Source organism: Bradyrhizobium sp. CAR08, assembly GCF_052871955.1.
This window is the reverse complement of the sequence record NZ_JBIXJX010000027.1, coordinates 1-54,061: the sequence shown is the minus strand read 5'-3', so window position 1 is coordinate 54,061 and position 54,061 is coordinate 1. Positions and strand designations below refer to the sequence as shown.

The 54,061-nt window shown below is 64.3% G+C and carries 58 protein-coding genes and 1 pseudogene (1 of these 59 cut by a window edge); 24 read left to right on the top strand and 35 right to left on the bottom strand.

The features are described 5' to 3' along the window. A protein-coding gene (locus ACIPUD_RS35685) for a L,D-transpeptidase (RefSeq protein ID WP_018456233.1) crosses the window boundary here: on the top strand, positions 1 to 616 show its 3' portion. The gene continues 71 nt to the left of window position 1, outside the view; only the last 616 of its 687 coding nucleotides appear in the window; the start codon falls outside the window, past its left edge; its stop codon occupies positions 614 to 616. Between the two features lie 37 nt (positions 617 to 653). Here ACIPUD_RS35685 and ACIPUD_RS35680 read toward each other — a convergent pair whose 3' ends face one another. Next, positions 654 to 1,775 (bottom strand): extensin family protein, encoded by a 1,122-nt coding sequence (locus ACIPUD_RS35680; RefSeq protein WP_446482499.1) that lies wholly within the window; start codon positions 1,773 to 1,775, stop codon positions 654 to 656. A gap of 65 nt (positions 1,776 to 1,840) precedes the next feature. On the opposite strand from ACIPUD_RS35680, the gene ACIPUD_RS35675 reads away from it, so the two are divergent. Next, positions 1,841 to 3,469, top strand: a complete 1,629-nt coding sequence (locus ACIPUD_RS35675) for a fatty-acid--CoA ligase (protein ID WP_085352551.1) — start codon at positions 1,841 to 1,843, stop codon at positions 3,467 to 3,469. A 242-nt stretch (positions 3,470 to 3,711) separates the two neighbouring features. Then, positions 3,712 to 4,566 carry a DUF1499 domain-containing protein gene (locus ACIPUD_RS35670; RefSeq protein ID WP_085352553.1) on the top strand — a complete coding sequence of 285 codons (855 nt, stop codon included), beginning with the start codon at positions 3,712 to 3,714 and terminating at the stop codon, positions 4,564 to 4,566. Between the two features lie 7 nt (positions 4,567 to 4,573). Here the strand turns inward: ACIPUD_RS35670 and ACIPUD_RS35665 are convergent, their stop codons facing one another. The 4 genes from ACIPUD_RS35665 to ACIPUD_RS35650 all read right to left on the bottom strand — a co-directional run bounded on the left by ACIPUD_RS35665 (position 4,574) and on the right by ACIPUD_RS35650 (position 9,979). Continuing rightward, entirely contained in the window at positions 4,574 to 5,497 is a 924-nt protein-coding gene (locus tag ACIPUD_RS35665; protein WP_085352554.1) for an MBL fold metallo-hydrolase, read from the bottom strand. A 149-nt stretch (positions 5,498 to 5,646) separates the two neighbouring features. Beyond that, complete coding sequence (locus tag ACIPUD_RS35660; protein WP_007594720.1) at positions 5,647 to 6,861, bottom strand: acyl-CoA dehydrogenase; 1,215 nt, start codon at positions 6,859 to 6,861, stop codon at positions 5,647 to 5,649. Positions 6,862 to 7,021: 160 nt separating this feature from the next. Then, the gene (ribB, locus tag ACIPUD_RS35655; protein WP_018456228.1) at positions 7,022 to 8,098 is read right to left on the bottom strand and encodes a 3,4-dihydroxy-2-butanone-4-phosphate synthase; all 1,077 of its coding nucleotides are present in this window, start codon (positions 8,096 to 8,098) and stop codon (positions 7,022 to 7,024) included. Between the two features lie 153 nt (positions 8,099 to 8,251). After that, complete coding sequence (locus tag ACIPUD_RS35650) at positions 8,252 to 9,979, bottom strand: cation:proton antiporter (RefSeq protein ID WP_085352555.1); 1,728 nt, start codon at positions 9,977 to 9,979, stop codon at positions 8,252 to 8,254. Between the two features lie 67 nt (positions 9,980 to 10,046). Between ACIPUD_RS35650 and ACIPUD_RS35645 the strand changes: the two genes are divergently transcribed. Together ACIPUD_RS35645 and ACIPUD_RS35640 are read left to right on the top strand one after the other, a co-directional pair. Next, entirely contained in the window at positions 10,047 to 10,574 is a 528-nt protein-coding gene (locus tag ACIPUD_RS35645; RefSeq protein ID WP_204513887.1) for a DUF3124 domain-containing protein, read from the top strand. A gap of 91 nt (positions 10,575 to 10,665) precedes the next feature. Then, a complete protein-coding gene (locus ACIPUD_RS35640; RefSeq protein ID WP_018456225.1) occupies positions 10,666 to 11,898 on the top strand; it encodes an aminotransferase-like domain-containing protein in 1,233 nt (410 codons plus the stop codon). Between the two features lie 4 nt (positions 11,899 to 11,902). On the opposite strand, the gene ACIPUD_RS35635 is transcribed toward ACIPUD_RS35640, so the two are convergent. Further along, positions 11,903 to 12,175, bottom strand: coding sequence for a helix-turn-helix domain-containing protein (locus ACIPUD_RS35635; protein ID WP_018456224.1), 273 nt, complete (start codon positions 12,173 to 12,175; stop codon positions 11,903 to 11,905). A 157-nt stretch (positions 12,176 to 12,332) separates the two neighbouring features. On the opposite strand from ACIPUD_RS35635, the gene ACIPUD_RS35630 reads away from it, so the two are divergent. Beyond that, positions 12,333 to 12,785 (top strand): hypothetical protein, encoded by a 453-nt coding sequence (locus ACIPUD_RS35630; RefSeq protein ID WP_026233111.1) that lies wholly within the window; start codon positions 12,333 to 12,335, stop codon positions 12,783 to 12,785. Between the two features lie 96 nt (positions 12,786 to 12,881). Beyond that, a complete protein-coding gene (locus ACIPUD_RS35625; RefSeq protein ID WP_026233110.1) occupies positions 12,882 to 13,109 on the top strand; it encodes a hypothetical protein in 228 nt (75 codons plus the stop codon). Between the two features lie 235 nt (positions 13,110 to 13,344). Here ACIPUD_RS35625 and ACIPUD_RS35620 read toward each other — a convergent pair whose 3' ends face one another. From ACIPUD_RS35620 to ACIPUD_RS35590, 7 genes are all read right to left on the bottom strand, one after another. Further along, positions 13,345 to 14,163: an aldo/keto reductase gene (locus tag ACIPUD_RS35620; protein WP_446482498.1), complete on the bottom strand. Its 819-nt coding sequence runs from the start codon at positions 14,161 to 14,163 to the stop codon at positions 13,345 to 13,347. Between the two features lie 227 nt (positions 14,164 to 14,390). Further along, on the bottom strand, positions 14,391 to 14,783 hold the full coding sequence (locus tag ACIPUD_RS35615; RefSeq protein WP_446482497.1) for a hypothetical protein: 393 nt from the start codon (positions 14,781 to 14,783) through the stop codon (positions 14,391 to 14,393). A gap of 134 nt (positions 14,784 to 14,917) precedes the next feature. Further along, complete coding sequence (locus ACIPUD_RS35610) at positions 14,918 to 15,919, bottom strand: NAD(P)H-dependent flavin oxidoreductase (RefSeq protein WP_446482496.1); 1,002 nt, start codon at positions 15,917 to 15,919, stop codon at positions 14,918 to 14,920. 41 nt (positions 15,920 to 15,960) lie between these two features. Further along, positions 15,961 to 17,646, bottom strand: coding sequence for a DHA2 family efflux MFS transporter permease subunit (locus ACIPUD_RS35605; RefSeq protein WP_446482495.1), 1,686 nt, complete (start codon positions 17,644 to 17,646; stop codon positions 15,961 to 15,963). Then, positions 17,643 to 18,797: an HlyD family secretion protein gene (locus ACIPUD_RS35600; protein WP_446482494.1), complete on the bottom strand. Its 1,155-nt coding sequence runs from the start codon at positions 18,795 to 18,797 to the stop codon at positions 17,643 to 17,645. Before ACIPUD_RS35600 ends, ACIPUD_RS35605 begins: the two co-directional genes overlap by 4 nt. Before the next feature lie 201 nt (positions 18,798 to 18,998). Then, positions 18,999 to 19,157: a hypothetical protein gene (locus tag ACIPUD_RS35595; protein ID WP_007594751.1), complete on the bottom strand. Its 159-nt coding sequence runs from the start codon at positions 19,155 to 19,157 to the stop codon at positions 18,999 to 19,001. A 24-nt stretch (positions 19,158 to 19,181) separates the two neighbouring features. Beyond that, a complete protein-coding gene (locus ACIPUD_RS35590; RefSeq protein ID WP_007594753.1) occupies positions 19,182 to 19,556 on the bottom strand; it encodes a PRC-barrel domain-containing protein in 375 nt (124 codons plus the stop codon). Positions 19,557 to 19,713: 157 nt separating this feature from the next. Between ACIPUD_RS35590 and ACIPUD_RS35585 the strand changes: the two genes are divergently transcribed. From ACIPUD_RS35585 to ACIPUD_RS35555, 7 genes and pseudogenes are all read left to right on the top strand, one after another. Continuing rightward, complete coding sequence (locus ACIPUD_RS35585; protein ID WP_446482493.1) at positions 19,714 to 21,501, top strand: thiamine pyrophosphate-requiring protein; 1,788 nt, start codon at positions 19,714 to 19,716, stop codon at positions 21,499 to 21,501. Positions 21,502 to 21,509: 8 nt separating this feature from the next. Further along, the gene (locus tag ACIPUD_RS35580) at positions 21,510 to 21,737 is read left to right on the top strand and encodes a hypothetical protein (RefSeq protein ID WP_446482492.1); all 228 of its coding nucleotides are present in this window, start codon (positions 21,510 to 21,512) and stop codon (positions 21,735 to 21,737) included. Between the two features lie 87 nt (positions 21,738 to 21,824). Further along, positions 21,825 to 22,376 carry a DUF4142 domain-containing protein gene (locus tag ACIPUD_RS35575; RefSeq protein WP_446482491.1) on the top strand — a complete coding sequence of 184 codons (552 nt, stop codon included), beginning with the start codon at positions 21,825 to 21,827 and terminating at the stop codon, positions 22,374 to 22,376. Positions 22,377 to 22,564: 188 nt separating this feature from the next. Beyond that, a pseudogene (locus ACIPUD_RS35570) lies at positions 22,565 to 22,663 on the top strand (SDR family oxidoreductase); the annotation flags it as partial. Positions 22,664 to 22,797: 134 nt separating this feature from the next. Continuing rightward, positions 22,798 to 23,382: a phosphatase PAP2 family protein gene (locus tag ACIPUD_RS35565; RefSeq protein ID WP_247298602.1), complete on the top strand. Its 585-nt coding sequence runs from the start codon at positions 22,798 to 22,800 to the stop codon at positions 23,380 to 23,382. Then, positions 23,379 to 23,726 (top strand): DUF3147 family protein, encoded by a 348-nt coding sequence (locus tag ACIPUD_RS35560; protein ID WP_018456208.1) that lies wholly within the window; start codon positions 23,379 to 23,381, stop codon positions 23,724 to 23,726. Before ACIPUD_RS35565 ends, ACIPUD_RS35560 begins: the two co-directional genes overlap by 4 nt. Further along, positions 23,726 to 24,214 (top strand): DUF3147 family protein, encoded by a 489-nt coding sequence (locus ACIPUD_RS35555; RefSeq protein ID WP_247298599.1) that lies wholly within the window; start codon positions 23,726 to 23,728, stop codon positions 24,212 to 24,214. The genes ACIPUD_RS35560 and ACIPUD_RS35555 overlap by 1 nt, the downstream gene beginning before the upstream one ends. On the opposite strand, the gene ACIPUD_RS35550 is transcribed toward ACIPUD_RS35555, so the two are convergent. Next, positions 24,211 to 24,378 (bottom strand): hypothetical protein, encoded by a 168-nt coding sequence (locus tag ACIPUD_RS35550; RefSeq protein ID WP_162847273.1) that lies wholly within the window; start codon positions 24,376 to 24,378, stop codon positions 24,211 to 24,213. The two genes, ACIPUD_RS35555 and ACIPUD_RS35550, sit on opposite strands and share 4 nt — an antisense overlap. A gap of 176 nt (positions 24,379 to 24,554) precedes the next feature. On the opposite strand from ACIPUD_RS35550, the gene ACIPUD_RS35545 reads away from it, so the two are divergent. Next, the gene (locus ACIPUD_RS35545; RefSeq protein ID WP_018456205.1) at positions 24,555 to 24,803 is read left to right on the top strand and encodes a hypothetical protein; all 249 of its coding nucleotides are present in this window, start codon (positions 24,555 to 24,557) and stop codon (positions 24,801 to 24,803) included. Positions 24,804 to 24,940: 137 nt separating this feature from the next. Here the strand turns inward: ACIPUD_RS35545 and ACIPUD_RS35540 are convergent, their stop codons facing one another. Both ACIPUD_RS35540 and ACIPUD_RS35535 read right to left on the bottom strand, forming a co-directional pair. Continuing rightward, positions 24,941 to 25,147, bottom strand: coding sequence for a hypothetical protein (locus ACIPUD_RS35540; protein ID WP_007594775.1), 207 nt, complete (start codon positions 25,145 to 25,147; stop codon positions 24,941 to 24,943). Positions 25,148 to 25,462: 315 nt separating this feature from the next. After that, a complete protein-coding gene (locus ACIPUD_RS35535) occupies positions 25,463 to 25,657 on the bottom strand; it encodes a hypothetical protein (RefSeq protein WP_026233106.1) in 195 nt (64 codons plus the stop codon). Between the two features lie 96 nt (positions 25,658 to 25,753). Here ACIPUD_RS35535 and ACIPUD_RS35530 point away from each other — a divergent pair, with 96 nt between their 5' ends. Next, entirely contained in the window at positions 25,754 to 26,266 is a 513-nt protein-coding gene (locus tag ACIPUD_RS35530; protein ID WP_085352567.1) for a DUF4142 domain-containing protein, read from the top strand. Positions 26,267 to 26,270: 4 nt separating this feature from the next. Here the strand turns inward: ACIPUD_RS35530 and ACIPUD_RS35525 are convergent, their stop codons facing one another. Next, positions 26,271 to 26,567, bottom strand: coding sequence for a hypothetical protein (locus ACIPUD_RS35525; protein WP_446482490.1), 297 nt, complete (start codon positions 26,565 to 26,567; stop codon positions 26,271 to 26,273). A 282-nt stretch (positions 26,568 to 26,849) separates the two neighbouring features. Between ACIPUD_RS35525 and ACIPUD_RS35520 the strand changes: the two genes are divergently transcribed. Both ACIPUD_RS35520 and ACIPUD_RS35515 read left to right on the top strand, forming a co-directional pair. Continuing rightward, entirely contained in the window at positions 26,850 to 33,137 is a 6,288-nt protein-coding gene (locus ACIPUD_RS35520) for a HAMP domain-containing protein (RefSeq protein ID WP_085361356.1), read from the top strand. 13 nt (positions 33,138 to 33,150) lie between these two features. Continuing rightward, on the top strand, positions 33,151 to 34,641 hold the full coding sequence (locus ACIPUD_RS35515) for an HWE histidine kinase domain-containing protein (protein WP_085352570.1): 1,491 nt from the start codon (positions 33,151 to 33,153) through the stop codon (positions 34,639 to 34,641). Here the strand turns inward: ACIPUD_RS35515 and ACIPUD_RS35510 are convergent. Further along, positions 34,638 to 34,859, bottom strand: coding sequence for a hypothetical protein (locus tag ACIPUD_RS35510; RefSeq protein WP_018456200.1), 222 nt, complete (start codon positions 34,857 to 34,859; stop codon positions 34,638 to 34,640). The two genes, ACIPUD_RS35515 and ACIPUD_RS35510, sit on opposite strands and share 4 nt — an antisense overlap. A gap of 138 nt (positions 34,860 to 34,997) precedes the next feature. Here ACIPUD_RS35510 and ACIPUD_RS35505 point away from each other — a divergent pair, with 138 nt between their 5' ends. Next, positions 34,998 to 35,255: a hypothetical protein gene (locus tag ACIPUD_RS35505; RefSeq protein WP_018456199.1), complete on the top strand. Its 258-nt coding sequence runs from the start codon at positions 34,998 to 35,000 to the stop codon at positions 35,253 to 35,255. A 95-nt stretch (positions 35,256 to 35,350) separates the two neighbouring features. Further along, complete coding sequence (locus ACIPUD_RS35500; protein ID WP_018456198.1) at positions 35,351 to 35,599, top strand: hypothetical protein; 249 nt, start codon at positions 35,351 to 35,353, stop codon at positions 35,597 to 35,599. Between the two features lie 130 nt (positions 35,600 to 35,729). On the opposite strand, the gene ACIPUD_RS35495 is transcribed toward ACIPUD_RS35500, so the two are convergent. After that, entirely contained in the window at positions 35,730 to 35,939 is a 210-nt protein-coding gene (locus ACIPUD_RS35495) for a hypothetical protein (RefSeq protein WP_039799669.1), read from the bottom strand. 18 nt (positions 35,940 to 35,957) lie between these two features. Further along, positions 35,958 to 36,179: a hypothetical protein gene (locus tag ACIPUD_RS35490; RefSeq protein ID WP_018456196.1), complete on the bottom strand. Its 222-nt coding sequence runs from the start codon at positions 36,177 to 36,179 to the stop codon at positions 35,958 to 35,960. A gap of 115 nt (positions 36,180 to 36,294) precedes the next feature. Here ACIPUD_RS35490 and ACIPUD_RS35485 point away from each other — a divergent pair, with 115 nt between their 5' ends. Together ACIPUD_RS35485 and ACIPUD_RS35480 are read left to right on the top strand one after the other, a co-directional pair. Beyond that, positions 36,295 to 36,489: a DUF3072 domain-containing protein gene (locus tag ACIPUD_RS35485; protein WP_377790133.1), complete on the top strand. Its 195-nt coding sequence runs from the start codon at positions 36,295 to 36,297 to the stop codon at positions 36,487 to 36,489. A gap of 85 nt (positions 36,490 to 36,574) precedes the next feature. Further along, complete coding sequence (locus tag ACIPUD_RS35480; protein ID WP_018456194.1) at positions 36,575 to 36,892, top strand: DUF6496 domain-containing protein; 318 nt, start codon at positions 36,575 to 36,577, stop codon at positions 36,890 to 36,892. A gap of 6 nt (positions 36,893 to 36,898) precedes the next feature. Here the strand turns inward: ACIPUD_RS35480 and ACIPUD_RS35475 are convergent, their stop codons facing one another. Together ACIPUD_RS35475 and ACIPUD_RS35470 are read right to left on the bottom strand one after the other, a co-directional pair. After that, positions 36,899 to 37,273, bottom strand: coding sequence for a hypothetical protein (locus ACIPUD_RS35475; RefSeq protein ID WP_026233103.1), 375 nt, complete (start codon positions 37,271 to 37,273; stop codon positions 36,899 to 36,901). Between the two features lie 267 nt (positions 37,274 to 37,540). Beyond that, a complete protein-coding gene (locus tag ACIPUD_RS35470; RefSeq protein ID WP_247298582.1) occupies positions 37,541 to 39,079 on the bottom strand; it encodes a Do family serine endopeptidase in 1,539 nt (512 codons plus the stop codon). 209 nt (positions 39,080 to 39,288) lie between these two features. Between ACIPUD_RS35470 and ACIPUD_RS35465 the strand changes: the two genes are divergently transcribed. Next, complete coding sequence (locus ACIPUD_RS35465) at positions 39,289 to 40,125, top strand: universal stress protein (protein ID WP_446482489.1); 837 nt, start codon at positions 39,289 to 39,291, stop codon at positions 40,123 to 40,125. Between the two features lie 114 nt (positions 40,126 to 40,239). Here the strand turns inward: ACIPUD_RS35465 and ACIPUD_RS35460 are convergent, their stop codons facing one another. The 9 genes from ACIPUD_RS35460 to ACIPUD_RS35420 all read right to left on the bottom strand — a co-directional run bounded on the left by ACIPUD_RS35460 (position 40,240) and on the right by ACIPUD_RS35420 (position 49,475). Beyond that, the gene (locus tag ACIPUD_RS35460) at positions 40,240 to 40,452 is read right to left on the bottom strand and encodes a hypothetical protein (RefSeq protein ID WP_018456190.1); all 213 of its coding nucleotides are present in this window, start codon (positions 40,450 to 40,452) and stop codon (positions 40,240 to 40,242) included. Between the two features lie 279 nt (positions 40,453 to 40,731). Further along, positions 40,732 to 41,469, bottom strand: coding sequence for a ribulose-phosphate 3-epimerase (gene rpe / locus ACIPUD_RS35455; RefSeq protein ID WP_018456189.1), 738 nt, complete (start codon positions 41,467 to 41,469; stop codon positions 40,732 to 40,734). Next, positions 41,466 to 42,401: a CbbX protein gene (cbbX, locus tag ACIPUD_RS35450; protein WP_018456188.1), complete on the bottom strand. Its 936-nt coding sequence runs from the start codon at positions 42,399 to 42,401 to the stop codon at positions 41,466 to 41,468. Before cbbX ends, rpe begins: the two co-directional genes overlap by 4 nt. A 98-nt stretch (positions 42,402 to 42,499) precedes the next feature. Beyond that, positions 42,500 to 42,907, bottom strand: coding sequence for a ribulose bisphosphate carboxylase small subunit (locus ACIPUD_RS35445; protein WP_018456187.1), 408 nt, complete (start codon positions 42,905 to 42,907; stop codon positions 42,500 to 42,502). Positions 42,908 to 42,918: 11 nt separating this feature from the next. Next, a complete protein-coding gene (locus ACIPUD_RS35440) occupies positions 42,919 to 44,379 on the bottom strand; it encodes a form I ribulose bisphosphate carboxylase large subunit (RefSeq protein ID WP_085352576.1) in 1,461 nt (486 codons plus the stop codon). Positions 44,380 to 44,410: 31 nt separating this feature from the next. Beyond that, on the bottom strand, positions 44,411 to 45,496 hold the full coding sequence (fba, locus tag ACIPUD_RS35435) for a class II fructose-bisphosphate aldolase (RefSeq protein WP_018456185.1): 1,086 nt from the start codon (positions 45,494 to 45,496) through the stop codon (positions 44,411 to 44,413). Positions 45,497 to 45,510: 14 nt separating this feature from the next. Beyond that, positions 45,511 to 47,532, bottom strand: coding sequence for a transketolase (gene tkt, locus ACIPUD_RS35430; RefSeq protein ID WP_247402984.1), 2,022 nt, complete (start codon positions 47,530 to 47,532; stop codon positions 45,511 to 45,513). 16 nt (positions 47,533 to 47,548) lie between these two features. Then, positions 47,549 to 48,424: a phosphoribulokinase gene (locus tag ACIPUD_RS35425; RefSeq protein ID WP_063993396.1), complete on the bottom strand. Its 876-nt coding sequence runs from the start codon at positions 48,422 to 48,424 to the stop codon at positions 47,549 to 47,551. Between the two features lie 13 nt (positions 48,425 to 48,437). Then, entirely contained in the window at positions 48,438 to 49,475 is a 1,038-nt protein-coding gene (locus ACIPUD_RS35420) for a class 1 fructose-bisphosphatase (protein WP_085352578.1), read from the bottom strand. Positions 49,476 to 49,595: 120 nt separating this feature from the next. Between ACIPUD_RS35420 and ACIPUD_RS35415 the strand changes: the two genes are divergently transcribed. Next, the gene (locus ACIPUD_RS35415; RefSeq protein ID WP_247298573.1) at positions 49,596 to 50,567 is read left to right on the top strand and encodes a LysR family transcriptional regulator; all 972 of its coding nucleotides are present in this window, start codon (positions 49,596 to 49,598) and stop codon (positions 50,565 to 50,567) included. Positions 50,568 to 50,824: 257 nt separating this feature from the next. Here ACIPUD_RS35415 and ACIPUD_RS35410 read toward each other — a convergent pair whose 3' ends face one another. The 4 genes from ACIPUD_RS35410 to ACIPUD_RS35395 all read right to left on the bottom strand — a co-directional run bounded on the left by ACIPUD_RS35410 (position 50,825) and on the right by ACIPUD_RS35395 (position 53,583). Next, positions 50,825 to 51,034, bottom strand: coding sequence for a hypothetical protein (locus ACIPUD_RS35410; RefSeq protein WP_018456179.1), 210 nt, complete (start codon positions 51,032 to 51,034; stop codon positions 50,825 to 50,827). A 138-nt stretch (positions 51,035 to 51,172) separates the two neighbouring features. Then, the gene (locus tag ACIPUD_RS35405) at positions 51,173 to 51,583 is read right to left on the bottom strand and encodes a DUF4118 domain-containing protein (protein WP_446482488.1); all 411 of its coding nucleotides are present in this window, start codon (positions 51,581 to 51,583) and stop codon (positions 51,173 to 51,175) included. Between the two features lie 135 nt (positions 51,584 to 51,718). Next, positions 51,719 to 52,912: an MFS transporter gene (locus tag ACIPUD_RS35400; protein ID WP_247298570.1), complete on the bottom strand. Its 1,194-nt coding sequence runs from the start codon at positions 52,910 to 52,912 to the stop codon at positions 51,719 to 51,721. 50 nt (positions 52,913 to 52,962) lie between these two features. Then, entirely contained in the window at positions 52,963 to 53,583 is a 621-nt protein-coding gene (locus ACIPUD_RS35395) for a TetR/AcrR family transcriptional regulator (RefSeq protein ID WP_345946471.1), read from the bottom strand. Positions 53,584 to 54,061 lie beyond the last annotated feature (478 nt).

Sequence of the window (54,061 nt, the reverse complement as noted above, 5' to 3'; positions counted from 1 at the left end):
GCATTTTGAAGCGACCGACACCAAGGCCTTCAAGCCGAAGGACAAGGAACTCCTTGCCAAGGTTCGGTACGAGAACACCCCGGTCGCAGAGCCGTTCCGCCGCGCCATCGTTGAGTACCACCGCAAGGAATCGCCGGGCTCGATCGTGGTCGATTCCGACAACCATTACCTCTACTACGTTCTGGATGGCGGCAAGGCGATCCGCTACGGCATCACCGTCGGTGAAGAAGCCATGGCTTGGTCGGGCATCGCCAAGGTGGGCAGCAAGACCGAGTGGCCGGCCTGGCACCCCACCCCCGGCGAAATTTCGCGCCTGGGCGTGCCCACCTTCGTCGCCCCCGGTCCGGACAATCCAATGGGCTCCCGCGCGATGTATCTCTACTCGGGCGGCAAGGACACATTGTTCCGCATTCACGGCACCAACCAGCCGGAATATATCGGCGCGTCGATCTCGTCGGGCTGCATCCGCCTGACCAACGAGGACGCGATCGACCTCTATGATCGCGTCAAGGTCGGCACCCTCGTTGTGGTGCTCGAGCCCAAGCATGGCGACTCGCCCTACAATTCACGGCTTGCGCTCGGCGGCAGCCAAACTGGCCAGGCGGGCAGCTACTGATCAGGTACCTGATCTCTGACATTCAAAAGCGCCGGTCTCACCGGCGCTTTTTTGTTGCCGGCTTGTGCGGCCGGGCTTTGTGGCCGTCGGCCGCCGGCTTGTCCGCAGAGGCAGCCGATGTCTCCGCCGCCTCGTCGTCAATTCCTTGCTTCGTCTCGGGCTTGGCCTCGGGCTTCGCTTCGGGTTTGGCCGCGACCTCACGCGGCGGCGCCTCCTCGGGCCGTTCCGCCGGCAGCAGCGGGGCAACCTGCGGCAGCGGATCCCAGACGTTCCACTGGCAGATCCGGTAGTCGTTGCGCCGCTGCGCGAGATCGAGATGGATATGGTCCTCGTGGTACCAATCCGAGCCGGGGCCGAGCACGGTCGAAAAGCGCGAGCAGACCGAATGCAGCACGCGCTCGCGCACCTCGCGCGGCATGGTGCGGTCGGTCAGGCCGATCGACTGCCCGTTAGCGAGCTTGATGGCGCGCACATCGATCGCATTGGCCTTGCCGTGCTCGGACAGCATGGCGCCGACGACGCGGTTGCGGCCGCGACACTCGAAGCTGTCGAAATTGTCGAGATCGCTGATGGTCGAGCCGAGGCTCGCGGCCAGCGGCACCACGTCCTTGCGCACCCAATCGGCGATTGCGGATGCCATGGTGCAGCGGAGGATCGCCGCCGGCTTGACCGCCACCTTGCGCTTGTCCGGCAGCACGATGGCCTCGAGCCGCACCAGATCCTCGCCGCCGCAGGCGCCGGGGCCGCGGATATCCGGGATCGAAGGCGCGATCGCGATCTCCTCGGTCAGCGCGAGGCGGCACGCCGAGGCCTGCTTCTCGGGCGGCGGCGCGGCTTCGGCGGGCTGGGCGGCGCCAGGTTTGTCCGCAAAAGGCTTGTCGTCGGTCTCCGCAGGAGCCTCGTCCGATGCCTTGGCCGGCCCCTTGGGGGCCTCCTCGGGGCGAGGTCTTGGGAGCGGGATCCTGCCATACATATTGGCAGAATGAACCGTGGCGCGCGGCCGTGGTGCCGCAATACCAAAGATGTCCAGCGGGGACCCATATTTGCGCGCCTCTGCCCGATCCGCGAGCCCGAGCGCGACGGTAACCATTGCCGCGCCGACGGACATATAGCCGCGATAAGACCATTTGCGGCGAAAGGCGGGCAGGCTAAAACTCATGACAATTCTTTGGCCCAACGCTGAGAGCGACAATCCGCCCAGCGGCTTCTCGGAGGAACGACGGAATGCTTGGTTTGATGCAAGACTGGCCCCTGCTCTGCCACAGGATCATCGAACACGCCGCCAAGATTCATGGCAAGCAGGAGGTCGTGACGCGCTCGGTCGAGGGACCGATCCATCGCACCACCTATGCCGATATCCACAAGCGCGCGCTCAAGGTCTCGCAGATGCTGGAGCGCGACGGCATCAAGCTCGGCGACCGTGTCGCAACGATCGCCTGGAACACCTGGCGCCATCTTGAGGTCTGGTACGGCATCATGGGGATCGGCGCCATCTGCCATACCGTCAATCCCCGCCTTTTCCCCGAGCAGATCGCCTGGATCATCAACCATGCGCAGGACCGCATCGTGATGACCGATATCACGTTCATTCCGGTCCTGGAGAAGATCGCCGACAAGCTGACAAGCGTGGAACGCTATGTCGTGCTCACCGACAAGGCGCACATGCCGCAGACGACGCTGAAGAACGTGGTCGCCTACGAGGACTGGATTGCGGAGGCCGACGGCAAGTTTAAATGGAAGGACTTTGACGAGAACACGGCGGCCGCGATGTGCTACACATCGGGCACCACCGGCGATCCCAAAGGCGTGCTGTATTCGCATCGCTCCAACGTGCTGCACGCGCTGATGGCCAACAATGTCGACGCGCTCGGTACCAGCGCCTCCGAAACCATGCTTCCCGTGGTGCCGCTCTTCCACGCCAACAGCTGGGGCATCGCCTTCTCCGCGCCGTCGCAGGGCACCAAGCTCGTCATGCCCGGCGCCAAGCTCGACGGCGCCTCGGTCTATGAGCTGCTCTCGACCGAGAGGGTGACGCATACCGCCGGCGTGCCCACGGTGTGGCTGATGCTGCTCCAGCACATGACCGCGAACAATCTGAAGCTGCCGGACCTGAAGATGGTGATCTGCGGCGGCTCGGCGATGCCGCGTTCGATGATCAAGGCCTTCCTCGACATGGGCTCGAACGTCCGTCACGCCTGGGGCATGACCGAGATGAGCCCGATCGGCAGCGTCGCGGCGCTGAAGCCGCCGTTCCAGAATGCGACCGGCGAGGCGCGGCTCGACGTGCTCCAGATGCAGGGCTACGCGCCGTTCGCCGTCGAGATGAAGATCACCGACGATGCCGGCAAGGAACTGCCGTGGGACGGCACGACCTTCGGCCGCCTCAAGGTCGCCGGCCCGGCCGTCGCCAAGGCCTATTACCGGGTCGACGCCAACATTCTCGACGAGGACGGCTTCTTCGACACCGGCGACGTCGCGACCATCGACGAAGCCGGCTACATGCGGATCACCGACCGCTCCAAGGACGTGATCAAGTCCGGCGGCGAGTGGATTTCCTCGATCGAGCTGGAGAACCTCGCAGTCGGCCATCCCGCGGTGGCGGAAGCCGCCGTGATCGGCGTGTTCCATCCCAAATGGGACGAGCGTCCGCTGCTGATCGTGCAGCTGAAGCAGGGCCAGCAGGCCAGCCGCGAGGACATCCTGAAGTTCATGGATGGCAAGATCGCCAAATGGTGGATGCCCGACGACGTTGCCTTCGTCGACGGTATCCCCCACACGGCGACGGGCAAGATCCTGAAGACCGCGCTGCGCGATCAGTTTAGGGAATACCGCTTCCCGAACGCGGCGGCGTAGGCCATCTCGGACGTCGTGCCCGGGCTTCGTCCCGCCTGCGGGGCCAAAGCCCCTTCGGCGCGGCGACGGCCCGGACATCCGCGTCCTCATGGCAAAAAGACGTGAATGGCCGGTCAAGCCCGGCCATGACGATGCAGCCTTCTGCGGAACTCTTGAATTTGCCCGCGGGCCGTGGTCTCAACGGCCCATCGTCGTGCCAGATCGGCCGGCACCGTCCCCAAGATCCCGGCAGAGCTGACCCGATGGCCCGCAGGTTTTCCGCTCCCTACCAGTCGGAGCCCGTCTCCAGCCTCGCGAGCTGGGCGCGCAATCTGGCCGTGTTCGCCGTGGTGGCGGTGGTGGTCTCGATCATCATCGTCCGGTTCGGCTTCCTGGAGATGAAGCCGGCGCTCGCGACCTTCTTCGGCGGGCTCGGGATTGCCGCGCTCTCGATCCTGTTCGGGCTCGCCGGCTTCGCCGCGATCTGGCAGAACGGCTCGCGCGGCATGGCGCGCATCCTGCTTGCGTTCCTGATCGACGGCGCGATCCTCGCCTATCCCGCTTATCTCGGCCTGCAATACCGCAAGCTGCCGGCGATCCACGACATCACCACCGACCCGATCGACCCGCCGCGCTTCGACGCGCTGGCCCGCCTGCGCACCGGCGATGGTGCCAATACCGCTGTGTATGCCGGCCTCTATTCGGCCGAGCAGCAGCGTCAATTCTATCCCGATATCGAGCCGATCGAGCTCGAGATTTCAGTCGACCGCGCCTATGCGATCGCGCTTCAGCTGGTCAACAAGCGCAAATGGTTGATCATCGACGAGCGCGCGCCGCAGCCCCCGCGCCGCATCGGCCGCATCGAGGCGGTGGCGCGCTCACCGATCATGGGTTTCCGCGAGGACATCGCCATCCGGGTCGTGCCCGACGGCGAGGATTCCCGCGTCGATATCCGCTCCGCCTCGCGCTATTTCGAGAGCGACCTCGGCAGCAACGCCGCACGCGTGAAGAAATTCATCGACGATCTCAACACCGCCGCCGATGCCGACGCACTCAAGCCGGTGAAGAAGACGCCGGTGGCGCCGCCGAAGGCGCCGGCGAAGACGGTGAAGAAGTGACGGAAGGCTAAGCGTTCGCCATCCGATAGGTCCCGCCGATCACGGGATCGCCGTCCGTCGCCACCACGCCGCGGGCGACCAGGTCTTCCAGATGCGCCAGCACGGAATAGCCCGCCGCGGTGGTGAGCCTCGGATCGATGCCGATATAGATCGCCCGGACCATGGTCGGGATGTCGGTCTCGCCCTTGGCAAGGCGGTGCAGGATGGAGGCCTCGCGCGCCTTGCGGTGACGGATCAGGAAGCGCACGAAGCGCGGGCCTTCTGGAATTTCGGGGCCGTGACCGGAGAAATACACATCCTCCTCGCGCGCGGCGAGACGATCCAGCGATTCCATGTAGTCGATCATCGAGCCGTCGGGCGGGGCCACGATCGAGGTCGACCATCCCATCACGTGATCGCCGACGAAGTTGAATTTTCGCTCGGGCCAGGCAAAAGCGAGGTGGTTGGCGGTATGGCCGGGTGTCGCCACGGCCTCGAGCCGCCAGCCATCTCCTTCGACCACGTCGCCATGGCCGATCCTGATATCGGGCGCGAAGTCGCGGTCGGCGCCGGATTCCGGGTTGTGCTTCTCGCTCTCGAAGCGCGGGCGCGAGGCGCGGTGCGGGCCTTCGGCGTAAACTGGCGCGCCGGTCGACCGCTTGATCCGCGCGGTGTTCGGCGAATGGTCGCGGTGTGTGTGGGTGACGAAGATATGGCTCACCGTCTCGCCGCTGACGGCATCGAGCAGCGCCGCCGCATGCGCCTCGTCGTCCGGACCGGGATCGATGATCGCGACGTTGCCCCGGCCCACGATGTAGCTGACCGTGCCGGTGAAAGTGAACGGACTCGGATTGTTACAGAGCACGCGCCGCACGCCGGGGCGGACTTCCTCGACGATGCCGGGCTTCAGCGGAAAGTCGCGGTTGAACGGGACGTCGTCGTTGTCGGACATGGCTTGCTCGTACCTTGCTGACTTCGTCATGCCCGGCCTCGTGCCGGGCATCCACGTTCTTCGCGTGGTCTAAGACGTGGATGGCCGGGACAAGCCCGGCCATGACGCGATTGGAGAGTTCAGTCGCATCCCACACTGGGGCGGTTTGCTCAGAAAAACGCCTGAATGCCCGTGATCGCGCGGCCCAGGATCAGGGCGTGGACGTCGTGGGTGCCCTCGTAGGTGTTGACGGTCTCGAGGTTATGGACGTGGCGCATCACGTGATACTCGATCGAGATGCCGTTGCCGCCGTGCATGTCGCGCGCGACGCGGGCGATGTCGAGCGCCTTCCCGCAATTGTTGCGCTTCATGATCGAGATCATCTCGGGAGCGAACTTGCCCTCGTCCATCAGGCGACCGACGCGCAGCGAGCCCTGAAGGCCCAGCGCGATCTCGGTCTGCATGTCCGCGAGCTTCTTCTGCACGAGCTGGGTCGCGGCGAGCGGCTTGCCGAACTGCTTGCGGTCGAGCGTATACTGGCGGGCGCGGTGCATGCAGTCCTCGGCCGCGCCGAGCACGCCCCAGGAAATGCCGTAGCGGGCGCGGTTGAGGCAGCCGAACGGGCCTTTCAGGCCGGAGACGTTGGGCAGCAGCGCGTCTTCCGGAACCACGACACCGTCCATCACGACCTCGCCGGTGATGGAGGCGCGAAGCGACAGCTTGCCGCCGATCTTCGGTGCCGACAGGCCCTTCATGCCCTTCTCCAGCACGAAGCCGCGGATCTGGTTGTCGTGCGCGGCCGACTTGGCCCAGACCACGAACACGTCGGCGATCGGCGCGTTCGAGATCCACATCTTGCTGCCGGTCAGGCGATAGCCGTCCGACACCTTCTCGGCGCGCGTTTTCATGCCGGCCGGATCGGAGCCCGCATCAGGCTCGGTCAGCCCGAAGCAGCCGACCCACTCGCCGCTGGCGAGCTTCGGCAGGTACTTCTTGCGCTGGTTCTCGTCGCCATAGGCGTAGATCGGATACATCACCAGCGAGGACTGCACCGAGTTCATCGAGCGGTAGCCGGAATCGACCCGCTCGATCTCGCGCGCGACCAGACCATAGGCGACATAGCCTGCATTGGCACAGCCATATTCCTCCGGCAACGTGATGCCGATCAGGCCGAGTTCGCCCATCTCGTTGAAGATCTCGCGATCCGTCTTCTCTTCGAGATAGGCCTTGGCGACGCGCGGCAGCAGCTTGTCCTGGGCGTAGGCGCGCGCGGTGTCGCGCACCATGCGCTCGTCTTCGGTGAGCTGCTCGTCGAGCAGGAACGGATCGTCCCACTGGAAAGAAGCCGAAGCCGGCTTGTCCTTGGCCTGAGGGCGCGCGGTCATGAAACGTCCTTTCGTCTGGTTCCGTCAAAATTTGCCCGACAAAGTAAAGCGCCGCGGCAACAAGTGCAATTGCGTTGCAGATGTACGGGTCTGCGTGATTCCCGGGGACCCGCGAGGCGCGCCTCGGGGGATGCGCTTCGCGCACCCCTGGATGACAGCGCTAGCTTTCGAGTAGCTCGTTGGCGACGATCTCGATGCCGAAGCCCGAAAGGCCCTTGTAGTCGTGCACCGAGGAGGTGAGATGCCGGATCGAGGTGACGCCGAGATCGCGCAGGATCTGTGCACCGACGCCGACTTCGCGCCACTGGCGGTTGCGGTCGGCCTCGGTCGCGCTCTCATCGGGCAGCGGCGCCACAGGGACACCGGCCGCACCGTCGCGCAGATAGACCAGAACGCCACGGCCCGATTTCTTGAAGTGCTCGAGCACCGCCGCCATGCGCTTGTGGCCGGTGAAGATGTCCTTGACGATGTTCGGCTTGTGAAAGCGTGTCAGGACGTTCTTGCCGTCGCCGACGCCGTTGTAGACGAAGGCGACATGGGCGATGGAATCGAACGGCGAGCGGTAGGCATAGCCCTGCAGCGGCCCGATCGGGCTCTCGGTGACGAAGGTCGAGACCCGCTCGATCAGTTTCTCGCGCACCTGGCGGTAGGCGATCATGTCGGCGATGGTGACGTGCTTGAGCTTGTGCTGGGCGGCGAAGCGGGCGACCTGCTCGCCCTTCATCACGCTGCCGTCGTCGTTCATCAACTCGCTGATGACGCCGACCGGCGGCAGGCCGGAGAGCTTGCACAGGTCGACCGCGGCCTCGGTATGGCCGGAGCGCAGCAGCACGCCGCCGTCCTTGGCGATCAGCGGGAAGATGTGACCGGGACGGGCGAAGTCGTTGGCGCCGGCATTGGGATTGGACAGCGCGCGGCAGCACGAGGCGCGCTCCTCGGCCGAGATGCCGGTGCCGCCGTCGGGCTTGTAGTCGATCGAGACCGTGAATGCGGTGGTGTGCGCTGAGTCGTTGTGGGCCACCATCGGATCGAGCCGCAGGCGGCGCGCATCTTCGCTGGTGATCGGGGCGCAAACGATGCCGGAGGTGTGGCGGATGATGAACGCCATCTTCTCGGCGGTGCAGAACGAGGCGGCGACGATCAGATCGCCCTCGCCCTCGCGGTCTTCGTCGTCGGTGACGACCACGAGCTCACCCCGGGCAAAGGCCTGCAAGACTTCCTGGACGTTATCCGGCATTTCCCAATCTCTATCGGTTATGGCCCGGAGGCTTAGCCGGACTTGAGCCGGGGCGCTAGTGTCCCCGGCGCAACCGCATATGCCGGACCGCAGCCCTGCCCGACGGGCGGCTCGCGTCGGGCCTAAGCCCGGTGAGAAGCCGGCCGGGAGCGGTCAGGGCAGCACTTCGCGCCGCTCGCCGAGCCGCTGATCGAGCTCGGCCCGCTTGTCGGCCAACAGGCCGGCCTGGGCGGCCTCGATCACCGTGAACAGCTCATGGGCGTCGCTGAGCCGGGTCACGGTGACATAGCTGGCGCCAGCCGCGTAGAGTTCGTCTACATCCGACAACAGATCGGCCGTGGCAATGATCATGGCGGTCGGGTTGAGGGTGCGGACGTGGCGGACCAGCTTCTCGTTGCTGGCACCCTTCAGAAGCGCATCCGGGACGCTGAGGATGATCATCTCGGATTTGCCGACGCCGGCATGGAGCAGCGTGTCGGCGCTGCTGATATCGCCATAGATCACGTGCAGGCCGCGCGACAGCAGCGTCTGGTACACATTGGGATTGAAGTCGATCACGGTGATCTGCTCGAGCAGCACCGGTGCCTGCCGCTCGATCTCGGCCAGCAGCGCGCTCGCCGCACGGAAAAAGCCGAGGATGACGATGCGGCGCGCCTCGCCATGGCCCTCGTGTCCTTCCTCGCCGTGGCCATTGCCGTGGTCGAGATCGCGCAGGCCGATCCGCTTCAGGGGACCGATCGCCCAGCGGGTGATCTCGTCGCTGCGGGTCATCACGAAGGTCGAGAGCACCGCCAGCACCACGAAGGCGAAGGAGGCCGCGTTCGCCGTCTGGGCTGCGATGTGGTGGTCGGCAACGCCGGTCTGGATCACCACCAGCGAGAACTCGGAGATCTGCGCGAGATTCAGGGCCGGCAACAGGCTGGCGCGCAGGCCCTGCTTCATCAGATAGAGCGGGACGAAGGTGGTCACGAGGCGGCTCACCACCGTGAACGCCGCGATCATCAGGGCAAGTCCGATCACGGAGAGGCCGGGCACGGGAATGGTCATGCCGAGCGCGACGAAGAACAGCGTGATGAAGAAATCGCGAAGCGTGGTGACCTTGGCCGTGACATCGAGCGCATAGGGAAAGGTCGAGAGCGAGACGCCGGCGATCAGGGCGCCCATCTCGCGCGACAGCGACAGCCGCTCGGCGGTCTCGGCGACCAGGAAGCACCAGGCGAGCGCGCCGAGCAGGATCAACTCGGGGCGGCGGGCGATCTGGTGAAACAGGCGCGGCAGCACGTAGCGGCTCACCAGCAGTGCCGCGGCGACCAGCACTGCGACCCGCCCGATCGAGAGCAGGATCACGCTGATTTCCAGATTGGCAAGGCTCGGCTGCACCGCCAGAAACAGGATGGCGAAGATGTCCTGGAGCACCAGCACGCCGAGGGTGATGCGGCCGGGCAGCGTGTCGAGCTCGCGCTTCTCGTAGAGCACCTTGACGATGATGACGGTGCTCGACAGCGCGCAGGCGACACAGAGGTAAACCGCATCGAACTGTCCGCCCCCGAGCGACAGGCCGATGCCGACGAAGAACAGCACCCCGAGCAGGCAGCCGCCGAGGAGCTGGCCGCCCGCCGCGAACAGGATGACCTTTCCGGCCCGCACGATCTTCTTCAGGTCGATCTCCAGGCCGATCATGAACAGCATGAAGATCAGGCCAAGCTCGGAGATGACGCTGATCGATTCCTGCGACTTGACCCAGCCGGCGCCAAATGGACCAATGCAGAAGCCGGCGATAAGATAGGCAAGGATCAGCGGTTGCCTGGAGAAGTGGGCAAGCAGGCCCAGCATCCAGGCAAACAGGATACAGAGAGTGATGTCGCGAATGAGCTCGTGCATGCCAGATTGGTCCGTTTTGCCGCACCCTAGTGATCGAGTGCGGTGCGGCAAGCAAGCAATTCGTCACATGCGGATGGGGCTCGCCACTGCACTGCTGCTATGCCCCCTCGCCTGCTCCGTGCCCGCAGCCGCTCAATCCAAGGTCAATATCGAACAAAACTTTGCAGATTCCCTCACCGCGCTGCCGAAAGAAGAACTCGCCGTCGCCGGCGGGTTCTACGTGCCCGCCTATTCCAGTGTCGCGATGAGCCAGGGCAAGCTGCGCGTCGACTTCTCGGTGACCTTGAGCGTGCACAACGCCTCCGAGACCCAGCCGCTGGTCGTCAAACGCATCGCCTATTTCGACACCGCAGGCAAGCAGGTCGAGAGCTATCTGAAGGCGCCCGTCGCGTTGAAGCCCCTCGCCACCGTCTCGATCTTCATTCCGACCGACGACGTACGCGGCGGGACCGGAGCCAATTTCCTGGTCGATTGGGCCGCAGCAAGCGAGATCGCCGAGCCTGCTGTCGAGGCCTTGATGGTTGGCGGCGTCGCCAATGCGCATTACGCTTTCATCAGCCAAGGCCGTCCGACCCGGACGGCCGGCAAGAACTAAGGCCGTCTGTCCGCCGGATGCGGGCAAAAGAAATAGGCATGGCCGACGCAACGCCGGCCGGCTCAAAAAGAAAACAACGAGGAACGCTCCCATGACGTCCAGCTTCGATTTTGCGCCCCTGTTTCCCGCAGGGCTGCCGGCCCCCTCTGCGCGCTGGACGGGCCTCGCCAAATACAGTTTTGTCGGCGGCAACAACGACTCCGAGCAGGTGCCGCTCGATGATCTGATCGAGGCGGCCAATCTGGCTCTGCAACGCGAAGGCCGCTCGCTCGCCACTTACGGGCTGGCACATGGTCCCCAGGGCTATCTGCCCTTGCGCGAATTCCTGGTGGCAAAACTCAAGCGCGATGCCGGCATCAACTGCACGGTCGACGATCTCCTGATCGTGTCCGGCTCGCTGCAGGCGCTCGACCTCGTCAACGCCACGCTGCTGACGCGCGGCGACACCGTGATCTTCGAGCAGGATAGCTATCAGGGCTCGCTGACCCGCCTGGCACGGCTCGGAGTCAACGTGATTGGCATTCCCCTCGACAACGACGGCATGCGCATGGACGTGCTGGCCACGACGCTGGCCGACCTCAAGGGCCGCGGCATCCGTCCGAAATACATCTACACCATTCCGACCGTGCAGAACCCGACCGGCAGCATCATGCCGGAGGGCCGCCGCACCGAGCTGTTGCGGCTGTCGGCAGACTACGGCGTGCCTGTTTTCGAGGACGATTGCTATGCCGATCTGGTCTGGTCGGGACAGCGGCCGCCGGCGATCCATGCGATGAGCCCGAACGGCGGCGTGATCCATATCGGCTCGTTCTCCAAGTCGATCGCGCCGGCGCTGCGCGTGGGCTTCATCGTCGCGCCCTGGGATGTGATGTCGCGGATGCTGGCGCTGAAGACGGACGCCGGCTCAGGCGCGCTGGAGCAGATGGTGCTCGCTGCCTATTGCAAGCCGCATTTTTCGACCCACGTGCCGGCACTGACGAAGGCGCTACGGACCAAGCTTGATACGCTGATGGAGGCCGTCAACGAGCAGTTCGGGACGGCCGCCGAGTTCGAGGAGCCCAAGGGCGGGATCTTCCTGTGGGTGAAGCTGCCCGATCAGGTGGATACGCTGAAGCTGTATCAGGCCGCGCTTGCCGCCGGCGTATCGATCAATCCGGGGCCGGAATGGTCGACTGACAAAAACCACTCCAGATCGCGACTGCGGCTGTGCTTTGCGAGCCCCTCGCATCAGCAGATCCGCGAGGGCGTGGCCGTGCTGGCCGAGGTCTGCCGCAAGGAGTTCGGCGTGCCGGCCCGCAGTGCCAATGTGGAGAATCGAGCTTGAGCCTTCAGACGATCTGGGGCTGGCTGCCGTGGATCGCGGAGGCCAGCCGCAGCAGCAGCACAATCGAGACGTTGCCCTTTCCGGCCTCGATCTGGGCGATGTAGCGCTCGGATATCCCGGAGCGGCGGGCGAGCTCCCGCCGCGACAGGACGCAGCGCATGCGCGAGGACTTCAAGCGGTCGCCCAGCTCGGCCAGAAACGCGCTCTCGGAATAAGGCGGCACGGCGCAGCTCCCCGGCAGCACCTCGCCTGCGAAATCCCTGACTTGATTCAGCATCGGTTTATCCAATTTCCCTTCGGGAGCGCCATCCTACCGGGGAAACGGGCTGCCTCATTGACGCGGATCAAATTCGCGCGCGAATGGCGGTCAGCGTGGACGATGGCGCGCGGGATGCTACACTTCGGAATTCTTTGCAGGTGGGGCCTTTCAGGACATGAGACGTTGTTTGTGCCGCTCTATCGCGGCAGCAGTGCTGTGGGTTGCGTTCACGCCCGCGGCCGGTGCCGAGTCGCTTGCGGCGACCGTCGAGCAATGGGGCCTGCTCGGCTCATGGGCGGTCGATTGCGCCGGCCGGCCCGACCGCGAGAAGGGCGCGCTCTTGACTTACGAGATCCGGAAGGACGGAAGGGTGATGTACCGGCGCAATTTCGGCGAGGCCAAGGACGAAAACGAAGTGGTATCGGCGATGGTCAACGCCGACGGCCTGCTCAATGTGATGGTGTACTTCCCCTTGCTGCAGCAGACGCGCGAGTTCGGTCTGCTACTCTCGAAGCAAGGCAGCTTGCGCGCAATCTACAATCGCAGTGAGCGCGGCGAGTACACGATCAGGGACGGCAAATACGTCGCGACCGGCGCGCCAACACCTTCACAACAGCGCTGCGATTAACCCACCTGAACAGGCGTTCAGAAATCTCCTGCGATTCCTCCGGAACGTTCCCGCGAATGCGCCGTTTAGATTTGCATTCCATTGGAGGAGGACATCATGAAGAAGATTGGTTATGTGCTTGCCGCTGTCGGCGCGCTCGCGGTTGCAATGCCGACGCTCGCCAGCGCGGAGACGGTAGTGATCAAGCGCGGTGGTCATCATCACGGCATGTATGGCGCCCGCGCCGAATACGGCATGCATCGCGATCACGGCTGGCATCGCGGCTGGCGCCATCGCGACCGCGTCGTCGTGATCAAGCGTGGTCACCGTCATCATTGGGACTAATGCGCAACGCAATATGGAAATGGCCCTTCACGGGGCCATTTTCTTTGCGTGCCTTCTTCCTTCTCCCCTTGTGGGAGAAGGTGGCGCGAAGCGCCGGATGAGGGGTATCCCTCGGCGAATTCAAACTGACAAATGTGCGCGCGGAGAGAGACCCCGCACCCGTCTCGCCGCTGCGCGGCGAGCCACCCTCTCCCACAAGGGGAGAGGGTCCGGCGGTGCGGCCCAGCGTCGACTCTCAGTCCCATGCCGGTGCGAAGCCGGGATTGACGCAGCGCCTGTCCTTCGGCAGCGCGGCGATCTTGTTGCGGTCGGCATCGTCGAGCGTGATCTTCAGCGCGTCGAGATTGGCCTGCTGGCTCTCTCGGCGCGAGGCTTTCGGGATCGCGGCCACACCGTCCTGGTCCAGCAGCCATTTCAGCGCGACCTGCGCCGCAGTTGCATTATGCTTGGCGCCGATCTCGGCCAGCACCTCATCTGACGCGATGCGTCCCTGCGCCAGCGGGCAATAGGCGACCAGCGGGATCGACTTGGCGTTGAGATAGGCCAGCACCTTCGATTGATCGAGCAGGGCGTGGTATTCGATCTGATTGCATGCGATCGGCGCCTTGATGTCCTCGACCGCGATCTTCAGCAGCGCCGTGGTGAAGTTGGCGACCCCGATCGCCCGCGTCCGCCCCTCCTGCTTCAGCGTCATCAAGGTCTCGAACACAGCACCCCAGTTCGCCGCCTTGGACGGCCAGTGCACGAGATAGAGGTCGACATGGTCAAGCCTGAGCTTGGTCAGGCTGGCGTCGAAAGAGCGGCGGATGGCGTCGGGGCTGAGGTTCTCGTGCCAGACTTTCGTCGTGACGTGCAGCTCGCCCCGCGGCAGCCGGGCCGCGGCGAGCGCCGCGCCGATCGGTTCTTCGTTGCCGTACATCTCGGCGGTATCGATATGGCGATAGCCGATCGACAGTGCGCTCTCGACCGCCGCGCGGCAGGTATCGCCCTGCATGCGAAAGGTCCCGAGGCCAAGCTTGGGCATGCTGATGCCCTGTGTCTTGAGATGGTCCATGAAAAGGCTCCTGACATCGTTCAGCCCGCCGGAGGCCCGCAGCGATGCTGCGTGAGCAGACTCTTCGGGGATGGAACAGAGGTGGCGGGAGCGGACAGCATAGTGCGGCAGACGCACGGCGGCCAATCAAGATCGGGTTAGGTGCTTCCTCACCGTCCCCCGGCTTACGGTTTCTTGACCGCGGGCCTACGGTTTTGCAACGTGCCGGATGACGGCTCGGAGCTGACCTAGTGCTTCCAGTTGCAGATGCCGCCGCTGCGGCACGGCCAGGTCTGGATGCGGGTGTCCATCGCCTGCGCGTCGAGCGGATTGCCGTGGCGATGCGCGAGCTTGGTGCGTGCCGCGCCGCGTGGCTGCGCGGGCTTGACGTGCGCGACCTTCGGCTCCGACACGCGCACGCGTTCGGCGGCGACCTTCTTCGGCACGTGGACCGGCTCGGCGCGCGCCTGCGCCTCGTTGCCACCGCGCGCCTCCAGCGCGACAGGCGCGAACCGGGTTTCGGGCCCGAGCCGCTTCGGCGACAACACCGCCTTCGAAAGATCGAGGCCGAGATATTCGTCGGGCTTGTAGTCGTCAGCGCGCGCGACGCCGCCCCATGCGAGCACGAGGGCAACGGCCATTGCAAAAGGAGCGCTCTTTGGAATCACGGACGCCTCCTGAAATTGTTTGTTAAGATGTAATTTACCTCTATTTAGGACGCGTCGCGAGCAATTCCAGCGGTCGACTGCCGCCGTGGTTAAGAAGTTTGGCGGTGTCAGGCGACCTTTCGCGGTGCACCCGTCTCTTCAAGAAACCCGATCAGACGGGTACGAATGATGGTTTCTGCCTCAGCCATGATCCTGTCGACGAGTTCCTTGCAGGTTGGGATATCATGGATGAGGCCCGCGACCATGCCGCAGCTCCAGGCGCCCGCGTCCATCTGCCCGTCCAGCATGATCCTGGGATAGACGCCCGCGACCTGGTCGTGGATGTCGTCGATCTTCAGCTTGTCGCCCTTCTCGCGTTCGATCTCGAGCAGGCGGTCGACATTGGCGTTCTTCAGCACGCGCTCGGTGTTGCGCAGGCTCCGCATGATCAGGCGGGTGTCGAGCTCGGTCGCCGCGACCAGTGCATTCTTGACGTTCTGATGCACCGGCGCTTCCTTGGTGGCGATGAAGCGCGTGCCCATGTTCATGCCGGCCGCACCCAGCGACAGCGCCGCGACGAGGCTGCGGCCGTCGGCCATGCCGCCGGATGCGACGAACGGAATCTTCAATTCCTCCGCCGCGCGCGGCAGCAGAATCATGTTGGGAATGTCGTCCTCGCCGGGATGGCCGCCGCACTCAAAGCCGTCGACGCTGACCGCGTCGCATCCGATGCGCTCGGCTTTCAAGGAGTGGCGCACCGAGGTGCATTTGTGGATGACCGTGATCCCGGCGGCCTTCAGCGCCGGCATGTAGGCTTCCGGGCTGCGGCCGGCGGTCTCCACGGACTTGATGCCGCCTTCGACGATGGCGGCGATGTATTCCGGATAAGGCGGCGCGGCGAAGGTCGGCAGGAAAGTGAGGTTCACGCCGAACGGCTTGTCGGTCATATCGCGGCAGCGTGCGATCTCTTTTGCCAGCAGCTCCGGCGTCTTCTGCGTGAGACCGGTGATGATGCCGAGTCCGCCGGCATTGGAGACGGCAGCCGCCAGCTCGGCAAAGCCGACGAAATGCATGCCGCCCTGGATGATGGGGTGCTCGATGCCGAACAGTTCGGTGATCGCGGTCTTCACTTAAATTACCTCCCGGGCTTTTGCTCGACGTTCGCGCCAGTCTAGCCGGACTTTTGCGCCGCGGTCATCCTTTCTCTCTCGCCATTTCTCTCAGAACGGCCGTAGGCTCGATGCCCCCGCGCGGGAGCGCCCAGCTTGATCGGGCGCAGCACCGCGGCGGTCGGGATCATCAGCACCGCGATGATCGCGAGCGTCCAGAACACGTCGATATAAGCGAGCAAATCGACCTGCTGCTGCAAGGTGCGCCCGACCCAGGCGACCGCCTGCGAGGCCGCATCGCTCGCGTTCGAGCCCTGAGCCTGGAAGAAGCGGGTCATCGTCTCGATGGTCTGCTGATAGCCGAGGTCCGATGGCGCGGCGTGCTCGATCAGGCGGCTCTGGTGGAATTGCTGGCGCTGCGCCAGAATTGTCTGCGCCAGCGCGACGCCCATGGAGCCGCCGATATTGCGGGCGACGTTGATCAGCGCCGACGCCTGGTTGGTCTTGTCGGGCGGCACACCGTCATAGGACGCGGTCGTGACCGGCAGGAACAGGAAAGGAAGACCGAGCGCGAGGAAGATCCGCGACATCGCGGCATAGCCGTAGGTGATATCGCCGGTAAGGCCCGTGAGATGCCACATCGAGAAGGCGACGATGGCGGCACCGAACATGATGAGATATTTCGGCTGCACGCTGCTGACGAGGCGGCCGACCACTGGCATCAGCACCAGGGTCGCGACGCCGCCAGGCGACAAAGCGAGACCGGCCAGCAGGGCGGTGTAGTTCAAATCGCTCTGGAGCAGTTGCGGCAAAAGCTGTGTCGTCGAGATCAGCACCGCGCCGGTCGCAAGCATGACCAGGAAGCAGGCGGCGAACTGGCGACGGCCCAGCAGGCGGAGATCGACGATGGGATCCTCCCGCGTCAGCTCCCACGGGATCAGCGCAAGCAGTGACATGGCCGAAAGTACCGCGAAGAACACGATCATGTTCGAGCCGAACCAGTCGTTGCGCTGGCCCTCGTCCAGCACGTATTCGAGCGAGCCGAGCCCGATCGCGACCAGCAGGAAGCCGACATAGTCGACGCGCAGGCCCTTGCTCAGCAGCTTCTCCCGCTCCTCCTCCGCATCCGAGGGCTCGTTGACCAGCGTGCCGACCAGAAACAGCGACAGCAATCCCATGGGGACGTTGATCAGGAACACCCAGTGCCAGGTGTAGGTGTCGGTGATCCAGCCGCCGAGCGTCGGACCGATCACGGGTGCGACCACGACGGCGACGCCGTAGATCGCGAAGGCCTGGCCGCGTTTGTGCGGCGGAAAGGAGTCGGCAAGAATCGCCTGCTCGCTGGTCGCCATGCCGCCGCCGCCAAGGCCCTGAAGGATGCGGAACAGCACCAGCGCCTGCAAATTCCAGGCGAAGCCGCACAAAAGCGAGGAGACCGTGAAGATCGCAACGCAGATCATGTAGAAGCGCTTGCGGCCGATCACGGTCGACAGCCAGCCCGAGATCGACAGCACGATGGCGTTGGCGACGAGATAGCTGGTGATGACGTAGGTGCTCTCGTCGATGCCGACGGCAAGCCCACCGGCGATGTGGCGCAAGGCAACGTTGGCAATGGTGGTGTCGAGCACCTCCATGAAGGTCGCGATCGAGACGACGAACGCGATGAGATAGGGATTGTGACCGCCCGCCGCCGAGCGCTCCGGCGACCAGCCGCCCGCGGATGCACTGCCCTGCGCCGTGTCGGTCATCGCACCCTGGTCCAGGGCACGACCGACATGCCGGGACCAACGGGCAGATCGGCCGGCCAGCTGTCCACCACGATCTTCACCGGTACGCGCTGCACCACCTTGACGTAGTTTCCGGTGGCGTTCTCCGCCGGCAACAGGCTGAACGCGGTGCCGGAGCCCGGCTGCACGGACTCGACATGGCCGGTGAGCTTGCGCGTGGGATAGGCATCGATGCGGATCTCGACCGGCTGACCCGGCCGCATGTCGTTGAGCTGCGTCTCCTTGTAGTTGGCGACGATCCAGACCTCGTCAGGCACGAACATCATCAGGCTCTGTCCGGCTGTAACGAAAGTGCCCTTGGCGCCGCTGAGCTTGACGACGCGGCCGGACTGCGCCGCAACCACGCTGGTATATTGCAGGTTCAGCTTGGCCTGATCGAGCTGCGCCTGCGACTGCTCGAGCTGCGCCCGGGCGCCCTCGAGCTGCGCGTGCAGCGACTTGATGCCAACTTGCGCAGCCGTCACCGCGGTCTTCGCGCGTTCAGTGTTGGCCTGCTGCGCCTGAAGGTCGGAGCGGGTCTGCTGCTGGCGCTGCACGGTGCCGGCCCCCTTCTCGACCAGATCCTGGGCGCGCGCGAACTCTTCCTGCGAGAACTGGAGCTGGGCCTGGGCCTGTTCGAGCTGCGCCTCCGCCTGCTTGATCTGCTCCTGCTGGGAGACGATCTGCGCCTCGACATTGGCGATGTTCGCCCTGGCGACCGCGACCTGCGCATTGGCCTGATCGATGGCGATGCGATAGTCGCGCTCGTCGATCTTGGCGAGAAGGTCCCCGGCTTTGACATGCTGGTTGTCCGTCACGGGTATGTCGGTCACGTAGCCGCCAACCTTGGAGGCCACGGAAAAGCTGCGCGCGGCGACGAAGGCATCGTCGGTGGATTCATAGTGGCGCACCTGGAGCCAATAGAGCACTCCGCCGATAAGGGCCGCGAGCAAGACGATGGTCCCAACGCTTGCCAGCAACCAATGCTCGCGAATCCGCTCTCGCAGCGACGGCGCCTTGGCCGGCTTCGAGTCCGTGGCGTCACGGGCCTGATCAGGAGATATCTTCGGAGCTTCCTTCGCCCTCTGCGGCTGCTCCGCGGACGGTCCACGCTCCCGTGTTTGAGCATCCACGGTGAAAAACCTTTCTCGGGGATCAAACTGGCGGCAGAGCCGCCAAGGCCGGCACACGCGCCGCGAGCCCAACTGCAACTCCTGATCATGGTTCCGCTTGTTGCGAGCACCATCGCGTTCGTGAACGCCCTGCCCAAAAAGCGAGCGCGGCACAGTGCATGCCGCGCTCGCCTCGATATCTCATGGGAAGCGCACCCGGTCTCAGTGCGTCTTCGTCGCGTGCCATTTCTCGAGATCGGGTTTCACCTCGTCCGATCCCTGCTCCTTTTCCGGAGTGCCTTTCCAGGGCTTGTCCGTCTGCTTGTGCGAACCCCAGTCGCTCTGCTGCCGGGGATCGTCGTTAGGCCGTTCCTTGCTCATCGAGCTTCCTTTCGGTGGAAACGCTTACGCGAAGGGGACACCGTAATAGGAGTTGATCCCGCGAACCGCGGCGTCATCACCCCAGTTCCAATCACTCCGTTCGCCGTATTTGGGCGCGCCTTCCAGTTCCTTGGTGGTGATGCCGGTGACGTAACCGCCGAGCTCCGTGTCGTATTTCAGCGACTGCCACGGCAGCGGATAGTGGTCGTTGCCGAGGCCCAGAAATCCGCCGAAGCCGAGCACGGCGTAGGACACCTTGCCGCTGATCTTGTCGATCATCACGCGTTCGATCGAGCCGATTTTGTTGCGATCGGCACCGTAGACCGATGTTCCCTCGACCTTGTCGCTGCCGATCAACCGACCCATCTCGTTTTGGTCCAGTTCACCCTGATTCAACATCTCAATTCTCCACTCAGCCAGTTGTGGAGACAACCCGAAGAGGTGCGCGATCGTTCCGGCATGTTCCGTCAGACTTGAGGAACATCGCCGGAAACGGGTGGTTCTCTCAACTTCAAATCCCGGAAACCAAATACCGGAAAACGAAGGGCCGCCCTTGATGTCCCAGACCGTCTCCGACTTCATCGTTCAACGTCTGCATCAATGGGGCGTGCGCCACCTCTTTGGCTATCCTGGCGATGGCATCAACGGCGTGTTCGGAGCCCTTCAGCGTGCTGAGGGCAAGATCGGCTTTGTTCAGACCCGGCATGAGGAGATGGCCGCTTTCATGGCGAGCGCCTATGCGAAGTTCTCTGGCCAACTCGGGGTCTGTATCGCAACTTCGGGCCCCGGCGCCTCGCATCTGATCACCGGGCTCTACGATGCCCTGCTGGATCACCAGCCCGTGCTCGCGATCGTCGGCCAGCAGGCACGCAATGCGCTGGGCGGGCAATATCAGCAGGAACTCGATCTCGTCTCCATGTTCAAGGATGTGGCTGGCGCCTACGTCATGCAGGCCTCCTCGCCGGCGCAGATCCGGCATCTGATCGATCGATCGATCCGGATCGCGCTGGCCCGGCGGACGCCAACGGTGATCATCCTGCCCAACGATATCCAGGAGGAGCCCTACGAGGACCCGCCGCGCGCTCACGGCACTCTGCACTCCGGCATTGGCTATAGCGCTCCAAGCATCAAGCCTCGTGACGCTGACCTCGACCGTGCCGCCGAGGTGCTCAATGCCGGCAAGAAGGTCGCGATGCTCATCGGCGCCGGCGCGCTCCACGCCACCGAGGAGGTGATCGCGGTCGCCGACCGCTTGTCCGCCGGCTGCGCCAAGGCGCTGCTCGGCAAGGCGGCGCTCCCCGACGATCTCCCCTGGGTCACCGGCTCGATCGGCCTGCTCGGCACCGAGCCCAGCTACAACATGATGATGGAATGCGACACGCTGCTGATGGTCGGCTCCGCCTTTCCCTATGCCGAATTCCTGCCGAAGGAAGGCGCGGCGCGCGGCGTGCAGATCGACATCGACGCAGGCATGATGTCGATCCGCTTTCCCATGGAGGTCGGCCTCGTCGGCGATGCCGCCGAGACGCTGCGCGCCCTGCTGCCGCGACTGAAACCCAAGAGCGATGGCGCCTGGCGCCAGGGTATCCAGGACGACGTCGCGAAATGGTGGAAGACGCTCGATGATCGGGCACATCAGCCCGCAGCACCGGTCAATCCGCAGCTCGTCGCCTGGGAGCTGTCTCCGCGCCTGCCCGACCGCGCCATCGTCACCAGCGATTCCGGCTCCTGCGCCAACTGGTTCGCGCGCGACCTGAAGATGGGCCGCGGCATGACGGCCTCGCTCTCAGGCGGGCTCGCCTCGATGGGTGCCGCGGTGCCCTATGCGCTCGCCGCGAAATACGCCCATTCCGACCGCCCGGTGATCGCCCTCGTCGGCGACGGCGCGATGCAGATGAACAACATGGCGGAGCTGATCACCGCCGCCAAGTATTGGCGCGACTGGAAGGATCCGCGCTTCATCGTCTGCGTCTTCAACAATGAAGACCTCAACCAGGTGACCTGGGAGCAGCGCGTCATCAACGGCGATCCGAAATTCGAGGCATCGCAGCGCATACCAAACGTGTCCTATTCGCGCTTTGCCGAACTGATCGGCCTCTCCGGCATCTATGTCGACAGCCCGCGGCTGCTGGGCTCGGCCTGGGAGCAGGCGCTGGCGAGCGAGATGCCGGTGGTGCTGGAGGTGAAGACCGATCCCGAAGTGCCGCCGCTGCCGCCGCACATCACCTTGCAGCAGGCCAAGAACTTCTCGCTTGCGCTGCTGAAGGGCGATCCCAACGAGAGCGGAGTGATCAAGGGGGCGGCGCGGCAGGTGCTGGAAAAGATCCTACCTGGAAACGAATGAGGTGAAGCATGAGCGATTTCCGCGATATCCAGCACGGCGTCAACGATCCCGTGGATGGCCTCGACGTGAAGCGGCAGATCAACGACAACCGGACGCCGCATGAACGGGCACAACGCCATGCAGACGTGCGTGCCGAGGCCACTGCCAGGCCGAGCGAGCCATTTCTGCCCGAACGGCTTCGGCGCAAGCCTACCGATCCAATCAACCCGCGGAGCGGGCGGAGACCGACGGATTAGCCGTTAGGAACTCCGGCCGCTGCAGTGTGTTGGTGGGCGCAACGTCGCGCGGCGAGAGGCTGCGCGCCCATTCGGAGGGATCGGACCATGAAACGAATGATTATCGCAGCTGCTTGCGTGCTGCTCGCAGGCCCCGCACTCGCCCAGTCGCTCGGCGAGAAAACCGGCGTCAACTCGGCGCTCGGCGTCGCGCCCGCCACCGCCGACTTCGTCAAGGAAGTCGCCATCAGCGATATGTTCGAGATCGAGTCGAGCAAGCTCGCCGAGCAGAAAGGCGACGCGCAGGAGAAGACCTTTGCGCAACAGATGGTGACCGACCACACCAAGACCAGCAGCGAACTTAAGGGCCTTGTCAGCGGCGGCAAGGTGCAGGCGACGCTGCCGACAGCACTCGACAGCTCGCATCAGAGCAAACTCGACAAGCTCAAGAGCGCGAATGGCAAGGACTTCAGTTCGGATTACAATTCGTACCAGGTCAGCGCCCATGAGGACGCGGTCTCGCTGTTCGAGCGTTACGCCAAGGGCGGCGACAATTCCGACCTGAAGGATTGGGCCGGCAAGACGCTGCCGGCGCTCAAGCACCATCTCGACATGGCCAAGGAGCTCGGCAAGGCGCCGAGCGTCGGTCAGACCAAGTAAACATCTTACGAGGGCGCCGGCCCTACCGGCGTCCTCTCGTTTTGCAACGATGCCTGTCTCCGCGCAGTGAGATCGAAGATCGCGGAGATCGTCATGACACATCACGACAAGACTTCAGTATCCCGCCGGCACGTCGTCCAAGCGGCGAGCGCAACGCTCGCTGCTGCTTCGCTGGCCTCTTCGACAGCGGAGGCATGACGCCGCTCGGCCGTTCCGGCCAGCCCGCCGAACTGGCCTCGATTTATGTGCAGCGTGCCGCGGCCGACGCGAGCAATGCGACCGGCTAGGTGTATGGGTCCGCTGGTGGATCGGGACAGCCGTAGTCGGCGCGGCAGACTTATGCCACGAGGCAGAGCCCAGGAACCTTCTTTGTCTCCGGGCTTTACAAAACTGTCATGAAGGACATCACGCTTGCAGACCGATGGCATTAGTAGAGGTTAAACCTAGCCGGATCGACACCGCGATCGCGGATACGATCGCTGATCACACCAATTCAGGCATCGAGCACACGGCGCAGACATTGACCTGGGCTGCCGACGAGCACGTGCTGCTCGCGCTGGCCGCGGCAGGGTGGCTCTACACTCATATTTGGCAGCCCCAACAGCGCCCCGTTGCAAATCACGTTGTGGCCGTGTCGCTGGCGACTGCCGTCCTCCCGCATGTCCTGAAATCCATATTCGATCAGACCAGGCCAGACCGGCTGACCATACGCGGACACCGACATGGAGTACCCATCTCAGGACAGGCGCGCGACGCCTTCCCGTCCGGTCACGCGGTCCATATGGGCGCACTTGCCTCGGCGGCGGGCCTGCTGCCGAAAACGCCGCGTCGGTTGGTGCGTGCGATTGCGGTCGCACTTTCGCTGACACGGATTGCGGTACTCGCGCATTGGGCAAGCGACGTCGTCGCAGGCTTTGCGCTGGGCGCGGCTGTAGAGAGACTCTTGCGGCCATGGACACTGACGCAATCGTTGCGCAAGCAGCTCACTTGGCGGAAACGGCCATGACCGAATATGTCGTGCGCTTCATCGCCGGTGGCATCATCGTCTCCGCTTTTGCGATCTTGGGCGATATGCTCAAACCCAAAAGCTTTGCGGGGTTGCTCGGCGCAGCACCGTCAGTTGCACTGGCGACGCTCGGCATCGCCGTCGTCCAGCACGGCCCGCAATACGCCGCGGCAGAAAGCTGGACGATGATCTATGGCGCGGTCGCGCTCGGCTGCTACAGCGTCGTCGTCTGCCATCTGCTGATCAGATACTGTGTGTCCGCGCTGCCGGCGACCGTCCTTGCTGGTATCGTGTGGCTTGCGGTCGCCTTCGGCCTGCTCGCCGGCTTTGGAGGTGCGGCCTGATGCCGGTCAAGCTGTCGCTCTCCGCGCTGAAGCAGACGCGCTGGTACGAATACGGCATTCGTTTCCTGCTCGGTGGCCTGGCGACCGTGCTCACGGGGGTTCTGGGAGCGCGCTTCGGTGTTTCCGTCGGCGGACTTTTCCTTGCGCTTCCCGCCATCTTCTGCGCGAGCGCAACGCTGGTCGAAAGCCATGAACGCCGCACCAAGGAGAAGGCCGGCCTCAGCGGCACGCGCCGCGGACAAGAGGCCGCCGGGCTCGACGCGGCTGGTGCCGCCTGGGGAAGCATCGGTCTCCTGGCATTCGCCGCCGTCTTTCATGTTACCGTGGCCGCAAGCGTTCCGGGCGCTTTCGCCGCCGCGTTGATAGCTTGGGCCGTGGTTTCGGTATTGGCCTGGGGGCTCAGGCGCAAGCTGCGCATCGTCTCCCGCAAACCGCCCCGGTCAGCCCATTCGCCATCAGCAAAGGATTCTCCCCTTACGAAGCGTTAGCCCGCTTTGGCATGCATTGACGGCTGCAATCTCGGCGGTTGAAGGCCCGGGCTGTTGGCCCAGCGCTCGACCTGCTCGATGACCTTCTGGTGGCTGGGGCGCACCGGCCTGGGTGCTTCGCTCTCTTCGACATGTGTGCGGGGCAATCTGACTTCGTTCGTCATGACGTCTCTCCCATTTGCCGGGAGTATACACCTGTCAAAGGATCCCTGCATCACATAAGTTATTGATTTCGTTATATTTTTTGGCTAACTTGGCGTCATAGCCGCATCTTGTGGAACCGCGGCCGAATGAGTTCGTTGAGTAAACTACTCAACTTGCTCATTTTGGGTGATTGATCATGAACGACCTTCGCGCCGAGCGGCTCCAGGTCATGCTGTCACCGGAAGAACTGGCCGCGGTGGACGACTTCCGGTTCAAACATCGCATGCCGACGCGAGCCGCGGCCGTGCGCGAGCTCCTGAAGCTCGGACTGGCCACCGCCGCAGTCGATGCAGGGGCGAATGTCAAATCGAGCAGGTTCGGAGTTTTCGGGCGCGGCCCGGACGGCCATACGCAACCGCATCCCGAGCGCGGCTCCGAGGATTAGTCCAGCCTGATGCTCAAGCAAACGGCCCCGGCACGGGGTGCCAGGGCCGTCCTTGGAGATTACTTCCGGATCACCGGGGGCATGACAACCGGAAGCAATCCCTCGACTCTTCGCGTGCGAATTCGTTCCTGAAGGAATTAGCCGCTCGGCGCGTCGCCGGAATCATCGGGCGCCATGCCGGAACCGGGCGTCTTGCTGTTGTCGTTCAGCTTGGGATCGCGCGTGGCCTCACGAGAGGGCGAGCCCTTTGGCTCCGACTTGTGCACGGTCTGCGCACGCTGCTTGTCCCGCGGCTGCTGTTCACCACGCTGATCTCTGATGATGCCTTGGTCGGAATGGGCCATGATAGCTCTCGCCTCTTTGCTGTCTCGAAGCGCTTACGCGCCGGAGCGTCGAAGGTTCCGACCCGCGAGATCAGACTGCTAACTGTGCGCTGAGTGCACCGGGGTCGATGCATTTTCGTGATGCACCTGCCGCACTGTCGTCACGGTGGCGAACGCGACCGACACGCCAAAGGCGAGGATGAGCGAAAGAAGAGCCAGACGTGGAGCCATTGCAAAAACCTCCTGAAATAGGAAATCAACGCGATCGACTGTTACGAATGATCCTGCTTGTTGTCCGTGCGCAGTCTCACACGCAGATCCACGAACACGACAGAATTACGCATCCTGCTTTTGAGGCCTGCGCGTTGGAACGGGCGGCACCTCGCCGTCGAGCCAATCCTGCTCGTCGGCAAGTGCCGTCCACGCATTCGCCATGCGCAGAAAACGATTGTGTGCCGGCTGTGCTTCGGCCCTCTCGGCGAGCTGGAGGCAGTTGTCGGCGTTATCCCTGAAGATCTCGGACTGTTTCATCAACATGAATTGGGGACGGAACCGACGCGTCGCAACCGCCCTTACCGGATCGTAACATCTGCGGAACTTTCGACCGCCGTCCGCCATTAGACGTCCATGCGGATTCTTCTCGCGATGGTTTTGGCGTTCATCAGCACTGCACCGCTTGCCGACAGCACCGGAGAGCGACGGCCGACCGGCCGCACGCCGACCGCAACCGAGACCATCAGCGACCTCTACACTTTCAGCCGCTTTCAGCAGGGCTTGCTGGAGAGCACCGACCTGAAGGGCAATGCCGAGGTCAAGAACCTCGCCGCCCTGCGCGCCGAAGAAGCAGCCCGGCGCGACAAGGCCCTGAAACAGATTCAGGAGACGATCGGCACCGAACCGCGCGTCGCCAAGACGACCTCGGCGAGCGCGAGCCTGGTCGAGCCCGAAACTTCGGACGGACCGACTTTCGTCAGAAGCTTCTATGCCGCGCAGATTCCCGAGTATGAATCGGTGATCGACCTGCTCGAGCGCTATCTGAAGGCGCCCGACAATGCCGCGCTTGCAACATTCGCGCGCGAGCAGCTCCCACTGTTGCGCTCACAGGTCAAAGACGCCGAGCGCACCATGGCAGACAAGTAGCCGTTTATTTATTGTTCGGATGACTTTGCTGGCTCTCCGGCCGCACGGTGCGGTCGCTCTCCGGCATCCGGTCCCGGCCGGCATCCCCATTGTCATCCTTGCCGCCCGAAGACGAGGTGCCGCTACCGCTGGGATTGGACCGGGTCGACGCACCCGTAGTTGGTGTGTCCGCGCGTGGGGTGGCGGAGCTTGCGGCGGGGTCGCCGGTCACCGCACCACGGCCGCTGGGCGCGCCGCCTTGTGCGAACGCCGATCCAGCCAACAACATCACGGTGCCGATCACGGCAAATCCTGCTTTCATGTGCGCTCTCCCTGTATTCGAGGCTAACAGCAGGACCAGCGGTCCGTTCCGGAAGCGATGACCGAGGCCCGAAACGGGCCCCCAAGGTGTCTTCCCTCGGCAGAAATCAGGAACCCAATGGAACCATTCCGAGGTATCGCTATTATGTTAATCGGGCTGAGCAAAGCAGGTTCCACGTCCTGGCGCCGTAACGTTGGCGCTTGATTTCGAATTTGGCTGACGCTCTATTTTGATAATCCGCGTCTTGCCTGGGAATCGGCTGACGCCTGCGGGGGACAAATTATGAGCGACCTCGATCCCGGATCTGCATCACGTTCCGGTCGTCGCGTTCCAAAGCCAAAAACCAACGGCATGTCGGAGCCCGATTCCCGGGCAGAATTGCTGCTCGCCCTGCAGGCCATGCGCAACGGCGATTTCTCCGTGCGCATGAGCGGCGACTATCTCGGCATCGACGGCAAGCTCGCCGACACTTTCAATGACATCATCGCCGCCAATCAGCGCATGGCGCAGCAGCTCGAACTGGTCGGCCAGGTGGTGGGCCGCGAGGGCAAGACCCGCCAGCGCGTGAAGTTTGGGCTGGCCTCCGGCTCCTGGGCCGACATGGAAGGCTCGGTCAATACGCTGATCGACGATTTGCTGTGGCCAACGCGCGAGGTGACGCGCGCGGTCGCAGCCGTGGCGCAGGGCGACCTGCTCCAGACCGTCAAGCTCGACGTCGATGGACGCCCCCTGCGCGGCGAATTCCTGCAGTCGGCGACTATCGTCAACACCATGATCAAGCAGCTCGGCGTGTTCACCTCAGAGGTGACGCGCGTGGCGCGCGAGGTCGGCACCGAAGGCAAGCTCGGCGGCCAGGCCCAGGTCCCGGAAGTGACCGGCGTCTGGAAGGATCTGACCGAGAGCGTCAACTCGATGGCGAACAACCTGACCAACCAGGTTCGCAACATCGCCGAGGTGACGATCGCAGTTGCGAACGGCGACCTCTCGAAGAAGATCACGGTCGACGTCCGCGGCGAGATCCTTCAGCTCAAGGAAGCCATCAACACGATGGTGGACCAGCTCCGCTCCTTTGCCTCGGAAGTGACGCGCGTGGCGCGCGAGGTCGGCACCGACGGCAAGCTTGGCGGCCAAGCCATCGTGCCAGGCGTCGCCGGCACCTGGAAGGATCTCACCGACAGCGTCAACGCGATGTGCGGCAATCTCACCGCACAGGTGCGCAACATCGCCAACGTCACCACCGCCGTGGCTCGCGGCGACCTGTCGCGCAAGATCACGGTGGACGTGCGCGGCGAAATCCTGGAGCTGAAGGACACCATCAACACCATGGTGGACCAGCTCAACTCGTTCGCCTCGGAAGTGACGCGCGTGGCGCGCGAGGTCGGCACCGAAGGCAAGCTCGGCGGCCAGGCGCAGGTGCCGGGCGTCGCGGGTACCTGGAAGGACCTCACCGACAACGTCAACTTTATGGCGTCGAACCTCACCGCGCAGGTCCGCAACATCGCCGACGTTGCCACCGCCATCGCGAGCGGCGACCTCTCCAAGAAGATCACGGTGAACGTCTCGGGCGAAATCCTTCAGTTGAAGGAAACGCTCAACACCATGGTCGACCAGCTCAACGCCTTCGCCGGCGAAGTCACGCGCGTCGCGCGCGAGGTCGGCACCGAGGGCCGGCTCGGCGGCCAGGCCAACGTGCTCGGCGTCGCCGGCACCTGGAAGGACTTGACCGAGAGCGTCAACTCGATGGCCTCGAACCTCACCGCGCAGGTCCGTAACATCGCCGAGGTGACGACCGCGGTCGCGGGCGGCGATTTGTCGAAAAAGATCACCGTCGATGTCCGCGGCGAGATCCTCGAGCTGAAAGACACCATCAACACCATGGTGGACCAGCTCAACGCCTTTGCCGGCGAAGTCACGCGCGTTGCCCGCGAGGTCGGCACCGAAGGCAAACTCGGCGGCCAAGCCCAGGTGCGCGGCGTCGCCGGCACCTGGAAGGATCTCACCGACAGCGTCAACTCGATGGCCTCGAACCTGACCGGCCAGGTCCGCAACATCGCCGAAGTCGCGACCGCGGTGGCCAAGGGCGATTTGTCGAAGAAGATTACCGTCAACGTGTCAGGCGAAATCCTTCAGCTGAAGGAAACGCTCAACACCATGGTGGACCAGCTCAACGCCTTCGCCGGCGAAGTCACGCGCGTCGCGCGCGAAGTCGGCACCGAAGGCAAGCTCGGCGGCCAGGCCGAAGTCCCCGGCGTCGCCGGCACCTGGAAGGACCTCACCGACAGCGTCAACTCGATGGCGGGCAACCTCACCGCCCAGGTCCGCAACATCGCCGAAGTTGCGACCGCGATCGCCGGCGGCGACTTGTCGCGCAAGATCACCGTGGACGTGCGCGGCGAGATCCTTCAGCTCAAGGACACGCTGAACACGATGGTCGACCAGCTCAACCGCTTCGCGGGCGAGGTGACGCGCGTGGCGCGCGAGGTCGGCACTGAAGGTCGGCTCGGCGGCCAGGCCAACGTGCCCGGCGTCGCCGGCACCTGGAAAGACCTCACCGACAGCGTCAACTCGATGGCGGGCAACCTCACCGCCCAGGTCCGCAATATCGCCGAAGTCACCACTGCCGTGGCGCGCGGCGACCTCTCGCGCAAGATCACCGTCGACGTCCGTGGCGAGATTTTGGAGCTGAAGAATACCATCAACACCATGGTGGACCAGCTCAACGGCTTTGCCGGTGAAGTGACGCGCGTGGCGCGCGAAGTCGGCACCGAAGGCAAGCTCGGCGGCCAGGCCGAGGTGCCCGGCGTTGCCGGCACCTGGAAGGATCTCACCGACAACGTCAACTTCATGGCCTCGAACCTCACGGCTCAGGTCCGCAACATCGCCGAGGTCGCGACCGCGATCGCCGGCGGCGACCTGTCGAAGAAGATCACGGTGGACGTGCGTGGCGAAATTCTGCTGCTCAAGGACACCTTGAACACCATGGTCGAGCAGCTCCGCTCCTTCGCCGCGGAAGTGACGCGCGTCGCGCGCGAGGTCGGCACCGAGGGCCGGCTCGGCGGCCAGGCCGTCGTGCCCGGCGTCGGCGGCACCTGGAAGGACCTCACCGACAACGTCAACCTGCTGGCCGCGAACCTCACCACCCAGGTCCGCAACATCGCCGAAGTCACCACCGCCGTCGCGCGCGGCGACCTGTCGCGCAAGATCACCGTCGACGTGAAGGGCGAAATTCTCGAGCTCAAGAACACCATCAACACCATGGTGGACCAGCTCAATGCCTTCGCCGGCGAAGTCACGCGCGTTGCCCGCGAGGTCGGCACCGAAGGCGAACTCGGCGGCCAGGCCCAGGTGCCCGGCGTCGCCGGCACCTGGAAGGATCTCACCGACACGGTCAACTTCATGGCGGCGAACCTGACCGAGCAGGTCCGCGGCATCGTCAAGGTGGTGACCGCGGTCGCCAACGGCGATCTCAAGCAGAACCTCACCGTGAAATCGAAGGGCGAGGTCGCGGCGCTCGCCGACACCATCAACAACATGACCGAGACGCTCGCGACTTTCGCCGACCAGGTGACGTCGGTGGCGCGCGAGGTCGGCGTCGAGGGCAGGCTCGGTGGTCAGGCCGACGTGCCCGGCGCCGCGGGCACCTGGAAGGACCTCACCGGCAACGTCAATTTGCTGGCAGCCAACCTCACCTCGCAGGTGCGTGCGATTGCGGAAGTGGCGACCGCCGTGACCAAGGGCGACCTGACGCGGTCGATCCAGGTCGACGCCCGCGGCGAGGTCGCAGAGCTGAAAGACAACATCAACACGATGATCACGAACCTCCGTCTCACGACGGACGTGAACACCGAGCAGGATTGGCTGAAGACCAATCTGGCGAAATTCACCAACATGCTTCAGGGCCAGCGCGACCTCACCACCGTCGGTCGCCTGCTGCTGACCGAATTGTCGCCGCTGGTGAACGCGCATACCGGCGTGATCTACCAGGTCGAGAATGAAGAGAATCCGCGGCTCCTGCTGCTTGCCTCCTATGCCGGCGACGGCGTCTATCCGTATCCGCGCGTGCTGCCATTCGGCGACGGCCTGATCGGCCAATGCGCGCTCGACCGGCGCCCACGCGTGATCGCGGACATTCCGCCCGACGTGGTGCCGATCAATTCGGCGCTGCTTCGCGTCGCGCCGAAGAACCTCGTGGTGCTGCCGGTGCTGTTCGAAGGCCAGGTCAAGGCGGTCATCGAGCTCGCCTCGCTCACCTCCTTCACGACCTCGCAGATGACCTTCCTGGAGCAGCTCACGGACTCGATCGGCATCGTGCTCAACTCGATCGAGGCGACGATGCAGACCGAAGGCCTGCTCAAGCAGTCGCAGCAGCTCGCCGGCGAGCTCCAGACCCAGCAGCGCGAATTGCAGCAGACCAACGACCAGCTCGAACAGAAGGCGCAGCAGCTCGCCGAGCGCAACGTCGAAGTCGAGCGCAAGAACCAGGAGATCGAGCAGGCCCGCCGCGCACTGGAGGAAAAGGCAACCGAGCTCGCGCTGACCTCGAAGTACAAGTCCGAATTCCTCGCCAATATGAGCCACGAGCTGCGCACGCCGCTGAACTCGATCCTGATCCTGGGCCAGCAGCTCACCGACAATCCGGACGGCAATCTTACCGGCAAGCAGGTCGAATTCGCCCGCACCATCCATGGCGCCGGCACCGACCTGCTCAATCTCATCAGCGACATTCTCGATCTCTCCAAGATCGAGTCCGGTACGGTGACGGTCGACGCCGAGGAAATCCTGACCGCGAATCTGCTCGAGACGGTCGGGCGGCCGTTCCGTCACGAGGCGGAGAACCGCAATTTGTCGTTCAAGATCGACGTCGATCCGAATCTTGCGCGCAGCCTCGTCACCGATTCCAAGCGCCTGCAGCAGGTTTTGAAGAACCTGCTCTCCAACGCCTTCAAGTTCACCGCCGAAGGCGAGGTGCGCCTGAAGGTCGCCGCCGCGGTCGGCGGCTGGGGCACGGATCATCCCGTGCTGAACTCGGCGCCGGCCGTGATCGCATTCGAAGTGTCCGATACCGGCATCGGCATTCCGCTGGAGAAGCAGAAGCTGATCTTCGAGGCGTTCCAGCAAGCGGATGCCGGCACCAGTCGCAAATATGGCGGTACCGGCCTCGGCCTTGCGATCAGCCGCGAACTCGCAAGCCTGCTCGGCGGCGAGATCCACCTGCGCAGCTTGCCGGGCAAGGGCTCGTGCTTCACGCTTTACCTGCCGCTGAAATATTCCGGCCCGACGCTCGCGCCCCGCGCAACGCCCCAACAGAGCCAGCCGCCGGCGCTGCAGCCCGCGACAGCCGAACCGCAGCGCGTGATCGAGCAGCTTCCCGACGACCGGCTCAACCTCGAACCCGGCGATAGCATCCTCCTGATCGTCGAGGACGACCCGCACTACGCGCGCGTGTTGGTCGACCTCGCCCGCGACAAGGGATTCAAGGTGCTGGTCGCGGCCCGCGGCGCGGAGGCGCTGGAGCTTGCAAAGCAGTACCAGCCGAGGGCTGTCTCGCTCGACGTATTCCTGCCGGATATGCTCGGCTGGACCGTGTTGAGCCAGCTCAAGCACAATCCGCTGACCCGCCACATCCCCGTGCAGATCATCACGCTCGACGAGGACCGCCAGCATGCGCTGGCGCGCGGCGCCTTCTCCTTCGTCAACAAGCCGACGACGACCGAGGGTGTCTCGGCCGCGCTGACCCAGATCAAGGAATATGCGCGACCGCGGCGCAAGCGGCTGCTCATCGTCGAGGACAACGAGGCCGAGCAGCTCTCGATCCGCGAGCTCCTGCATCACGACGACATCGAGATCGTGACGACCGGCACCGGTGCCGACGCGCTCTCGATGCTGCGTGAGAACCCCTGTGATTGCGTCGTGCTCGACCTGCGCCTGCCCGACATGACCGGCTTCGAGGTGCTGGACCAGATCCGCAATGACGAGGCGCTCTCGAACGTTCCGGTGGTCGTCTTCACCGGCCGCGAGCTGTCGGCCGAGGAAGATGCGGAGCTCCACACCATGGCGCGGAGCATCGTTGTCAAGGGCGTGGAATCGCCGGAGCGCCTGCTCGACGAGACCGCGCTGTTCCTGCACCGCGTGATCACGGAGTTGCCGATCGAGAAGCAGCGCATGCTCGAGAAGCTGAACAGTTCCGACGAAGACCTGATCGGCAAGACCGCCCTGCTCGTCGACGACGACGCCCGCAACATCTTCGCGCTGTCGAGCGTGCTGGAGCGGCGCGGCATGAAGGTGCTGACGGCCACGACCGGCAACGAGGCGGTGGCCCTGGTCGAATCCAACCCGGAGATCGCCATCGTGCTGATGGACATCATGATGCCGCAGATGGATGGCTATCAGACCATCGGCGTCATTCGTGAAAACCCCATCTTCGCCCGTCTTCCGATCATCGCGTTGACGGCCAAGGCCATGAAGGGCGACCGCGAGAAATGCCTCGAGGCCGGCGCGTCTGACTATCTCGCCAAACCCGTCAACACCGATCAATTGCTGCTTGCAATCCGCATGTGGCTGCACCGCTGAGTTGGATGCCCGTATGGACCACGAAAAGGTCAACATCCTCCTCGTCGACGACCAGCCGGCCAAGCTGCTCGCCTATGAGGTGATCCTGAAGGATCTCGGCCAGAACCTCGTGATCGCCTCATCCGGTCGCGAGGCTCTGGAGGTGCTGCTCAAGACCGAGATCGCGGTGATCCTGGTCGACGTCTGCATGCCCGAGCTCGACGGCTTCGAGCTCGCCGCGATGATCCGCGAGCACCCGCGCTTCCAGAAGACCGCGATGATCTTCATCTCGGCCATTCAAGTCAGCGACATCGACCGCCTGCGCGGCTACGAGATGGGCGCCGTCGACTACGTCCCGGTGCCGGTCGTGCCGGAGGTGCTACGCGCCAAGGTCAAGGTGTTTGCAGAGCTCTATCGCAAGACGCGCGAGCTCGAACGGCTGAATCAGGACCTCGAGGACCGCGTGCGTGCACGCACCGCCGAGCTTGAGAATTCCACAGCAAAGCTGCGCGAGAGCGAAGAGCGGCGCAGCATGGCGATCGCCGCCGGCAAGATGGGCTCCTGGGACTGGGACTGGATCACCGGCGACTGGATGTGGGACGAGGGACAATACCGCATCTTTGGTGTTGGCCCGGAGAGCTTCGAGGTGAATCCGGCCAACGTTCAGGCGCTGTTGCATCCGGATGACGTCGATCAGTTGCGCAAGGCGATCGCCGAATTCAACAAGGGCACGCGCTCCTATGAAACGGAGTTCCGCATCGTGCGGCCCGACGGCGATGTGCGCTGGTGTGTCGGCACGGCCGCCGCCACGGTTGACGATAGCGGTCGGGTCATGCGCGTCAGCGGCGTGACGGTGGACATCACCGAACGCAAGCGCGCCGAGGAACGGCAGACTCTCCTGGCGCGGGAAGTCGATCATCGCGCCAAGAATGCGCTGGCGCTGGCGCAATCGATCGTGCGCCTCACCCGCGCCGACGAGGTCAAAGCCTATGTCAGCGCCGTCGAGGGACGCATCAATGCACTGGCGCGCGTGCACACGATCCTGTCGCTATCGAGCTGGCAGGGCGCCGAACTCTCGAAGCTGATCGACGAGGAGCTTGCGCCCTATTCCCTCGGCGGCCAGATCAAATTGGCGGGGTCGGAAGTTCAGTTGCTGCCGGCAACCGCCCAGACGCTGGCGCTGGCGCTGCATGAGCTTTTCACCAACTCGGCGAAATATGGCGCGCTCTCGACGCGGACGGGACGGCTCGCAATCGGCTGGCAGGTCGAGGACGAGCTGCTCACGCTGACCTGGGAGGAATCCGGCGGCCCGCTCGTCATGACGCCGAAATCCCGCGGCTTTGGTACGCGGAGCCTGCTTGCGAGCGTCGAGTCCCAGCTCGGCGGGCAGGCGCGATTCGATTGGCGCGCCGAGGGTCTGCTGTGCCGGCTCGAGGTGCCGTTGGTCCGCAAGACTGCCGCGACGACCGCGCCCGGCAACTTCGAAGCCGCCAGCTCCGCCGAATTGCAGCGCGCTTCCGGCTAACCGGAGGCCGCGCTCTTCCTGCGCTGCGTCGTTTGCGGCTCGCGCGCGACCCGTCCTTCGAGCCAGGCTTCCGTTTGGGCGAGATCGCGCAGAGCCTTGGCATAGCGGCACGCCGCGCTTCGCTCCGCGCCGCGGGGCAGCTTGCGCGCTTTGCGGAGGATGTCCGCAGCGGCGTTACGATAAGCCAGAGAGCGATAGAGAAAGACCACCTTACCCATATCGAATGTTCCCGTGTTGCGCGCTCATTCTCGCCCACCCGGCATGAACGTCGGATGAAGCGGACGATGACAATTCCTTCATGCGGGTGGAACCGGCGAGTGTCGCAGGCGTTGCATGCGAGATTGGGATAGAGTTCCATGCGCGCGAAGAAGTCGTCTGACCTGATCTCTCCCAGCGGGCTCGTCAAGCTGATGACGCACGCGATGATGGGCGCAGCCTTAGGACTCGCTTTCAGCCTCTTGCTCGTGCTGTCCAATCCCGGCGTCGCCAATTTGCTGAGTCACGGCGGAAGGCAGGCCGTGGTCGTTTTCGCCCTCACCTTGGTGACGACGTTCGCGATCGGCGCGACACTGACCGGCGTCGTATTCATCCTCGCCGAGGACAAGCAATCTTGAACTATGCGTGCTTTACCGGAATTTCTTCGTTCGGAACTCCTGCGACGAATGGCAGTTGGCTGCCTGCGTCAATTCAACTCAGGGAGTTCCCGCAGATGAAGACCACCAAGCTCGCTCTTGCCGTGATGTTGGCAACCGGCCTCGCCGCCGCACCGTTCGCCGTGCAGGCCAAGTCGCATAAGGCAAAACACGGATCATCGATGTCATCGTCGCAGACCACCACGGGCGCCAACACCAAGTCCTCCAAGGGTGCTGATCCCTCCGGTCAGGGCGGCTCCGGCCCCGGCTCCGACCAGGGCGGCACCATGACGAACAACAAGGCCGGTATGAGCAACACCAAGTAGGCGTTGGGCGAAAACACGAAGGCCCCGCGATCGCGGGGCCTTTTGCTTTGGTATTCGAACAGACTTCTCTCGGGCCGCTTCGTCAACATGCGGTATCGACGAGCCCCGCACCTCGCGTTGCGCGCAGGCTTCAGCTACGATGGCTGCCCAGGATGTCAGGATGAACGCCTGCAGGATCTGACTTCACCAGATGGTCGAGTCGTGCGCGCTTGCGCGCGATCAAGAGCTGGGCCGCGGCGTCGTCGAGCCCCTCGCGTTGCAGCTGCCGGATGGCAGAGCCCAGTTCGAGAATCTCGGCGCGCAGCTTTAGAATCCGGTATGCATCCGGGTCTTCCTCCACCGTGCGCTCCCAAGGCTCTCAGCGGCGCGCGATCACGCGCAGAGGACTACCTGATGTCTTCGCGGAACGAAGGCGCATCCTATCGCGGACATTCGGCAGGACATCGCCGCCACCTGCAGCCTTCCATTCGCCGATCAGCAGATTGATTTTCCGGCGCAGATCCATCTGCGCCAGGGCCTTCTCCGTGCAGTCCCGATCGCGCTCGACAAGCTCGCGTACGGCCGCCTCGACATCGGCCATTTCCAGCCTCAAGGCGCTGATTTTACGTCGAATTTCATTAATTTTGTTGTCCATGACTTGTTAGAACAAAATAAGAACATATAGTCAAGTCACGATTTCAGAAGGGAGAAGCGACATGCAGGTTGAAGGTAAATACGATGCCAAGTCTTTCCTCACCGAGCAGATGACGCGGGCGCAGGGCCTCCGGCTGAAACGGCTGAGCGAAGAGGCGTATCAGCCCGCGCAATACGCGCGGGATCTGTCCTCCAGCGAGGCAGCACGGCGCATTCAGGTGCTGGAAGCGGAGATCGAGCTGGCGGATTCGTTCTAGGCTAGGTCGCCCATCCGGAACGTTGCTTGCGCTTTCGGAACCATGCCTGTCCCGGATTGTTTTCCCAGGCCAAGGGAGAACATGCATGGCACGCAAGGCAAAGAAGCGCCGCTACTCGCGCAGCTCCGGCAGCGATGTCGAAGGCGAGATGAAGCGCTACAAGAAGGGGACCGCGAAAAGCGGACCGGGCGGTCGAGGCGGACGCGTGAAGAGCCGCAAGCAGGCAATCGCGATCGGCCTGTCGAAAGCGCGCAAGAAGGGCAAGAAGGTCCCGAAGAAGGCCGCGAAACGAAAGACGTCCAAGAAGACGTCAAAGAAGACGTCTCGGAAAACATCCAAGAAGACTTCGAGAAAGAGTTCGAAGAAGACGTCGAAGCGCAAATCCTCCAAACGGTCGCGCTGACCTCAGTCAGATCATGCTGCCCGGCATGAAGCAGCGGATCGAAACGCCGAACGCGGTCTTCACCGGCCACACCATGGTGCGGCCGGCCCGGTTCGGCTCGGTGATCACGGCTTCGTCCGGTACCTCGACCCACTCGCCGTCGAGCCGCACGCGGTAATGTCCATTGTGCGAGTCCCAATCGGGATCGGCGACCGCAAACCCATCCGCATCCGAGCAGCACGGACCGAGATGGCTGCGCAGGCCGTCGAACCACGGCTTGAGAGGTGAGTCCGCGTAGCGGCCGTCGTCGCGCCCGAGAGCGTTTCCACCCCATAGCACGAGTGGCGCTACCAACGGCGCCACAAGCAGCGCACTTCTCAGCGAGAGCTTCAATCGATCCATGTCGGCACCGATCAAATACGAATTGCCGGCCGGCTCAGCGGCGGCAAGTTCGAAGTTCCACGCTTGCAATCGTCGGCGGCTTCATTGCCGCCGAGTCTGTACGAGATCCGCAATTGTGATGAGCGAACACGGCTTTTTCGGACGAAACCGGGTCATCCTCCCTGCCGTTAACGAGAATGTTATCGGCGATCTGCGGAAATCCTGAAGGCGAACGGGAAAGGCGGCCAGAAGGCCGCCTTTTTGGAGTTGCGCCGATCGACGTTCGCCTTATGCGAGCGGCACCGCGACGAACCGGGTCGCCTGTGCGCTTCGGACCTGCAGCAGCACGCTGCGCTTGCCGGACGATTTCGCCTGCGCCAGTTCCGAACGGACATCGCCGATATTGGCGACGGCCTTGCCGCCCACATTGAGGATGACGTCGCCGGTCTGGATGCCGCGTTGCGCGGCCGGCCCTTGCGGATCGACTTCAGTGACGACGACGCCCTTCTGGCCGGCGCCCTGCACGTCGCCGGCCGGAGCCAGGCTGAGCCCCAGACGCGGCGGCATGCCGGCATCTGGCTGCGACTTGCCCTCGTCGGCCCTAGCCTGCCGCTCGTTCGGCAACTCGCCAAGCGCCAGTGTCACCGTCTTGCTGTCGCCTTTGTGGACGACATCGAGCTTCACGGACGTGCCGGGCGCCAGGGTGGCGATGGTGCGGGCGAGATCGCGGGAATCCTTGATCGCGGTGCCGTTGACGGCGGTGATGACGTCGCCCGCCTCGATGCCCGCCTTCGCCGCCGGGCTGCCGTCCTGCGGATTGTCGACGATCGCGCCGCGCGCCTCCTTGAGGCCCAGACTGTCGGCGATATCCGACGTCACCGGCTGCACCTGGACGCCGAGCCAGCCGCGTGTGACCGCGCCCTTGTCCTTCAACTGTGCGACGACGAGCTTTGCGGTCGAAGCCGGAATGTCGAAGCCGATGCCGACCGAGCCGCCGGAGGGCGAGAAGATCGCAGTGTTCACGCCGATCACGTTGCCATTCATGTCGAAGGCCGGGCCGCCGGAATTGCCCTTGTTGATCGGCGCGTCGATCTGGATGAAGTCGTCATAGGGACCATTGCCGATGTCGCGGCCGCTGGCCGAGACGATGCCGGCGGTCACGGTGCCGCCGAGGCCGAAGGGATTGCCGACCGCGACCACCCAGTCGCCGATACGCGGCTTCTGGTCGGAGAATCTGACGAACGGAAAATCCTTCTTGCCCTCGACCTTGATCAGCGCGAGATCCGTTTTCGGATCGGTGCCGACCACTTTCGCGCTGTAGATGGTGCCGTCGTCCATCGTCACTTGCACCGATTCGGCGTGATCGACGACGTGGTTGTTGGTCACGGCATAGCCGTCGGCGGAGATGAAGAAGCCGGAGCCCTCACCCGTGATCATCTGGCGGCGCTGGCGCGGCATGCCCTCCATGCCACCCGGGCCGCGGAAGCCGAATTGCCGCGAGAACTGGTCGAACGGCGTCGCCTCGTCCGAATCCATCCGGTTCTGTTGCAGCATCGCGCTCTTATCATTGTTCTGGTCGATCCTGACCCGCACCGAAATGACGGCGGGTTTGACCATGCTGACGAGGTCGCCGAAGCCCGGCGGTGTCGCGGCGGTCTCCGCGGCCTGGGCGGGCGCAATGAAGGAGGTCGCGCTGAACGGCGAAGAGCCGGGAGCAGTCGCCAGCACGGCCACGCCAAGCGCGGCCACGGTGCCGAGCAGCGCGAGCCGGCGCGGCCTCAGGACCTTGCGGGACGTTGTGGTGTCGGAATTGACGTGATCGCTCATGTCGATATGTCCATGTTGGGTAAGTCGCCTTGCACCCAACATGGTGGCCGCCACCTTACAGCGTCCCGTCCACGCGATTAAATCTTGGCAAAGTAGCCGGGCCGGCGATACGGCCAAAGGTCAAGGCTGCACGTTTGATGCAGCTCAACGCGGGCCATGCGCACCGTGGAAGACTGCGGCCACCGGATGATGTCCATCGGAGGCACGTCATGTACAAAGACATTCTCGTCCACATCCCCACCGAGCGGCCGATCCGCCCGGTGATCGACGGCTCGATCTCGCTCGCAGCGGGCCTCAACGCCCATCTCGATGCAGTTGCGGTTGGCTATGTGGCAACCAGTGCGGCCTATATCGTGGAGGGCGGCGCTGCGGTGGCGGCGGTGTTCGAGATGGAGCGCGAGAGTGCAGTGGAGCGGGCCGAGGCGGCGCTCGCGGTATTCAAGAGCAAAGCGATGAACGCCGGCATTTCCTACACATGCCACCCACTCGGGGCGATGCCGGGGGATGCGGTCGGCTTGCTCGGCGAGATGGCGCGGCTGCACGATCTCAGCATCGTGCTCCAGCCGGATCCGGCGCAAGGCTCACTCGACAACGATGTGCCCGGCGAGATCCTGTTCCAGGCGGGTGGCCCGGTGCTTTTCCTGCCCTACCCCTTCCATGGAGCGTTCAAGGCGAAACGGATCGGCATCTGCTGGGATGGCAGCCGCCTCGCCGCGCGCGCTATGCGCGACGCCTCACCATTCCTGGCCCGCGCCGAGGAGATCGTGATCATTGCGATCAACGAAACAGATATGGTTCCCGAGGAAGTCTCGACGCGCAATCTGGCAAGGCATCTCGGCCGGCGCGGACTGTCGACCCGCACGGTCAACCTGTCGGCGGCGCGCTCTGACATTCAGCCGACCATGCTGTCGCTGGCAGCCGATGAGAACCTGGATCTTCTGATCATGGGCGGCTACGGCCATTCGCGTTTGCAAGAACGGTTCCTCGGCGGCGTCACCCGCGCCATGCTGGAAGCCATGACCGTCCCGACGCTGATGTCGCATTAATCGAGGGCTTATCCAGGTCGGGCCGGTCACAAGCCTTGTCGTTCGGGCTGACAACCGCGTCTTGAGCGGTGCCGGCGTTGGCAAGTTCAGGTCATATTCGAACAAGTTGGACCGTCACGCCGCGGCGGGTCTCTCCCACGCCGTGGCCTCGACGCCGTCCTCGTCTTGTTGCGCATTGCACGCGTCGAAATGCGCCTTGAGTTCGACTTCGGCGAGATGTTCGAAATGTTCGGCCTGGCCGAGCAGTTCCCAGCTCTGGAGCGGCCGGTAGGCGGCCTGCTGACGACAGAGGGACGCTAGCGCGCGGTAGCGACGTACGTTGTCCATGAGACCCTCCCTCGCATTCACAGAGCTTATTGCCCTTATTTGCGTCAGGGCGATGGCGGTTGTGCAAAAGATTTGCTGCGCCCGCCGCGCGCTTGACTCGCTTGTTTCTAGGCAAACGCGTATCGAGGCGAAAGTTCCAATCAGCGCGGACTCAACGCTTCGGACCTTACCGCAGGCCAAGGCTAGGGTTGTGGGTCATCCTCGTATATCTGCAGTGCAAAGGGGCACGCCCTGGCACACCCCATTACGGTGCCGGCTCGCCCGCCTGTATCCGGCAGTCTACCGGATGAGCGCGGGCTCACCGGCACGCATTGTCTGCGCCGAACTATGTTGCAGCATCGGAACCCTGCCGGCTTCCGCAGCGGCGCGGATGGCCGCGATGTTGCCGGCATAGTCCGCACTGCTCTTGCCGCGAAACACGGCGGAGCCCGCTACAAGCGTATCGGCGCCCGCAGCGGCCACGGCGGCGGCATTGTCGCGCGTGATGCCACCGTCAACCTCGAGTCGGATCGGCCGGTCGCCTATCATGCTTCGAATACGCCCGATCTTCTCGAGTTGGGATTCGAGGAAGGACTGGCCGCCAAAGCCCGGATTGACCGTCATCACCAGGACGAGGTCGAGGCGATCGAGCACATATTCGATCGTGCTTTCGGGAGTCGCGGGACACAGGCTGACGCCGGCTTTCTTGCCGAGCGCGCGGATGGCCTGGAGCGAGCGATCGAGGTGCGGACCGGCTTCGGCATGCACCGTGATGACATCCGCGCCGGCCTTCGCGAACGCTTCGAGATAGGGATCGGCGGGCGCGATCATGAGATGCACGTCGAACATTTTCTTCGTCAGCGGCCGGATCGCCCTGATGACGTCCGCGCCATAACTGATGTTCGGGACGAAATGCCCGTCCATGACGTCGCAGTGAATCCAGTCGGCACCCGCCGCATCGATCGCCACGATCTCCTCGCCGAGGCGGGCGAAATTCGCAGCCAGGATTGACGGCGCGATGAGGATTTCTCTCGTCATGGCTTCGCACTCCCCTGCGCGTCCGCACCGCCGCTGAAGACGCGGCTCGCCAGGACGTCCATGGGATCGATCGTTTCGAGGTCGGCGATATCGAGCATGCGGTCGAGATCGGACACCAGCCGATCGGCCTGCCGCAGGCGGATGCGGTCGACGGCGTTGCGGATCGAGCGCGCATTGGAGAAGAACGGCTGGGTCCGACGTAGCGCGATGTATTTCTCGAACGCCTCGCGCGCCGCCGCCGAGAGGCGATAACCCCGTTCCTTCAGCATCAGCTCGGCGATGACGAGCAGCTCGGCTTCCGCATAGTCCGGAAAGTCGATGTGATGCGCGATCCGCGAACGGAAGCCGGGATTAGAGGCAAAGAAGCTCGTCATCCGCTCGCCATAGCCGGCAAGGATCACGACGAGGTCCTCGCGCTGGTTTTCCATCACCTGGAGCAGGATCTCGATCGCCTCCTGGCCGTAGTCGCGCTCGTTGTCGGGACGGTGCAGATAATAGGCCTCGTCGATGAACAGCACGCCGCCCATCGCCTTCTTCAGGATCTCCTTGGTCTTCGGCGCGGTGTGGCCGATATACTGGCCGACCAAATCGTCGCGCGTCACCGAGATCACCTGCCCGCGCCGCACGAAACCGAGGCCGTGCAGGATCTTTGCCATGCGCAGCGCGACCGTCGTCTTGCCGGTGCCGGGATTGCCGGTAAACGACATATGCAGCGTCGGTGGCGACGAAGCCAATCCCGCACGCTGCCGGATACGTTCGATCAGCAAGAGCGACGCGATCTGGCGCACGCGGCTCTTCACCGGCTTCAATCCGATCAGCTCCTGCTCGAGCTGCTGCAGCGTGCCCGTGATTCCAGCCTCTTCGGCCTCCTTGCGGAGATCGAAACTGGTCTCGCCGGGCTCAGTGGTCATGGCGTGGGGAACATCCAGCATCGGCACCTCGAAGAAAAGGGCTTCGCCGCGGGGGAGCGGCGAAGCAGTGGTCCGCCAAGGAAACGGAGCAGGGAGTGCTCCGCGCGGAGGAGAATGACTTAGGTTGGTGCGTGCGCGAGCTGCCGGCGCACGGTGGTGTAGCGGATCGCGCGTCCGCTCACCTCCTGCCGCACCAGCTCGAACTCGGCTTCCTGCGGCGGGCGGTTGACGATGAACGAGATCCGCACCGATTCCCAGCCATGGCTGGAGTCGAAGCCGCTGAGGCGGATGTATCGGTCGCCATACACTCTGCGGCATTCGGCGAGCTCCATCATCACGCCGGCGGCGTCCTGGAGATCGAACATCGGCAGGCCCCACATCTCCCAATAGGTGTTGCGGGGATGCGGATCGTCGGTGAACTCGATGTTCACCGCCCAGCCGTTGGTCAGGCAATACTGCACCTGCTTGGTGATCTGGTCGTCGGTCAGATCGGGCAGGAATGAGAAGCAGCCTTGGGTCAGCTTCATGTCAAATCTCCTCAAACGGTTTCGAGCGCGGTCGGCACGAAGTCCGGCGTGTCGGTGGATTCATAATTGAAGGAGACGTCCTTCCAAACCTCAAGTGCAGCTTTCAGCGGCGTACAGGTCTCGGCCGCCCTGGCCAGGATCTCCGGTCCTTCGTGGACGTAGTCGCGGCCCTCGTTGCGGGCGAGGATCATCGCTTCCAGCGCCACACGGTTGGCGATCGCGCCGGCCGCGATGCCCATGGGATGGCCGATGGTGCCGCCGCCGAACTGGAGCACGACGTCCTCGCCGAGCAGGTCGAGCAGCTGGTGCATCTGGCCGGCATGGATGCCGCCGGAGGCGACCGGCATCATCTTGTTCAGGCTCGCCCATGACTGGTCGAAGAACAGGCCGTGTTCGAGCTTGGCCGGGTTGAAGTCTTCGCGACAGACATCGTAATAGCCGCGCGTGGTGTTGGGATCGCCTTCGAGCTTGCCGACCACGGTGCCGGCATGGATGTGATCGACGCCGGCGAGCCGCATCCACTTGGCGATGACGCGGAACGACACCCCATGGCTTTTCTGCCGCGTGTAGGTCGAGTGACCGGCGCGATGCAGATGCAGGATCATGTCGTTGCGGCGCGCCCATTTCGCCATCGACTGGATTGCGGTGTAGCCGATCACGAGATCGATCATGACGATGCAGGACCCGAGCTCCTTCGCGAACTCGGCGCGCTCGTACATATCCTCCATGGTTCCCGCGGTGATATTCAGGTAGGTCCCCTTGGCCTCACCGGAGGCCGCCTGCGCCCGGTTCACCGCCTCCATGCAATAAAGGAAGCGGTCGCGCCAGTGCATGAACGGCTGCGAGTTGATGTTCTCGTCATCCTTGGTGAAGTCGAGCCCGCCCTTCAGCGCCTCGTAGACCACGCGACCGTAATTGCGGCCCGAGAGGCCGAGCTTAGGCTTGACGGTCGCGCCGAGCAGCGGCCTGCCGAACTTGTCGAGCCGCTCGCGCTCGACCACGATGCCGGTGGCCGGTCCCTGGAACGTCTTCACATACGCGACCGGGAAACGCATGTCCTCCAGCCGCAGCGCCTTCAGTGGCTTGAAGCCAAATACGTTGCCGATGATCGAGGCCGAGAGGTTGGCGATCGAGCCCGGCTCGAACAGGTCGAGGTCATAGGCGATGTAGGCGAAGTACGAGCCCGGCGTGCCCGGCACCGGATCGACGCGGTAGCATTTCGCGCGATACTTCTCGGCGGCGGTCAACCGATCGGTCCACACCACCGTCCAGGTCGCGGTCGAGGATTCGCCGGCGACTGCGGCTGACGCCTCGATCGGATCGACGCCCTCTTGCGGCGTGACGCGGAACAGCGCGATGACGTCGGTGTCCTTGGGCACGTAGTCGGGCTCCCAATAGCCCATGCGCTTGTATTCCATCACGCCCGATCGATATCTTTCCTTGCCGCGGACGGTTCCTGCATGTGCATTCATGGCTCTCTCCTGCTCTTCTCTCTCTGAATGATTAGGCCGCGACGGGCTCGCGGGCGTCGACGCGCGGATCGAGATCGCCGGCGCGGTAGCGCCGCGCCATCTCGCTCAAGGGAACGACCTTGATACCGCTGGCGTGGCCTGCGGTGCCGAACTGCTCGAAGCGCTCGCGGCAGAGCTCGCGCATCGCATCCATGGCGGGCTTGAGAAATTTGCGCGGATCGAACTCGGAGCGCGTTTGCGCGGCCACTTTCCGGAACACCGCGGTCATTGCCAGCCGGCAGTCGGTGTCGATATTGACCTTGCGCACGCCGCTCGTGATGCCGCGGACGATCTCCTCGACCGGCACGCCCCAGGTCTGCGGCATCTCGCCGCCAAACTGGTTGAACATGTCCTGGAGCGGCTGAGGCACCGAGGAAGAGCCGTGCATCACGAGATGCGTGTTCGGCAGCCGGCGATGAATCTCCTCGACCACCCGCATCGCCAGAATGTCGCCGTCCGGCTTGCGGCTGAACTTGTAGGCGCCGTGCGAGGTGCCCATCGCGATCGCGAGCGCATCGACTTTGGTAGCGCGGACGAAGTCGACCGCCTGGTCGGGATCCGTGAGCAACTGATCATGGCTGACCGTGCCTTCGACGCCGTGACCGTCCTCCTGCTCGCCGCCCCCATGCTCGAGCGAGCCGAGCACGCCGAGCTCGCCTTCGACGGAGGCACCGACCCAATGCGCGAGATCGACGACGCGGCGGGTGATCGCAACGTTGTAGTCGTAGTCGGCCGCGGTCTTGGCGTCGGCCTTGAGCGAGCCGTCCATCATCACCGAGGTGAAGCCATGGGCGATCGCGGACGCGCAGGTCGCCTCGTCATTGCCATGGTCCTGGTGCAGGCAGAGCGGGATGTCTGGATAGGTCCGCTCCAGCGCATCGATCATGTGCGAGAGCATGAGGTCGCCGGCATAGCTGCGCGCGCCGCGCGAAGCCTGGATGATGACGGGCGCGTCGACCTCGGCCGCCGCCTGCATGATCGCGATGCCCTGCTCCATGTTGTTGATGTTGAACGCCGGCACCGCGTAGCCGTGACTGGCGGCGTGGTCGAGCAGCTGACGAAGAGTGATACGGGCCACGACAAATCCTCCTGTTATTGCTTGCCGGCGCGGGCCATCGCCCGCCGGGCGGCTTCCGCAACGCCTTGCGGCGTGATGCCGAATTCGCGGTAGAGCACCGGGGCCGGCGCCGAAGCGCCGAAGCCGCGCATGCCGACGAATTCGCCCTCGGTTCCGATCCAGCGGTGCCAATCGCCGACGACTGCCGCCTCGATGCCAACCCGCGGCGCGGTGCCGAGCACAGCGGCGCGGTAATCCTCCGGCTGCTCCTCGAACAACGCGAAGCAGGGCGCGGAGACCACGGCCGCACGGACGTGCTCGGTAGCGAGCAGGCGGGCCGCCTCCAGCGCAATAGACACTTCCGAACCCGTTGCGATGAGCGTCACGTCGCGGCCACCGTCCGGCGAAACGATCAGATAGGCGCCGCGTGCGACGCGGTTCCTCCCGCGGACATCGCTGCGGAAGGTCGGCAGCGCCTGACGGGACAGGCACAGCACGGAGGGACGATTTTCAGCTTGGAGCGCGCAGTCCCATGCTTCCAGCGTCTCAACCGCGTCGGCCGGCCGGAAAACAAGCAGGTTCGGAATGACGCGGAGCGCTGCGAGATGCTCGACCGGTTGGTGCGTGGGGCCGTCCTCACCGAGGCCAATGGAGTCATGGGTCATCACATGAATGACGCGGATCCGCATCAAGGCCGCAAGGCGGATCGCCGGCCGGCTGTAATCGGAGAACGCGAGGAAGGTGCCGCCATAGGGAATGAAGCCCCCGTACAGCGCGAGGCCGTTCATCGCGGCCGCCATGCCATGCTCGCGGATGCCGTAATGGATGTAATCGCCGGCGAACGCGTCGCGCTTGACCGGGGTCTGCGCCTTGGCATGCGTCAGGTTCGAATGCGTGAGATCCGCCGAGCCGCCGACAAATCCGGGAATCGTCTCGGCGATGCCGTCGAGCACCTGTTGCGACGCCTGCCGCGTCGCGAGCTTCGGACGCTCGGTGGCAAAGCGCTCGCGCAATTTCGCCGAGGCCTGGGCATAGGCGTTCGGCAGGGCAACCGCCTTGCCCTCGATAAACAGGTCGCGCTGCTCGGGCGTCGCGCATTCATAGCGATCGAGCCAGGCGAGACGCTCGACCTGCCCGCGCTGCCCGATCATCCGCCATGCTTTCAGGATCGTGACAGGCACCACGAAGGGCTGATAGTCCCAGCCGAGCGTTCGCCGCGCCGCGGCCGTCTGCTCCGTGCCGAGCGGCGCGCCATGCGCCTTCTCGGTGCCCTGACGATCCGGCGCGCCGAAGCCGATGATGGTGCGGCAGGCGATCAGCGACGGTCTTGTGCTCTCACGCTCCTCGGCAATCGCCTGCGCAACTGCTTCGGGATCGTGCCCGTCAACACCGCGCACCGACCAGCCGGAGGCAGCGAAGCGCGCGAGCTGGTCATCGGAGGTCGCAAGCGAGGTCGGGCCGTCAATGGATATGCCGTTGTCGTCGAACAGCACGATCAGGCGGCCCAGCCCGAGATGCCCGGCGAGCGAGATCGCTTCCTGGCTGATGCCTTCCATCAGACAGCCGTCGCCGGCGATGACGTACGTGAAATGATCGACGAGGCCGTCGCCATGTTGCGCATTGGCCATGCGCTCGGCGAGTGCCATGCCGACCGCGGTCGCAATCCCCTGCCCCAGCGGACCGGTCGTCGTCTCGACGCCCGGCGTATGGCCATATTCCGGATGGCCCGGCGTCTTCGAGCCCCATTGCCGGAACGCCTTGATGTCATCGAGGCTGACGTCGCCGCCGGTGAGATGGAGCAATGCATAGAGCAGCATCGAGCCATGGCCCGCCGACAGCACGAAGCGATCGCGATCCGGCCAATGGGGGTGAGCCGAGTCGAATTTCAGGAAGCGCGAGAACAGCACGGTGGCGACATCGGCCATGCCCATGGGCAGTCCGGGGTGGCCGGACTGCGAAGTCTCGATGGCGTCGACCGCGAGGAAGCGGACGGCGTTGGCGAGATCGCTATGCGATACCGCCGTGAGGTCAGCGTCGGCGTGGACGGAGATGTTCATCGGATCCTCCCCTCGTTCACTTCAGGTTTCGCTTACGCTCGATCAGCTGCATGATCAGCGGCGTCAGGATCAGCTGCATCGCAAGATCGAGTTTCGCGCCGGGACACACGATCGAATTGGCACGCGACATCCAGCTTTGCGGCAGCATCGAGAGCAGATAGGGGAAGTCGATGCCGCGCGGGTTCTTGAAGCGGATCACGACCATCGACTCGTCCGGCGTCGGGATCCAGCGCGCGATGAACGGATTGGAGGTGTCCACCGTCGGCACACGCTGGAAGTTGATGTCGGTCTCGGAAAATTGCGGGCAGATGTAGTGGATGTAATCGGGCATCCGCCGCAGAACGGTGTCGGTAACGGCCTCGGTCGAATAGCCTCGCGCACTGCGGTCGCGGTGCAGCTTCTGGATCCATTCGAGATTGATAACGGGCACGACGCCGATCTTGAGGTCGGCATAACGCGCGACGTTGACCTTGTCGGTAACGACAGCACCGTGCAGGCCCTCGTAGAACAGAAGGTCGGAGCTCTCCGGCAGCCGTTTCCATTCGGTGAAGGTGCCGGGTGCGGCGCCATGCAGCGCGGATTCCTCGGCGTCGTGGACGTAGTGCCGCGTCGTCGCCGTGCCGGTCTCGCCATAGTCGCGGAACGCCCGCTCCAGCTCCTCGAACAGATTGGTCTCGGGGCTGAAATGGCTGAAATGCCTGTTGCCGCGATCGGCCTCCTTCGCCATCTGCGTGCGCATTTCCGCGCGATCGTAGCGATGGAAGGCGTCGCCTTCGATGTAGGCGGCGTTGACCTTCTCGCGGAAGAAGATCTGCTCAAAGGTCTTCTTGACCGACGTGGTGCCGGCGCCGGAAGAGCCGGTGATGGAGATGATCGGATGCTTCCTGGACATCGGGGCGCCTCGCTCAGAGCCGGAAGAAGCCGCGCCGCGCGAACAGCGGTGCGGAGACGCTGGCGACCAGCAAGGGATCGCAATGCAGTTCCTCGACGCGCTGCACCTCGTTGTTCGAACCCATGATCAGCGGCACGCGTTGATGCAGGCTCTGCGCCGAGAGTTCGAGGATACGCTCGCGCCCGGTCGAAGCCGAGCCGCCGGCCTGCTCGACGATGTAAGCCATCGGGTGCGCCTCGTAGACGAGGCGCAGGCGGCCATCGCCATAGCCGGGCCGTGAATCGGAGGGATAGAGGAACACGCCGCCGCGGGTAAGGATGCGATAGGCCTCGGCCACCAGCGAGCCGACCCAGCGCATGTTGAAATTGTGGTTGGCCTGCCCTTCCACACCGGCGAGGCATTCGTCGACGAAGGCGCGCACCGGCTGTTCCCAATGCCGGCGGTTCGAGGCGTTGATCGCGAACTCCTCGCAGGTCTCGGAGATTTGCACGGCGCTACGCGCGAGACGGAAGCAACCGGACCCGCGGTCAAGCGTGAAGATGTCGACGCCCTCGCCGAGCGTCAGCACCAGCGAGGTCTGCGGGCCGTAGGTGACGAATCCCGCCGCGAGCTGCGCCGAGCCGCGCTGATGGAAGGCGAGCGCGAGATCGTCGGGCGCGGGCAGGATCGAGAAGATCGTGCCCACGGTCATGTTGATGTCGATATTGGAGGAGCCGTCGAGCGGATCGATCGCGACGCAGATCTTCGCCGCGCGGTCACCGATCTGCGGTTCACGCATCTCCTCCGACGCCAGTGCCGCGATCGGCAGCTTGCCGAGACAGCGGCGCAGGATCGCATCCGCCTGCACGTCGAGATCGCGCTGCACGTCACCGTCGCTGTTGCGGCCGGTGGTCAGGCCCGACGCATCCGCAAGGTCTCCCGTGGCGATAAGATCGGCGATCTCGATCGCGGCCGCCGCGATGGCATCGACCGCGGCCGCTACGGCCAGCGCATGCGGCGCCGTCTCGGAATACCGCTGAAGGTGGTCGTCCAGCCTGAGTTGCCCGGTCATCTGCGTCCATCCCTTTGCAGGCGCCGCATCCAGTTCCCTCCTCGCTGGAGGTCGGTGCGGCCAGTGCCAACAACGACGAGATTGACAGGGGCGGCTTAATAAGGAAAATTTCTATTCATAATGAGCGCCAAAGAATTATCTTATAATGTCCATTCGACGGCACAGCTCCGGCATCTCACGATCCGGCAGCTTCGCTCGCTTGCGGCGCTCTCGGCAAAAGGCAGCGTCACGGCAGCCTCGACCCAGCTCGGCCTGACGCAGCCGGCCGTGACCCAGCAATTGCGTCAGCTGCAGGATCTCGCCGGACTGCCGCTGCTTCAGCGGACCGGCGACGGCATGCTGCTGACGGAAGCGGGCAAGGAGGTGCTGGCGCTCGCCGAGCGCGTCGAGGCCGCAATCGCGGACTGCCAGGGTTCGCTCGACCTGCTTGCGGGGCGAACCGGCGGCACGGTGCATCTCGGCGCGGTCTCGACCGCGAAATATTTCGTGCCGCACGCGATCGCGGCATTCTCGAAGCGGTATCCGAAGATCGAGATCAAGCTCACGGTCGGCAATCGCGAGGAGATCCGCGGGGCCATGCACGGCTACGACCTCGACTTCGCGGTGATGGGTCGGCCACCGGCCGATGTCAGCGTCGACGTCCGGCAGCTCGGGCGCAATCCGCACATCATCGTCGCGCGCAAGGGGCACTGGCTGGAGAAGGATTCCGGCCTCAACCTCACCGACCTCGTGCACGAGACCTTCCTCACCCGCGAGCCCGGCTCGGGGACGCGGACACTGATGGAAGGCATGTTCCAGAGGTCGGATCTTGAGCCGATCATCGGCATGGAGATGAGCAGCAACGAGACCATCAAGCAGGCGGTCATCGCCGGGCTCGGCATCGCCTTCATCTCGGCCCACACCGTGGCGCACGAGCTCACCGAGGGCCGGCTGATCGTGCTCGACGTCGCGGGCCTGCCGATCGTGCGGCAATGGTACGTGATCCGCCGCAGCGACAAGGTGCTGTTGCCGCCGGCGCAGGCGATGTTCGATTTCTTGGGATCGGAGGGGTCGAACTATCTTCCCGACGTGCCCGAATTCGGCGCGCGATAGCCCGTCGAAATTCAGCCCATCAGCTTCATCGCGACCGTAGCCGCGAGAATGACGATGATCTGGAGCAGGCGCTCGGTCGTGAAGATGCGGTTGAAGGTGGTCATCGCTTGCCCCGGCCGAATTGGGATGTCTCGGTCGGGACGTTGCTAGCACAGACAGGCGACGAGATAACTCCGTAATCGCCCCGTGTTTTCCGTGCACGACCCGACGACCGGCCCTTCGGCGGGCCTGCGCAAGGCCGCGCCGATGGTTAACGATCAGGCCGCGCGTGTAGGGGCGTAGTCCATCCGCGCGGCGAAATAGGCTTCCAGCTCCAGCAGCGCCCGCGCTTCCCAATCCTTCGCCTGCTCGAGCAGCGACCAGCTCTGGTCCGGGCGGAATGCAGCGGTCTGGCGATAGAGCGATGCGATACCGCGGTAGCGGCGCACGTTCTCCAAGATGGCGTGACCGGTGATTTGGCCGTTCATGTCCGAAAACTCCCTCGTCATTCCCGAGGGAGAAATTGCGGCCAAATCTTTTTCGAAAAGTTAGCGCCGCACAGCAAGCGTGCGAATGGTTTCCGGACTGTTGCCCGCGCGCAACGTGCGCGGCCGCACAAGGCCGACCTATTGCGAATTCGTCGCCGCGCTCTCGCCCCGCGGCTTCAACCCACCGCGGCTGATGATCTCGCGGCAGAGATCGGCAAGGCCGATCACCAGCACGGCGAGCAGGCAGAACAGCTTGATGGCATCGGCATGCGCGCTGGTCAGCGAATTGAACTCGAAGAAGGGCGGCATGAATGCCCACCATACCAGCGGAATGGTGAGTAGTGCGGCGAACGCCGCCGCCGGTGCGCCCGCAATAATGCCGAGCACGAACAGGCTGGGCAGGAACGCCGCGAAATAGAGTTTTGCGCCGAGCGCGACACAGCCGCCCTGGAGCGCAGCCGACATTGCGACAACGATGAATCCAAGCAGAAACGCCTGCCACGACCATGGTCGTACCCGCGGTACGCCAACCAGCCCCGCACGCCTCATCAGCCTCCCCTGCCGCCCGTTAACCAGGCTCGCTTGCGACCAAAGTACTACAGCGGCAGGGAAACTGCGAGGTGGAAATTGCCGACCCGGCGGCCTTGGTAAACGGGCCGGATCGCTAATTGGAGCAACCAGCCCCTACTCGGTGGCCGCATAGACCAGGCCTGCGACGGGCAGCGCGAGCCCAAAGGCCGATGCGAGCGTCCAGCCGCCTTGTGCAAACGCCCACGCGCCGACCGCCGAGCCCGCCGCGCCCGCGGTGAAGAAGGTCGCCATGTAGAGACCGTTCAGGCGGCTGCGGTGCTCATGCCCCAGCGCGAAGATCGCGCGGAAGCCGAGCACGACGTTGCCCTGCACGCCGATGTCGATCGCGATCGCAGCCACGACCAGGCAGGCGAGGTTCAGCACCGATCCGGGCGCGCCGACATGCGTAATCAGGAATCCTACGGCCGCGAGTAGCAGCGCGACCAGCGTGGCCATGCGGCTATGGCCGCGATCGGCAAGCCGTCCCGCGATCGGGGCTGCGAACACGCCGGCGACACCGGCAAGCGCGAACAGCGCGATGCCGCGCTGGGTGAAGCCGAATTCGCTCGCGAGCAGCAGCGGCGTCACGGTCCAGAACAGGCTGAAGGCGCCGAACAGGCTGGCCTGGTACAGCGCGCGGCGGCGCAGCAGCGGCGTGGTCCGCACCAGATGCGGCATCGACAGCAGCAACTCGCCGTAATGCATCCGCGCGACCGGCCTGCGCTTCGGCAGCGTCATCCAGAGTACCGCTGCGAGCACGATCATCAACGCGGCCGAGCAGAAGAACACTGCATGCCACGACAGCATCGCCGTGACGAAACTCGACACCGGCCGCGCCAGCATGATGCCGAGCATCAGGCCGGTCGAGACGTTGCCGACGACGCGGCCGCGAATGGCTGCCGGCGCAAGATGCGCCGCATAGGGAATGATGATCTGCACCGCGACCGAGCCGAGTCCGATGAACAACGCGGCGATCAGGAAGGGCAGCGCGTGGGACGCGAACCCCGCGGCGAGCAGGGCTGCCGCGCCGAGCGTGATGACGGAGCAAATCAGGGTACGGTTCTCGACGAGGTCGCCGAGCGGCACGATGAAGAGAAGCCCCACGCCGTAGCCGATCTGCGTCATGGTGACGATCAGTCCCGCCGCTTCATGCGACAGGCCGAGCGCGGCGCTGATCGGGGCGATCAGCGGCTGGGCGTAATAGATGTTGGCGGCGACCATGCCACAGGCCGCGGCAAGCACGAAGGTCAGTCGCTGCGACACCGCATCCGGATCCGGCGCGGTCTCGATCGTGGCATTCATCGTCATTCACAGGCTCTCCAGATTCGGAAACGGTCGTTTCCTAATATGACAAAAATTCAGGCGAGCAGCTTCATCGCGACGGCGACCAGGCGCTTGCCGTCGAGCGAAAGGCCCGCCTTGCCGACCACGCGCAGGCCCTGCGTGATGCAGATCATCAGGCGCGCGGTGTCGGCGGCGGCGACATGGCGGGGAATCGAGCCGTCGGCCTGCCCCTCGCGAATGAGGCCGGCGATGAAGCCTTCGTTGGTCTCGAGCCGCGCGCTGACGAGGGCGGCGACCACCGGATCGACCGCGGACAATTCGACCGCGCTGCCGACCACGAGGCAGCCGCGCCGCCCCTCGCTGCCCTGGGAATGCTCTACATACGACAGCAGCATGTTGCGCAGCCGCTCGCGGCCATTGGCGCCTTTTGCCGCCGCGCTGCGCGTCTGCTCCTGGCGCAGCGCCGCGTAGCGCTCGAAGGCGGCGAGAAACACCGCATGCTTGTCGCGAAACGCCTTGTAGATGCTGCCGGTCGCCAGCCGCATCGCCGCGGTGAGATCGCCGATCGACGTGGCATGATAACCGCGCTCGGAAAACACGCGGACGGCCCTGTCGAGCGCGGTGTCCATGTCGAACTCCCGCGGGCGGCCGGGCGAACGGGCGACGGAGCTGGATTTGCGGGCCGCTTTTTGCATTGCAGGATAATAGGGAATGTTTGTTTCCAAACAAAGACACTTGGTTGTGATTGGGGCGGTAGGGCCACTAACTCCGGCGTCGCCCCTGGCCAAGGCCAGGACCCATTATCCCAGGGAAGGGGTTGGGCGGACATTCGTTCGGTGGGATTGATACCGCCTTAAATCGATAGACCTCGCGGTATGGGTCCTGGCCTTCGCCACGACGACATTTGAGGTTGTTACGCCTGACTGCCGGGCATCGCCACGGCGCAGGCCACATCGCGGTCCTGCGCACATTACAACTTGCAGACATGCCTTCTCATCCTCGCGGCTGATTCCGCCCGAGCTTTGCTTCGTCGCTTCACCCTCTTGTCCAAGAGGGCGCAGGGAAGGCCGGGTGCCGGCTGGCACCCGCGGTCCGCTGCGCGAAAAGCACACGCAGGAAAACCGCACAGCAGCATACAGGTGTAGCCAATCACTCGGCCTTCCCTGCGCGATG

What these genes read in the sequence shown, in the direction of transcription:
- ACIPUD_RS35680 (WP_446482499.1), bottom strand. Translation starts at nt 1,775, where the DNA reads ATGAGTTTTAGCCTGCCCGCCTTTCGCCGCAAATGGTCTTATCGCGGC.
- ACIPUD_RS35675 (WP_085352551.1), top strand. Translation starts at nt 1,841, where the DNA reads ATGCTTGGTTTGATGCAAGACTGGCCCCTGCTCTGCCACAGGATCATC.
- ACIPUD_RS35670 (WP_085352553.1), top strand. Translation starts at nt 3,712, where the DNA reads ATGGCCCGCAGGTTTTCCGCTCCCTACCAGTCGGAGCCCGTCTCCAGC.
- ACIPUD_RS35665 (WP_085352554.1), bottom strand. Translation starts at nt 5,497, where the DNA reads ATGTCCGACAACGACGACGTCCCGTTCAACCGCGACTTTCCGCTGAAG.
- ACIPUD_RS35660 (WP_007594720.1), bottom strand. Translation starts at nt 6,861, where the DNA reads ATGACCGCGCGCCCTCAGGCCAAGGACAAGCCGGCTTCGGCTTCTTTC.
- ribB (WP_018456228.1), bottom strand. Translation starts at nt 8,098, where the DNA reads ATGCCGGATAACGTCCAGGAAGTCTTGCAGGCCTTTGCCCGGGGTGAG.
- ACIPUD_RS35650 (WP_085352555.1), bottom strand. Translation starts at nt 9,979, where the DNA reads ATGCACGAGCTCATTCGCGACATCACTCTCTGTATCCTGTTTGCCTGG.
- ACIPUD_RS35645 (WP_204513887.1), top strand. Translation starts at nt 10,047, where the DNA reads ATGCGGATGGGGCTCGCCACTGCACTGCTGCTATGCCCCCTCGCCTGC.
- ACIPUD_RS35640 (WP_018456225.1), top strand. Translation starts at nt 10,666, where the DNA reads ATGACGTCCAGCTTCGATTTTGCGCCCCTGTTTCCCGCAGGGCTGCCG.
- ACIPUD_RS35635 (WP_018456224.1), bottom strand. Translation starts at nt 12,175, where the DNA reads ATGCTGAATCAAGTCAGGGATTTCGCAGGCGAGGTGCTGCCGGGGAGC.
- ACIPUD_RS35630 (WP_026233111.1), top strand. Translation starts at nt 12,333, where the DNA reads ATGAGACGTTGTTTGTGCCGCTCTATCGCGGCAGCAGTGCTGTGGGTT.
- ACIPUD_RS35625 (WP_026233110.1), top strand. Translation starts at nt 12,882, where the DNA reads ATGAAGAAGATTGGTTATGTGCTTGCCGCTGTCGGCGCGCTCGCGGTT.
- ACIPUD_RS35620 (WP_446482498.1), bottom strand. Translation starts at nt 14,163, where the DNA reads ATGGACCATCTCAAGACACAGGGCATCAGCATGCCCAAGCTTGGCCTC.
- ACIPUD_RS35615 (WP_446482497.1), bottom strand. Translation starts at nt 14,783, where the DNA reads ATGGCCGTTGCCCTCGTGCTCGCATGGGGCGGCGTCGCGCGCGCTGAC.
- ACIPUD_RS35605 (WP_446482495.1), bottom strand. Translation starts at nt 17,646, where the DNA reads ATGACCGACACGGCGCAGGGCAGTGCATCCGCGGGCGGCTGGTCGCCG.
- ACIPUD_RS35595 (WP_007594751.1), bottom strand. Translation starts at nt 19,157, where the DNA reads ATGAGCAAGGAACGGCCTAACGACGATCCCCGGCAGCAGAGCGACTGG.
- ACIPUD_RS35590 (WP_007594753.1), bottom strand. Translation starts at nt 19,556, where the DNA reads ATGTTGAATCAGGGTGAACTGGACCAAAACGAGATGGGTCGGTTGATC.
- ACIPUD_RS35585 (WP_446482493.1), top strand. Translation starts at nt 19,714, where the DNA reads ATGTCCCAGACCGTCTCCGACTTCATCGTTCAACGTCTGCATCAATGG.
- ACIPUD_RS35580 (WP_446482492.1), top strand. Translation starts at nt 21,510, where the DNA reads ATGAGCGATTTCCGCGATATCCAGCACGGCGTCAACGATCCCGTGGAT.
- ACIPUD_RS35575 (WP_446482491.1), top strand. Translation starts at nt 21,825, where the DNA reads ATGAAACGAATGATTATCGCAGCTGCTTGCGTGCTGCTCGCAGGCCCC.
- ACIPUD_RS35565 (WP_247298602.1), top strand. Translation starts at nt 22,798, where the DNA reads ATGGCATTAGTAGAGGTTAAACCTAGCCGGATCGACACCGCGATCGCG.
- ACIPUD_RS35560 (WP_018456208.1), top strand. Translation starts at nt 23,379, where the DNA reads ATGACCGAATATGTCGTGCGCTTCATCGCCGGTGGCATCATCGTCTCC.
- ACIPUD_RS35555 (WP_247298599.1), top strand. Translation starts at nt 23,726, where the DNA reads ATGCCGGTCAAGCTGTCGCTCTCCGCGCTGAAGCAGACGCGCTGGTAC.
- ACIPUD_RS35550 (WP_162847273.1), bottom strand. Translation starts at nt 24,378, where the DNA reads ATGACGAACGAAGTCAGATTGCCCCGCACACATGTCGAAGAGAGCGAA.
- ACIPUD_RS35545 (WP_018456205.1), top strand. Translation starts at nt 24,555, where the DNA reads ATGAACGACCTTCGCGCCGAGCGGCTCCAGGTCATGCTGTCACCGGAA.
- ACIPUD_RS35540 (WP_007594775.1), bottom strand. Translation starts at nt 25,147, where the DNA reads ATGGCCCATTCCGACCAAGGCATCATCAGAGATCAGCGTGGTGAACAG.
- ACIPUD_RS35535 (WP_026233106.1), bottom strand. Translation starts at nt 25,657, where the DNA reads ATGAAACAGTCCGAGATCTTCAGGGATAACGCCGACAACTGCCTCCAG.
- ACIPUD_RS35530 (WP_085352567.1), top strand. Translation starts at nt 25,754, where the DNA reads ATGCGGATTCTTCTCGCGATGGTTTTGGCGTTCATCAGCACTGCACCG.
- ACIPUD_RS35525 (WP_446482490.1), bottom strand. Translation starts at nt 26,567, where the DNA reads ATGAAAGCAGGATTTGCCGTGATCGGCACCGTGATGTTGTTGGCTGGA.
- ACIPUD_RS35520 (WP_085361356.1), top strand. Translation starts at nt 26,850, where the DNA reads ATGAGCGACCTCGATCCCGGATCTGCATCACGTTCCGGTCGTCGCGTT.
- ACIPUD_RS35515 (WP_085352570.1), top strand. Translation starts at nt 33,151, where the DNA reads ATGGACCACGAAAAGGTCAACATCCTCCTCGTCGACGACCAGCCGGCC.
- ACIPUD_RS35510 (WP_018456200.1), bottom strand. Translation starts at nt 34,859, where the DNA reads ATGGGTAAGGTGGTCTTTCTCTATCGCTCTCTGGCTTATCGTAACGCC.
- ACIPUD_RS35505 (WP_018456199.1), top strand. Translation starts at nt 34,998, where the DNA reads ATGCGCGCGAAGAAGTCGTCTGACCTGATCTCTCCCAGCGGGCTCGTC.
- ACIPUD_RS35500 (WP_018456198.1), top strand. Translation starts at nt 35,351, where the DNA reads ATGAAGACCACCAAGCTCGCTCTTGCCGTGATGTTGGCAACCGGCCTC.
- ACIPUD_RS35490 (WP_018456196.1), bottom strand. Translation starts at nt 36,179, where the DNA reads ATGGCCGATGTCGAGGCGGCCGTACGCGAGCTTGTCGAGCGCGATCGG.
- ACIPUD_RS35485 (WP_377790133.1), top strand. Translation starts at nt 36,295, where the DNA reads ATGCAGGTTGAAGGTAAATACGATGCCAAGTCTTTCCTCACCGAGCAG.
- ACIPUD_RS35480 (WP_018456194.1), top strand. Translation starts at nt 36,575, where the DNA reads ATGGCACGCAAGGCAAAGAAGCGCCGCTACTCGCGCAGCTCCGGCAGC.
- ACIPUD_RS35475 (WP_026233103.1), bottom strand. Translation starts at nt 37,273, where the DNA reads ATGGATCGATTGAAGCTCTCGCTGAGAAGTGCGCTGCTTGTGGCGCCG.
- ACIPUD_RS35470 (WP_247298582.1), bottom strand. Translation starts at nt 39,079, where the DNA reads ATGAGCGATCACGTCAATTCCGACACCACAACGTCCCGCAAGGTCCTG.
- ACIPUD_RS35465 (WP_446482489.1), top strand. Translation starts at nt 39,289, where the DNA reads ATGTACAAAGACATTCTCGTCCACATCCCCACCGAGCGGCCGATCCGC.
- ACIPUD_RS35460 (WP_018456190.1), bottom strand. Translation starts at nt 40,452, where the DNA reads ATGGACAACGTACGTCGCTACCGCGCGCTAGCGTCCCTCTGTCGTCAG.
- rpe (WP_018456189.1), bottom strand. Translation starts at nt 41,469, where the DNA reads ATGACGAGAGAAATCCTCATCGCGCCGTCAATCCTGGCTGCGAATTTC.
- cbbX (WP_018456188.1), bottom strand. Translation starts at nt 42,401, where the DNA reads ATGCTGGATGTTCCCCACGCCATGACCACTGAGCCCGGCGAGACCAGT.
- ACIPUD_RS35445 (WP_018456187.1), bottom strand. Translation starts at nt 42,907, where the DNA reads ATGAAGCTGACCCAAGGCTGCTTCTCATTCCTGCCCGATCTGACCGAC.
- ACIPUD_RS35440 (WP_085352576.1), bottom strand. Translation starts at nt 44,379, where the DNA reads ATGAATGCACATGCAGGAACCGTCCGCGGCAAGGAAAGATATCGATCG.
- tkt (WP_247402984.1), bottom strand. Translation starts at nt 47,532, where the DNA reads ATGAACATCTCCGTCCACGCCGACGCTGACCTCACGGCGGTATCGCAT.
- ACIPUD_RS35425 (WP_063993396.1), bottom strand. Translation starts at nt 48,424, where the DNA reads ATGTCCAGGAAGCATCCGATCATCTCCATCACCGGCTCTTCCGGCGCC.
- ACIPUD_RS35420 (WP_085352578.1), bottom strand. Translation starts at nt 49,475, where the DNA reads ATGACCGGGCAACTCAGGCTGGACGACCACCTTCAGCGGTATTCCGAG.
- ACIPUD_RS35415 (WP_247298573.1), top strand. Translation starts at nt 49,596, where the DNA reads ATGAGCGCCAAAGAATTATCTTATAATGTCCATTCGACGGCACAGCTC.
- ACIPUD_RS35410 (WP_018456179.1), bottom strand. Translation starts at nt 51,034, where the DNA reads ATGAACGGCCAAATCACCGGTCACGCCATCTTGGAGAACGTGCGCCGC.
- ACIPUD_RS35405 (WP_446482488.1), bottom strand. Translation starts at nt 51,583, where the DNA reads ATGAGGCGTGCGGGGCTGGTTGGCGTACCGCGGGTACGACCATGGTCG.
- ACIPUD_RS35400 (WP_247298570.1), bottom strand. Translation starts at nt 52,912, where the DNA reads ATGACGATGAATGCCACGATCGAGACCGCGCCGGATCCGGATGCGGTG.
- ACIPUD_RS35395 (WP_345946471.1), bottom strand. Translation starts at nt 53,583, where the DNA reads ATGCAAAAAGCGGCCCGCAAATCCAGCTCCGTCGCCCGTTCGCCCGGC.